The organism is Nostoc sp., assembly GCF_036917235.1.
Classification (GTDB): domain Bacteria; phylum Cyanobacteriota; class Cyanobacteriia; order Cyanobacteriales; family Nostocaceae; genus Nostoc.
Window position 1 is genome coordinate 1 of record NZ_JBALDU010000076.1, and the last position, 57,671, is coordinate 57,671.

The window sequence follows — 57,671 nt, forward strand, 5'->3', positions numbered from 1 at the left end:
AGTTTAGGGGTAGCCCTACGCAAAAATAGCTCGATGCCAGGTTTTATAATTCATAACCAAAAGCCCCACGCCCCACAGCCTGGGGCTTTTGGTTTATCTCAGTATTCATGCCCACATTAACGTGAAGTATTTACCGAAAAATAGACTAGATAAAAAAAGGTTTTAACATTCTAAACTAAAACTAAATTTAGATATGCCGATCGCGTCACAATGCCAAAATGGATCTTGCTTACACCTAAACTTAATTATGTTTCAAAGAATTAAGCTTATTTTTTCAACACAGAGCAAGCAGAAATCACCTATGCTTGAACATTTGTTAAACTTCATGATTATTAACTATGGCAGCTTCCTTATGTAGCTGACAGAAGTCTTACAATTTAATAGGCTGAACATTTAAAGTTGTTACTTTTCAGCAAACACATCTATACAAAAAAGTAGACTTAGTTGCCTAATAATCTGTAATATATTGCCTATCTCATATCATTTAGTCGTTAATAACTAGCTATTAATACAATAAAATGTCACTTAAAATAGTTCATAGCTTTGATGGCAGTTTCACTCTTGAAGCTCAAGCTCAAGAAACTCTATTCAATTTATTGACAAGCGTTGCTTTCTTGAACCAAATTTGCCAACAGTTGGGGTGTGAGCGACTTAAATTTACAAAATTACTTTTCCAACCAGTTCCTTACAGCTTAACAACCACTAAAGGAATGCCAGCGGAATTTGAAAAATATCATGAATCTGATGAGTATGTCATCATTAATGTGCCACCAAATTTCATGTTCAGTGCTAAGATTTTTAAGCCCAGTCGCCTTTGTGCAATTTACCAAAAATTAATTGAGTAATGAATAATTTTAAAGATAACTTTTTTATAATTCGCAATTTTCAATTCTGAAGGCAAATAGTAAGTTTGATATTTGATCTATGGCTTCTGAAACAAATCTTTCTTCTTTGGCAACTCTGGAATATATTCCTTATATAGACGATCGCGGGCAATTACCCGAACAATTTCAAAGTAAAATCGGGGTATATGCTATCTTTGACAAAAACAAAGTGCTGCAATTTGTAGGATATTCCCGTGATGTTTATCTTAGCCTGAAGCAGCATTTAATTCGTCAGCCACAGCAATGCTATTGGGTAAAAGTTCAAACTATTGAACGTCCTAGTCGCGCAATTTTAGAAAATACTGAAAATGCTTGGATTGCTGAAAATGGCAGTGTGCCTTGGGGTAATGGGGATAAGAAGGAAAAATGGACTCATCCCATTGATGTCAAAGTTGTAATGACACCTGAAGAACAGGCAAGTTATCAAAATCCAGCTAATGATGAATTAGCACAAATAAAAGTTCTTAAAAACGTGGCACGGAGAGTAGAAGCAGAAATTTCAACGCAATTGTTAGAAGTGCGTGGTTTGCAAATGCAGATTCGCTTCAATCCTAAATTGAAAGAAGAAGGTTTACTAGATTTAAAATGAAGGTAGTTTTGGGGAAAACTATCTTATTGAATATCGTTTATAATCTCCCATGACAATACAGCTGCTGAACGATCGCTATCAAGTTATCCGCACACTGGGCGCTGGTGGATTTGGTGAAACCTATCTAGCTGAAGATACGTATATGCCTTCAAAGCGCCATTGTGTGGTTAAACAGCTAAGACCGATTCACAACAATCCCCAAATTTACCAGTTAGTCCAAGAGAGGTTTCAACGCGAAGCAGCTATTTTAGAAGAACTCGGTGGCACAAATGACCAAATTCCGGCATTATATGCCTATTTCTCTTCAGGTGGACAATTTTACTTAGTTCAAGAATGGGTTGAAGGCGATACCTTAACTGGAAAAGTCCAGAAGCAGGGGCTATTTAGTGAAGGTGCTGTCCAGGAATTATTCATGAATTTATTACCTGTCCTGGATTACGTTCACTCGAAGCATATTGTTCACCGCGATATTAAGCCAGATAATATTATTGTGCGTCATCGGGATGCTAAACCAGTGCTAATTGATTTTGGTGCTGTGCGGGAGTCAATGGGAACAGTAGTAAATTCTCAAGGCAATCCTACCAGTTCCATTGTAATTGGTACACCTGGCTATATGCCGAGCGAACAAGCCGCAGGTAGACCTGTTTATTCTAGTGATTTATACAGTTTAGGAATGACGGTAATTTATTTGCTCACTGGTAAACAGGCGCAACAACTAGAAACCGATTCTCAAACGGCTGAAATTGTCTGGCGGCAATATGCCAGTCATGTTAGCCCAATTATGGCAAGAGTAATCGATCGGGCGATCGCTACCCTACAGCCAGAGCAATGCTGGATTATTTGCAGAGCATAGCAAATCCAATTCCACCGACGCAACCCCTCTTGACTCAACCGACTGTAGTCTCCGCACCGCCACCTCAGACAGTGCCTATCAAACCACAGCCTAGCCCTCAAAGTAGTAATAGTCAGAATAATATTCTCATGGGCAGTTTGATAGCAGGTGGGTTAATTGGTGCATCTGTGATTATTAGTCAAGTGTTACCCAAATCTTCTCAACCCATAGCAGATAAAACGGTATTACCTTCAGAAACACCGTCAAATGTTACAAGCCCAGTCATAGAAACTCTCACATTGACACCAACGACCCCATCTGTTCCAACTCCATCACCTTCCGCGAGTACATCAATACCGCCAGTTGATCCCACAACTCTCAACAATTATCTCTGGCTTTCTCAAAGACTTGTAACTGATGCAGATTTGGATGGGAAAAGCGGTTTTGAACTCGATATTATGCGAAATTCGATTTTTGCCATTCATGGCCGCGGTTTTGAGAATACTGAATTGCAAAATTACTTTAATAACCAACCTTGGTATCGTCCTATATATTCACCAAAGACATTTCCAGCTAAATTGCTGACAAGATTAGAGCAACAGAATGTAAAATATATCAGCAAATATCAGGTTAATACTGGGTTAAGATATTTTAAATAACTAAGTTTTTCATAATCGGGGAGTGAGAACTGGGGAAAATAACCAATATTTTTCTATAAGAGGCTCTGCTAACGGCAAAATCTCACAGTGAGTAGTAGTTGGACAAAGCTGATTATATAAAAAAACTGTAGATTTACTCAGTACAAGTGCCCTTTGCTCTTGTGTAAGTCCTTATATTTGTTTTGACTTATCAATCGATTTATTACTACTTATTAGATAATATCTAGGTTAGTTTATGTAGTATATCAGACAATTATATGGATATTCAATACTCTAAAATTGAAAGATATTAGGGGGCTAATCCTAGCGAAATGTATGTAGGGTCAGAACAAAACTGTGTTTGTCTGTCATAAACTATATCTTTAGATACTAGTCAGTTTCAGAACCAAGCATTTATATCTAATATATAAGACTCCTATCTGTAAGATTAGAAATCGATAAGTTAAAGAAATGCCATTTTTATATTTTCTTTGTTATTTTGTATTTAACGGGACAGTTATTCATCATTTGGTGGGCTTAAATAACAATTAGTTAAACCATTTCCCTTCCCAAAGATGCATGTAAATTGTTTGCATTATGCTTACTTTTCTTCTGAATCTACAAGCACAATGCAAATTGACCAAAAATATTGAACATTTTCGATCGGTAAATAGTTCATCTACACAAGGAAAGCCTTGCCTAAAACTATGCTTAAAACACAGAGTCATCGTATTTTTTTGCCTGCTTTTATTAAACCTTTAGAAGAAAAGAATCAAATAGGTAGTAAAAAGCAATTTGCTCAACCCAAATTAGATTTATTGCAACCATTACGTCAATGGCTCGATAAAATCGAGATTCAGAATCGGAAATTAGCCAAATTTATTGCTAAAGTAATTCCTGCTCAGTGTCCATTCGAGCGTGATATCATGCTTTTTGGCCGCAAAATAGCTCATATTCCGCCAATGTGCAAGCTGAATCCGCTTTATAACGAACTTGTCTACTTGCGTTTTCGCGCTTTGTGTTATCTAGTAGATCAGTGTGGAGAGGATATTCAATCTTACTGCTGAATATAACTAGAAAAAAACAATATGGAAATTAAAATTGAGCATCAACTTAAGACTTGAATATCTCAATGAATTAGGTGTATTGAAATGGGAAATTTGGAAAAAGGAAGTTTCAAAATTCCCTTGGACTTATGATTCTCAAGAAACTTGTTACTTTTTGGAAGGTGACGTACTTGTTACTCTTGATGGCGGAGCAGCAGTGCAAATGGGTAAGGGCAATTTAGTGATTTTCCCGGCTGGTATGTCCTGTACATGGGATAATTACAAAGGACGTAAAGAAGCATTATTACTTTGAGTAGTCAAAAATCAAAATCGATCAACTTTTTTCTTGATTATCCAGAAAAGCAACATTTCATAAATCAATTTTGATTTCTATTATGGGAAAGTTCGCGGCGAGTATCGTAGGATAAAATGGCAGAATCGGTAAATTGCTTATATCCATCTCTGTCGAAACTTGTTGCAACTGCATCCCTAAACAATATTCGTAGAAATAGATAGTCTAATTATCTCCAAATTTTGCAGTGGACAAAGATCCCCGATTTCTCAAAAAGAAGTCGGGAATCTTGTGGGATCGCCAGCACAAAAAATCCAGAGAGTTCATAATCGTGTTAGTGGGAGTTTAGTTACAGAAGATGCTGTTTAGCGGCACAAGGTTTCATCCCACCACAATTTTACTGAGGAAAATTATTAAGAATGTTACTGCATTTAAGTACTTGGCAAGAAGTCGAAGCTTATTTACAGCAGTCAAAGGGTATTATTTTTCCTATTGGTTCCACAGAACAACATGGGCCAACGGGGTTAATTGGTACTGATGCTATTTGTGCAGAAGCGATCGCAGCTGGTGTAGGTGATGCAACTCAAGCGATCGTCGGCCCTACAATCAATGTGGGCATGGCATTGCACCATACTGCTTTTCCTGGCTCAATCAGTCTGCGTCCCAGCACTTTAATTCAAGTAGTGCGAGATTATGTAACTTGTTTAGCCAAAGCTGGTTTTAGCAAATTCTACTTTATTAACGGACATGGCGGTAATATCGCCACCCTCAAAGCTGCTTTTTCAGAAACTTACGCGTATTTAGAAGATTTGCAGATTGCCAATGCTCAACAAGTGCAATGTCAAGTGGCAAACTGGTTTATGTGCGGTTCTGTATATAAGCTAGCTAAAGAATTATATGGGGATCAAGAAGGTTCTCATGCAACGCCAAGTGAAGTAGCCCTCACGCAGTACGTTTATCCAGAGGCGATTAAGCAAGCACCTCTTTCACCAGAAGTTGCAAGTGGACATCGGATTTATAGCGCTGCTGACTTTCGAGTACGTTATCCAGATGGACGCATGGGATCAAATCCAGCTTTAGCAACGCCTGAACATGGTAAGCAATTTTATGATTTAGCAGTGAAAGAACTTAGCAATGGCTATTTGGAATTTGTGAACGCAGAATAAAACTCATGAAAAGACATTGTAGAGATGCAAGTAAAATCGTGTCTCTGCATAAAATGTCCAGCTAATAACTTTGCTAGATAGTCACCAGCTTCACCACTACTACTATAAGCGTGAGGTTCTCCTTCCGCGAAGATTTCGACAATTTCTCCTTAAAAAATTCTTAGTGACATTAACAATTGTGCGTTTGTCATTAAAAATACCAAAAATTACTTATAGCCAGGATATTTTAACTCGAACAACTGTATGGCAGGTTGACAAAGGGGTACAAGCGTATCATCCTAGAGTGTTTAGAAGGTAAACGCTATGAGTAACCACATTAAGAGCCTATGGTAACAGCACAACCTATAACTATTGATTTGTTTGCTGGGGCTGGCGGCTTCGGTCTAGGTTTCGAGATGGCAGGTTTCTCTGTTCCTTTATCGGTTGAGATTGATGCCTGGGCTTGTGATACACTGCGTCATAACCGTCCTAATATGACAGTTATTCAACAAGATATCCGTGATTTAAACACTGCAAGTAGCGTTAAAAATATCTGTCTCTTCAAACCGGATATTGTTATTGGTGGCCCTCCATGTCAAGGTTTTAGTATTGCCGGGCCAGCACAAAAAGATCCTAAAGACCCTAGAAATAGTTTATTCATTAACTTTGCTCAGTGGATCTGTTTTCTTCAACCTAAAGCTTTTGTAATGGAGAATGTTAAAGGTTTACTTTCACGCCAAAATTTTGAAGGCACAAAAGTAATAGATATTATTAAAGAAACTTTTGCGAATCTTGGATATTTTGTAGAAGTATGGTCATTAAATGCTGCTGAATATGGTGTACCGCAAATCAGAGAGCGGATATTTGTTGTTGGAAATAAAACAGGGAGAGAATTAAATATTCCTCCAAGAACACATTCATTCAATTTATTGGATATCCATAGCTCTCAATTATCAATATTTGCACGTATGAGTTTACTTCCTGCCCTAAGCTTGTGGGATGCTATCTCAGATTTACCACCACTAAATGCACGTGAGGGAGAAGAGGAACAACCTTACATTTCAGAACCTCTAAATAGCTATCAAAATTGGATTAGGAATGGCAGTAAAACACTTTACAATCATGTTGCAATGGATCATTCTCAGAGGCTTGTAGAACGCTTTAAACATATTCAATGGGGTGAATCAAGTTCAGACGCACCAAAAGAACATGGGGCTAGACGACGTAGTGGAAATGGTGAATTATCTCAGATAAGTTATGACCAGAATAATCGACGTTTAAATCCGTATAAACCATCACATACAATAGCAGCTTCGTTTTACGCTAATTTCCTTCATCCTTTCCAACATCGCAATTTGACAGCCCGTGAAGGGGCGCGTGTCCAATCTTTTCCTGACACTTATCGTTTTCTAGGGAAGAAGACTGTTGTATCTCACAAATTATTACATCGGGAAGAGAGATTTGATGAGAAGTTTCTTTGCCAGTACAATCAGGTAGGTAATGCTGTACCACCTCTTCTTGCAAAAGCGATCGCACTTCATCTTCAAGAGAAATTAGAGCTATGCCCAAAAGCGATAGGAACCCTTTAGTTCACGGCTCTAATCTTGAACAAAAGGAGAATCACCGCACAAAATACAGAGATGTTGATAGTAAAAAATATCTCAGTGAGATTAGAACTGAGTATGATAAGTGGCGTTCAGCTAATTTCCAATTAGTTGGCCCTACATCAATACCTACCGATCAAGATGACGCAATTATTGCTATTAGAGTAGAACTTCTATCCAAATATAAGGACTTTTTAGACCAGCAACATTATGCTGAGAAGTTTGATTCTAGATCGAACCTTCACTCTAGTGTGCTGGAGGAATTTTTGTACTATCTGTTTAAAGATTTAGTCAGAGACTTTGGAGAAAATGCTCTCATCGGCAAATCACATACATTCAAAGATATTTTCTTTGTACCGCCAAAATACTCTGAGATGCTTAAACGACCGTATGCACGTATTGAAAAGAAAGATCATGACTTTGTAATTGGAGCAACTATTCAAGCATCATTTGAAGCAGCAACTCCACCGGAGAAAGATGAAAATCCTGGCGAAATCCTCTCACTTCTTAAAGAGGAACCGGAAAATTACTCTGAAGTTACAGTTACAGGAAACACCGAAACACACATTTTCGATATTCCAGTTGTTGCGATTGAATGTAAGACATATCTCGATAAAACTATGCTCGAAGGTTCATCACGAGCAGCAGAGGATTTAAAGGCAAGAAATCCAAATAGTTTGTATGTTGTACTTATGGAGTGGATTAAGCTGACCAGTGATGTCAATCTTCGGAAGTACAAGGTTGACCAAATTTATGTACTACGTCAGCAAAAAAATACTGATCGAGAATTTAGATATGAAGACAAATATGTTAAAAATTCGATTAATCCAGTTGTAGTTCAACATCTATTTTATAAAGTGCGGAACCATTTGAAAATGGACTGGACTGGCGGAATTGAACACGGAATAGAGCGTGGGTGGCTAATTGACGAGTAGCTACTGACCTTAGTAGACGCTTGTGACACTTGCGTAAATCACAGAGGACTGACGCAAGTGGTTCTCAATCATCTTCTTTAAAAATGCAAAATAGCTTATGCTCTAATTGATTTGACAATAAAAAAACGGTAGAGCAATAAACACTCTACCGTTTTCTAATTTTTATTTGAGACTTAAATCCCAAACCCTAAATCTTACTCAACACCTTGAGGTAACAATTCCCGACGCTGTTGAGAACTAACTTGGACAATGCCATTTTCATCCACATCAACAAGGGCTGTATCGCCATCTTTGATACGACCAGACAGAATTTCTTCTGCTAGGCTATCTTCTAACAGACGCATAATTGCCCGACGTAATGGCCTTGCGCCGTAGCTGGGACTGTAACCTTCTTGGATCAAACGATCCTTGAAGCGGTCTGTGACTTCTAAGGTGATACCCTTTTCCGTCAGACGACCAAATACTTCCTTGAGCATAATTTCGGCGATTTGAGTCACTTCCGGCTTGTTCAACTGACGGAAGACGATAATTTCATCGAGTCGGTTGAGGAACTCTGGACGGAAGTACTGCTTGAGTTCTTCGTTGACCAAAGAGCGAATCCGGTTGTAAGTTGACTCGCTGGCATCTTCGGAGAATTCAAAGCCGATACCGCTACCGCCTTTTTCAATTACCTTAGAACCAATATTGGAAGTTAAAATCAGCAAGGTGTTCTTGAAGTCCACCGTGCGACCTTTAGCATCAGTTAACCGACCGTCTTCCAAAATTTGCAGCAGCATGTTGAATACATCGGGGTGCGCTTTTTCGATTTCGTCGAACAACACCACGGTGTAAGGTCGCCGCCGCACGGCTTCGGTCAACTGACCACCTTCGTTATAACCAACATAACCTGGAGGGGAACCAATCAGTTTGCTGACGGTGTGACGCTCCATGTATTCGGACATATCTAAGCGGATCATCGCTTCTTCGGAACCGAAGAAGTAAGCAGCTAAGGATTTCGCCAACTCGGTTTTACCTACACCAGTAGGCCCAGAGAAGACAAAGCTAGCTATGGGTCGGTTGGGATTTTTCAAGCCAACACGAGCGCGACGAATTGCCCGTGAAACTGCTTTCACAGCTTCATCTTGACCAATTAAACGCTGGTGCAAGGTGTCTTCCATGTGCAGCAGCTTTTCAGATTCAGATTCGGTGAGTTTATTCACCGGTACTCCAGTCCAAGAAGCGACAATGTGAGCAATGTCTTCTTCTGTAACTACTGGTTCTTCACCTTCTGTGCCAGTTGCATTGGTCTTGCTTTGAGCGATCGCCCGGATTTCGGCTTTGATTTCCATTTCGCGATCGCGCAGTTCTCCAGCTTTGTCGAAGTCTTGAGAGCGCACCGCGTCATCTTTTTCTTTTAATATCTGACGCAGTTCTTTATCTAACTCTTTGGCTGCGGGTGGCAGTTGGGAATTAATCAAGCGCACCCTAGAACCAGCTTCATCAACTAAGTCGATGGCTTTATCTGGGAGGAAGCGATCGCTAATGTAACGATCTGATAACTTCGCCGCCGCCACTAATGCTTCGTCGGAGATTTTCAGTTTATGGTGTTGCTCGTAGCGTTCGCGCAGACCATATAAAATTTCAATTGTTTCATCAACTGTAGGTTCGCCAACCATTACTGGCTGGAAACGTCGCTCTAGGGCTGCATCTCGCTCGATGTGCTTCCGGTATTCATCTAGGGTTGTAGCGCCGATGCACTGCAACTCACCCCTGGCCAAAGCTGGCTTGAGGATATTTGCTGCGTCAATAGCACCTTCTGCTGCACCCGCACCAATTAAGGTGTGTACCTCATCAATCACGAGAATGACATTACCCGCCGAGCGGATTTCATCCATGATTTTTTTCAAGCGTTCTTCAAATTCACCCCGATATTTGGTTCCTGCTACGAGCAAACCAATATCCAAGGTAACGACGCGTTTATCTTCGAGGATGTCAGGGACATCTTTGGTGGCAATGCGTGAAGCTAAACCTTCAGCGATCGCTGTCTTACCAACCCCTGGTTCCCCAATCAGCACTGGGTTATTTTTGGTTCGGCGACCCAATATCTGAATCACTCGCTCAATTTCCTTGGCGCGTCCCACCACTGGATCGAGCTTATTGTCAATCGCCATCTGGGTCAGGTTTGAACCAAATTCATCCAGAGTCGGGGTTTTTGTGCGCCCGGATGAACCGCCTGGTGAAACTTCGGCAGTTTCTCCCAACATGCGGATGACTTGGGTTCTTACCTTAGATAGATCCACACCGAGGTTTTCTAGCACCCTGGCTGCGACGCCTTCCCCTTCGCGGATTAGGCCCAACAGCAGATGCTCGGTGCCAATGTAGTTATGCCCCAGTTGGCGTGCTTCTTCCAAGGATAGTTCTAAAACTCGCTTTGCCCGTGGCGTAAACGGAATTTCCACGGCAACAAAGCCCGATCCCCGTCCTATAATTTTTTCAACTTCAATTCGGGCATCTTTGAGATTGACGCCCATTGATTTCAGCACCTTTGCAGCCACACCAGTGCCTTCGCCAATTAGACCCAGGAGGATCTGCTCGGTTCCAACAAAGTTGTGACCTAAACGGCGGGCCTCTTCTTGGGCCAGCATGATTACCTTAATGGCTTTTTCAGTGAAGCGCTCAAACATGGCTTTATCCCATCATCTGCGGTCGTGCCGGTATGCTGATTTTAGCACAGGCAAAGCTTTTGGATGCCTGTATAACAGATTATAGACATCCTGAAGCTATGACTTTAGTTGATGGGCTAATTGTTAACTATTGACTACTCTTATCTGGCTAGTGTACTGAGGAGCTTTAGTTCACCAGCGTTTTTGGGATTTATTACAAATAGCTGACTGCTTAGATTAAGGGTTTTTTTACTCAATCCCAAACATTTATATTTAACATATATATTTTTTAATATCAAGTAAAAATAATTTATATATTATATTCTTATGAGATAATAATTTTTAATAATATATTTAAATTTAAATTAGCGTAATAAAGTTGCATTTTTTTGCTGAGGGCGATCGCAAGCCCGAATAGATCAAAATTAATAATGCCCAACTACTTAAAAAGCAAGTGCCAAAAGGATTTTTCCAGGCGATCGCTGACAATGGAATACCATTGGTCTAAAGTTGCTTTAAATTTGCGGTGTTGTAAATCTGGCAGCCAAAGGATTAAAGCATCTTCATCGTTATCTTGGTAGTAGCGCCGCCGCCGCCCAGCTGTTTTGAAGCCAAATTTTTGATATAAAGATATTGCCGCCAAGTTGGAAGCTCGGACTTCGAGGGTAGCTCGCTCCATTTTGCGATCGCAAGCTGTCTTAATGAGTGAATATAATAAAGCCGCACCCATTCCTTGACGGTGATATTGAGGATGAACCGCCAAAATTGTAATGTGGGCTTCGTCTAAAATTGACCAGAAGCAACCCATTCCTAGCAAACTGATGCTGGAGGACGGAGAAAATAAACCGAGTAAATCGCTGTTGGGACTATCCAATTCTCGTTTGTAGCCGTCCAGAGTCCAAAGTCCACCAAAACAAGCTCGATCGAGTTCCAGAATAGCACTGAGATTTTCTGATGTCAGTAATTTAATTTCTAAGTCTAATGAAATCACATTTATTGAATAACGTTACAAACCCTTTGTACACTGGGAATCGGGAGACAAACTCAAAGCCCGTAATTTGAACAAGGAAAACTTTTATAGTTATGGTATCGACTCACCCCACTGGGGTTCAACATTCTGGAAGTCAATATTTACCTCAAAGGCACGACAGCAAGGCAAATCCATCGCCTAATCAGGAACTTTTACCCTTAACTGCCAGAGTCCATAATCATGACCTCTTGGAAATTGGTGGGTGTGATGTCACGACCCTAGTTGAGCAGTTTGGTTCACCTTTATATATTTTAGATGAAGAAACCCTGCGTTCGGCTTGTCAGCAATACCGAGATACTTTCAAGCAATACTACAAGGGCGAATCTCAAGTATTGTACGCCTCAAAAGCTTGGAATTGTTTAGCAGTTTGTGCGATCGCAGCATCAGAAGGTTTAGGAATCGATGTAGTTTCTGGAGGCGAACTTTACACCGCCTTACAAGCGGGTGTTAGTCCCGATAAAATTTATCTTCACGGAAATAATAAATCTCGTGAAGAATTAATTTTAGCGATCGAGTCTGATGTCACCATTGTGGCGGATAACTGGTATGAGTTACGTACCCTTGTGGAAATAGCCCAACCCTCTCTTCCAATCCGCATCATGCTACGGTTAACTCCTGGTATTGAGTGCCACACTCACGAATATATTCGCACGGGACACTTAGATAGCAAATTTGGCTTTGATCCCAACGATTTAGATGAGGTGTTTGCTTTTGTCAGTCAACAACCTATCCTTAATTGTATAGGGGTACACGCTCATATTGGTTCCCAAATTTTTGAGCGCCAACCGCATCAAGATTTGGCTGCTGTCATGGTGCAGTGGCTACGGGATGCCAGGAAGTATGGTTTAAATATTACAGAGTTAAATGTTGGTGGCGGTTTGGGGATTAAGTACACAGAATCAGACGATCCCCCAAGTATTGAAGAGTGGGTGAAGGCGATTTGTGAAGTTGTCCAAGAAACTTGTGCAGCTGAAAATCTGCCTTTGCCGAAATTATTGAGTGAACCAGGGCGATCGCTAATTGCCACAGCTTGCGTTACTGCCTATACTATTGGTTCATCCAAAGTTATTCCAGAAATTCGTACCTACGTAGCGATCGATGGGGGAATGTCCGATAATCCCCGCCCGATTACTTACCAATCAGTTTATCGGGCAGTTGTTGCCAATAAAATGTCTTCACCTTTAACCCAAACAGTCACAATTGCTGGTAAACATTGTGAATCAGGAGATATTCTGATTAAAAATGCTCTCCTCCCAAAGACTGAACCAGGGGATATTCTCGTAGTTATGGGAACTGGTGCGTACAATTACAGTATGGCATCTAACTACAACCGCTTGCCCCGACCGGCAGCAGTCGTAGTGGCGAATGGCGAAGCAAATTTAATTTTGCAACGTGAAACTTATAAAGATTTAATTCGACAAGATCGCCTACCAGAAAGGCTAAAAAATAGTCATTAGTCCTTGATAATTGGTCATTAGCTAGGAGCTAAACCCCGTCTATTTTGAAACCTATAGTTTTTGAAAAGAGTATATTATTCTGTCGTGGCTTGAGTTTTGAGCTTTAGCCTCATTACAAAAAACTACGGTTTTCACAGTAGACGCGGTTTAATAACAAATGACAAATAACAAATGACAAATGACTAACCGTAATTAGAGGCAAAAGTTTAATCCAGATGTCATGAGAGATTGGTGGAAGCAATGGCTGGCAAACCTGGGGTGGTCACAGTCCTTGCTACTTGGGACTCTGGATATTGTGTTGGTGCTGGCGCTGACGTACATGATACTAGTTATTATTAGTGAGCGCCGGACACTATGGATGGTGCGGGGATTCATTATCTTAATGCTAGCCTCAGCACTAAGTGGCAGATTCGGACTACCTCTGCTAAGTTTTGTACTAGAAAAGTTGGTGATTGGTTGTGCTGTGGCAATGGCAGTTGCTCTACAGTCAGAGTTTCGGCGGTTTTTGGAGCAATTGGGGCGTGGCGAATTCCGCCAGATGTTTCAACCCGACCGTCTGGCAATCCCCAAATCTGATAGTGTAATTGATGAAATTGTTGAGGCTGTTAAAGAATTGTCAAAAAACCGCATTGGAGCTTTACTAATTGTGGAAACCACAGGGCCAATTGATGAGCGAGATTTTTCTGTGCCAGGAGTAAAGCTAAATGCGGAAGTTTCTAAAGAACTAATCCAGACAATTTTTCAGCCGAAAACTTTGTTACACGATGGAGCGACATTGATTCGTGGCTCACGGATTATATCATCGGGTATAATTTTACCACTTTCGGGACGCACAGCCTCGCGCCAGTTGGGAACACGCCACCGAGCGGCAATGGGAATTACTGAGCGGGTCGAAAATTGCATTTGTGTCGTTGTCTCTGAAGAAACGGGTTCTATTTCCTTAGCGGAACGGGGAACCCTAAATAGACCGCTGACGATTCGGAAACTGAAAGAGTCATTAGAAGCTCTTTTGTCTCCAACCGTAGATAGGGAAGCTGTTGCTCCTGGTCTGTTGAGTTTTGTTCGTCGGATAGGTGGCAAGACACTAGCACTAGCTTCACGTTTACTCAGATTACCATCGACCGCTTCTCGAGATAAAAAATGACAGCACAACAAACTAAACTGCAAGATTTACCTACTGATTTAAAACGAGAACTATTGCCGCAGCACGTTGCGGTAATTATGGATGGTAATGGTCGATGGGCTAAACGTCAGGGTCTACCCCGAATTATGGGTCATAAGCGAGGGGTAGATGCTCTCAAGGATTTACTTCGCTGTTGTCAGGATTGGGGAATTCAGGCGCTGACAGCTTATGCTTTTTCAACGGAGAACTGGAAAAGACCGCAGGAAGAAGTAGATTTTTTGATGACTCTGTTTCAAAGAGTTTTGCGCCAAGAACTGCGGGAAATGGTCGAAGAGAATGTTCAAATTAAGTTTGTGGGGAACTTGCAAGACTTGCCGCGATCGCTCCAACAAGAAATTTCCCGTTCAATGGAGGAAACTAAGAATAATCGTGGTATCCGATTTTCAGTAGCAACTAATTATGGCGGACGGCAGGAAATTTTACAAGCTTGTCAGGCGATCGCAAAGCAAGTGCAGCAAGGTATGCTCCAACCCAATGAAATTAATCAACAGGTGTTTGAGAGCCACTTGTACACAGCCGGAATTACAGACCCAGATTTATTAATTCGCACCAGTGGAGAAATGCGCCTCTCAAATTTCCTTCTCTGGCAAATGGCTTATGGGGAAATTTATATTACCGATGCTCTCTGGCCCGATTTTGACCGTGCCGAATTTCATCGTGCCTTGTGTGCCTACCAGCAACGGGAGCGGCGATTTGGGAAAGTCTAAATCTGTTTACGCAATTAGACTATACAAACAATATCTAATTAGTATAAAAAAGTAATTAAATAAAATAAAATCAAGTATTTTTCGGTCGTCGCAGTTTCTTGGAATTCATTGGGCCGAGAATTTGATTCAGGCTACGCAATTGCTCTGCTGTACCCATACCAATTAGCCGGTCCCCTGGCATTAAAATCGTATCGCCAGTGGGGCCACCGATTAAAGTTCCATCAACACGGCGAATTGCGAGAACCAGTGCCCCAGATTGCGATCGCAATCTCGCCTTTTGCAAACTTTGGCCCACAAAAGGACAGAAAGCCGGGTCGAGTAAAAATTCTTCCATATACAACTGGCGGTCTGCACCTGTCAAAATCCCATCTACAAAATCCAACACCTGGGGTCTGAGTGCCGCAGCAGCCATGCGCTTTCCACCAGTAATATAGGGGGATATGACTTCATCTGCACCGCCCCGTCGTAACTTCTGCAAAGCTTCTTCTGTACTTGCCCGTGCGATCACTCGAATCCCCGAATTCAGTGTTTTAGCTGATAATACAATGTATAAATTTTCAGCATCAGAAGGAAGGGCTGCAACGATGCAAACCGCCCGTTCAATACCAACTTTCAAAAGTGTGTCATCTAATGTAGCGTCGCCTTGGTAGGCTGTGTAACCTTCAGACTGCGCCCTTTGTACTGATTCAATCTCCGAATCAATCACTACAAAAGGTGCCTCTTCTGCCCGAAATTCCTTGGCAATTTGGCGACCAGTCCGACTAAATCCACAGATAATGTAATGTTCTGTCAGGGATTCCATTAACCGCCTCTGTTGCTGTAGCCGAATTCCTTGTTGAAAGTAGCCTTGAATAATCGCTTCTGTAAATCTGTTGACAATGTAACCGATATTGACTACACCCAACAAAATTAGGGCAATTGTAAATAATCGTCCTCGGCTACCAAGTGGGTGCGTCTCTCCATATCCCACAGTGGCTAAAGTGATGACTGTCATGTAAGCTGCATCTTCCCATGACCAGCCCTCCACTAGCCAATACCACAAAGTGCCAAAGAAGAAAACACCGCCAAGAGCGATCGCCCCAGCCATCAACTCTTTTTGGATACGTTGATATTTTTGCTCAAGTGTTGAGAATGAGGTAAAAATAGTACTTTTAACCTAATTTTTCTAGTTTTCTAGTAACTTTTTAATATTCGTCCTTTTTAGTATATTTAATCTCAGTAAGTGGGCAAGAATAAATCAAACTAGGTTACGCCATGTAAAATTAATTAATTTGTCTGTTAGTACAGCTTTGCATTCATTCGTAGCGGTTTTAAACGCAAAGAACGCTGAGGGAAACGCAGAGGTACACAGAGGGATTCGCTATAAAGTTACGAAATTATGTACTTAGCAAGGGCTGAAGTCGCTTACTACAAACCTTTAATTATTCATGCCCACTTACTTAGAAATTATCTAAATATAGGACTCATATTTGATTTTTGAACAAAACTCAGTACAGCTTTATTCCTTCTTCCCAGTCCCCATTGCCCCTAATCTCCAGTCCCTTACCTCTACGAGTGATTCAGAAATCAAATCGGATTGCTATAGCTCATAACTACTTAGCTTTTTGGACATCAATGAGAAAACCCTTATACTCTACCCAAGATTTGGACAGGCTGCGCCTATGGAAATTGCCTGTCGCTCATACTCTTGCTCAAGCGTTGAGTACAAAATTTTTTTCAGCACCGCCATGCCTTTGAGGTTATATAAGCGTTAGCCTAAGAAGAAGTACGAGTTGTGCTAAATAAAAAGTATTTTTTAGGGATTTCTAGGAAACTAGTAAATAACTATATAATGAAAAACTTTCAGGAGGAGCGTTAGTGAGCCTACAAACTCTCGTTGACCAAGCCACCATCCCCCCAGATTCAGGGTCAGCATCTAGTCCCTTTGATACAGATAGCTTTAATGAAGCTGTCATGTCTACCTACGCCCGGTTTCCCTTAGCCCTAGAACGGGGTGCTGGATGCAGGGTTTGGGATACGCAGGGGCGGGAATATCTGGACTTTGTAGCGGGAATTGCTACTTGTACTTTGGGACACGCCCACCCAGCAATGGTAGAAGCGGTAACACGCCAAATCCAAAAGCTGCACCATGTCTCTAATTTGTATTACATTCCTGAGCAAGGTGAATTGGCAAAATGGCTTGTCGATCATTCCTGTGCCGATCGCGTATTTTTCTGCAACTCTGGAGCTGAAGCTAACGAAGCTGCAATTAAACTGGCGCGGAAATACGCCCACACAGTATTAGACATTGAAAAACCAATTATTTTAACCGCCCATGCCAGTTTCCACGGAAGGACTTTGGCAACCATTACCGCCACGGCACAACCAAAGTATCAAAAGTATTTTGATCCCCTAGTTCCTGGGTTCCACTACGTAAATTACAACGATATTAGCGCTGTGGAAGTAGCGATTAGCGAGTTGGATGAAGGCGATTATCGGGTAGCAGCAATTCTGATCGAGCCATTGCAGGGAGAAGGCGGTGTGCGTCCAGGAGATGTTGCCTATTTCAAAAAGCTCCGGCAGATTTGCGATGAAACTGGCGTTTTGTTGATTTTCGACGAAGTGCAAGTTGGTATGGGGCGCAGTGGCAAATTATGGGCTTACGAACATCTCGGCGTTGAACCGGATATTTTCACCAGTGCTAAAGGCTTAGGTGGCGGTGTCCCCATCGGTGCAATGATGAGTAAGAAATTCTGCGATGTTTTTCAACCAGGGGAACACGCTAGCACCTTTGGTGGAAATCCTTTTGTGTGTGGTGTAGCACTAAGTGTTTGTCAGACATTGGAACGGGAAAATATTTTGCAGAATGTGCAAGATAGGGGCGAACAATTGCGATCGGGATTGAAGGCGATCGCCGCAAAATATCCTCAGCACATTGGCGAAGTTCGGGGTTGGGGTTTAATCAACGGTTTGGAGTTACGAGCCGACATCGAGATAACCGCAGCCGATGTCGTCAATGCTGCTATCAAGGAAGGTGTATTGCTGGTACCAGCCGGGCCAAAAGTAGTCCGGTTTGTGCCACCGTTAATTGTTACAGAGGCGGAAGTCAATACTGCCTTGCAAGCTGTGGACAAGGCGATCGCTATTCTTACCAAATAAAACAGGAGTCAGAATACAGAATTCAGAATTCAGAATTCAGAATACTCTACCCATAAAGAGATAGAGTTTTAAGGCGAGAATATTTTAATTTTTTTCGCCCACTATTCCACTCGCTTGTAACCAATATTCGTCACCCACTCGTACAGAATTCATACTGAATTCTGACTCCTGAGTTCTGAATTCTTTATATAAAATATTGTTTGTTTTATGTAGAGACGTTGCAATGCAACGTCTCTTTTTCATTCTGGGGAAATTTCTCGATAAGCTTGCCGACACTGCTCATAATTATCTGGCAAAATCTCGGCATTACCAAAACATAGTTGTTCGTGAGTGGTAATTAAAGTTTCATAGGGCTGTATGGGAGTCACAGACGATCGCAGCAATTGCAGATATTCTCCATCAGTACGGCTGAGTTTGTGGGGTGCGTAGACGCCCTGCGGCTTGTCGTTAGACATCGCATTTTTATCCAACTGCTGCAACATTGCTAAATAAACACAACGGCAAGCCTCACGGTAATTACCTTGACGGTAAAATTCTTGCGATCGCTCCAACAAAAGAGCAATGGATGACTCATTAGAGCGATTTTTTACGCGAAAATCAGTGAGATTCCCACTTCTATTTAGCCAAGAATATATATAGGGACTGAATTCTCGCCATAATCGCCAACCCACCCATGCTACAAATAATCCCAGTACCAGCCAAAACAGGAATTTCAGCAACTCACTAAGCCAAGGACTAATTGACCATCCAGTAGGCAATTCTGGTAAAGCCCGTTCAAAGCGGTAAAACTGGTATTCCCACCATTCACCCGCTTGTTGTTGGAATTGAGACAACTGCCAACTCCAGCTAGTTTTTTCAAAAGTATCTGTCATAGAGGAGAGTGGGGAGTGGGGGGACGAGGGAGCAGGGGAGGCAGGGGGAGCAGGGGAGAAGTTGGAGTAAGTTTTTCCCCTCTGCCCCTCTGCTCCTCTGCCTCTTGTGCCCCATGCCCCATGCCCAATGACTAATGACTAATGACTCTTGACATTTTTATCATTAGCCAGCCGATGAGAACAAGTAGCGCACCAAATGCCAGAAATCCTAAATCCCAAGCTAACTCATTTGGGCCTGCTTTCACATGATGAACACCGAGAATTTGGTGGTCAATTAAACCTTCAACCAAGTCGAATAACCCAGTCCCAATCAGTATCGATCCAATAAAGGTCTGTGATGACCAAGTAAGATCATCACGCCCTGCGGCACGCCATAGCAAGACAACTCCTATCACGGTGAATACCCAATTTAAGGTATGAAAGAACCCATCCCACACCATGTTCAAATCTATATTCGCCCTGTTTGTCAGAGGTCTAATGTTACTCAGCATATGATGCCACTGGAGGATTTGATGCAGCAAAATTCCATCAATAAACCCTCCAAGACCCACACCAAGAAAAATTCCAGCAGTAATTAGTGGTGCGCGTCGGTTGAAGGTTTCACTTTTCGCCTCCATTGTCAACCTCATAGATAGGCTTTTCTACCAAAATACAACTCTTTTGAGAGAAATATCTTCTATCTTGAGGCCAGTGCGATCGCTCAACTTAAATTAATCAATCTTCAAATTTAATCTGCATACCCGCTTTCACTGGGTCGAAATCTTGGGGAAAATGGGTGTTGCGATAATTATTTGGTCATCCCTCCTAAATGTAATACATTAGCTCCTTCTGTTCTCGGATCGATCTTCGTTCACAAAGGTCTTGGAGTGTATATTTTTCCAAAACAGAGTTAGCCGCCTGACGTGCTTCTTGCCAAACTTCCTGAATTAGCTCACCTTCTACCGTATTAGGAGTCGGCTCAGAAGGAGAGACAACAATATCTGACCCTTCCATGCAGCTAAAAGCATCCAACACTGTAATCTTTCCGGGATCTCGTGCCAGAACATAGCCACCTTTGGCTCCGCGTATACTCTTAATTAAACCTCCACGTCTTAATGTCGCTAGGAGTTGTTCTAAATAGCGGTTTGGGATATCTTGCAAGGCCGCTATCTCTCTAATTTGTAGGGCTTCACCGTTAGGGTAGCAGGTTGCCAACTCTAACAGGGCTAGAAGTGCGTATTCTGATTTGTTAGAGATTACCACAGGCGTAATATTTTAAGCTCATATTTAAAGATACAAAGTCTTTGAATTCGTTTCCCTAAGCTACTGCGAAGAAAAACTTTACAATCAACTTATTGTTGACCGGCTAACTCTACTTTAAAGACCTTCTAGCATACAAGCAATTACTTTTTTTTTTAAATTCAATAAATAAAAGTGATTGATTAGCTATACATGGAAATTTCTTGAAAATGGCAGAATGACTGTAAAGGTAGTTCCCGTACCGATCGCACTTTCGACTGTAATCTCGCCGCCATGTAAATCTACAGCCTGCTTGACGATGGACATTCCCAATCCCATTCCTGGGATATTGGCTGTATTACTGGCGCGATGGAAGGGTTCAAAGATGTGTTCAATGTCGGAAGCGGGAATGCCAATACCAGAGTCTTGAGTCTGAAATATAGCTTGCTCGTTGGCAGTGGTTACAGAAAACCTAACTGTACTGCCAATGGGAGAGTATTTTAGACAATTCGACAATAAATTAGTCAAGATTTGGCGCAGTAGTTTGGCGTCTAAGTTAGCTTTTGTGTATTGGCACTCACTGCTAAAAACGATCGCATGTTGTGAGCGATCGCTCTGTTGTAATTCTTCTAAGATATCGCGGCAAAATTCTACCAAATTTATGAGTGTTGGATTAAACTCTAACTTGCCTGTTTCATCCTGACTCACCACCAATACATCATCCAATAACTGGGTTATATGCATAACTGATTTTTGAATGCGACGTAGGTGGGTTTGTTGTCGCTGTTCGCTCCAGAGGTGGCGATAATGTTCTAGTAATTCCGCAGAAGAGTGGATGGTAGCCAAAGGGGTGCGAAACTCATGTGAGGTGATGGTGAGCAAGCGGGATTTAAGTTCGCTAAACTCCCTTTCTTTGGCAAGCGCTTGTCGCATCGCCTCTTCTGCCCATTGCAGCTTGGCTTGGGTTCGTTTACTTTCGCCAATATCCCGCAATAGCCAGCGCAGACTAACTAACTCACTAGATTGATTACGGATAGCAGCAACCTTAACCGCAGCCATAATAGGTTTTTTGTCACGGGGTCGCAAGTTTACTTCCCACTCTTGCATTTTCCAGTCTGGGAATTGGGTGCGATCGCGCAGATGAGTTAGTTTTAAATGAAAAGCAATTACTTCTTTCTCAAGCACAAAAATCCCTATGGATTTACCCAACAACAAACTTTTGGAAATGTTAAGCAGAGTGGTGGCGGCTGAGTTAGCTTCTTGAATTATCCCTTTTGTATCAGTCACAAAATAAGCGTCTGGTACTTCCTCAAATAATTCTTGGTAGCGTTGACTTTCTGCTACCAATGCCTGTTGAGTTTTGGATAATTCTTCATTCTGCTGCTTTAAATCTTCATTCACTAGTTGGAGTTCTTCCAAAGCTAGGTAAACTTCTTTGAATACTGCGGTAACGAGTTCAATATCTGCTTGTGCTTCTTGCTGTTCACTTTGGCGTTGCAAGAGGGCGACGCGCTTACGCATGTTCTCTATGTGCAAAGCTAAATCGTCCAAATTCACGCTCTTGCTCCTAATTTCTCAAGTGAGGTTTTGTTTTAGATTCCCTACTTAGACGATCTTAGCTTTTGGAGTTTAGCAGTTATCAGCAATTTCAGTGTAGTTTTAGGTAGTTTTAGTTGTTTGGGGTGATTAGGGACTTCCAAAAAATAAAATCACCAATAAATAGAATGATTTTTTGTGTTTAGGTATTGCACTTGTAGGTAATTCGTAATTTGTTTAGGGAGTGAGAGTCTTCTCAATCCGACGATCGGGGATTAGCCAGATGACTGCGACTAAAGCGTATAATGCACAGGCAAACCATGAGTTCACAAAGGCAAGTGGAATTGCCACAGCATAGACAACTACTGATAATTTTCCTTTGAAATCTTCACCAACTGCGATCGCTAGAGTCGAATCCTTGCCGTGGTAAGAAATCAGGGTGCGGGTAAGAATGAAGTAAGCGATCGCATTCAACAACAACACCGCACCATAAAGGGCAACTGGCATAGCAGCAAAGTGATTCTCGCCCATCCAACCAGTGACGAAGGGGATTAGCGACAACCAAAACAGCAGATGCAAATTGGCCCAAAGGATACGCCCATTAACCTGTCGGACTACTTGTAGTAGGTGATGGTGATTGTTCCAGTAGATGCCGATATAAATAAAACTCAACACATAGCTCAGAAATACCGGGATTAATGGACGTAGCGCAGCTAAATCGAACCCATGCGGTACTTTGATTTCCAGCACCATGATGGTGATGATGATGGCAATCACTCCATCGCTGAATGCTTCTAATCTCCCTTTTCCCATGTACGCATTCCCTTTTTATTTACTTGAAAGTAAGTTGTGACACTCTGTACTTTATCGTACCAAGTAGCAACCTCCACCTCAACTGTAATGCTTTAAATATCAATTGCTGCGGCTGAAAAATACAGCAGCGATAACAATGAAACCTAAAAGTGCTATAGGAACCCAGAGATTAGGGACATCCGATAAACTCATAAATGACTAGTCCTCATAATCTTTGCTTTGAGCGATGAATCGCTGACTACGAAATAGGATTTTACTTTATGTTGAATTATACCTAGCTACTTAAGTCTTCTTTTAACTTCCTCAGCCAAATTTTCTAGTAGCACTTCTACTTGCTCACCTGTTTTCAAATCTTTGAGCGATGACTTTTGCGCTGCTGCTTCTTCAGAACCAATAATTACGCAAAATTGAATTCCTTGCTTGTCTGCTAATTGAAATTGTTTACCCAAGGGACGCTTATCAAAGTTAGTTATGACATTAATTCCTGCCTGACGCAGATGTTGAGAAACTTTTAAATAAGTGGGCATTAAATCTTCTTGCATATTCACTACCATCACTTGGGCTGGTGTAGCAGCTAAGGTATTTAGAATACCAGCCTTTAACAAACGACTAATTAAACGAGTTAAGCCGATAGAAATACCGACACCAGGCATTTTTTCACCCAAAAATACCCCGACTAATTCTTCATATCTACCGCCAGAACAAATACTACCTAAAGCTTCATGTCCTAATAGAGTTGTTTCATAAACTGTGCCAGTATAGTAATCCAGACCACGGGCAATGGATAAATCAATACAGAAACGATTTTCGGCAACACCGAGATTACGTACCCCAGCAATTACCGTTTCTAATTCGGTAACTCCTAAGCTCAATTCCTCAGTTTCTGACAGATTTTGACCGAGGTGCTTAAGCTTATCTAAGACTTCATCAACCGAACCGTCTATTTTGATAAATTCAATAATTTTTTGCGCCTGTCCAGTTGAAATTCCTTCTTTTTCTAAATCTTGTTTTACTTTACTTTCGCCAATCTTTTCTAGAGTATCAACAATACCAATACATGATTTTATTTGATTTTCGGCAATACCCAATGATTTAAAGAAGCCAGTCAGAACTTTTCTGTTATTGATGCGAATCAGGAAATCACCAATCTTAATTGCTTCAAATATCTCAGTGATAATTGCAGGCATCTGAGCATCATAGAGCAAGCTGAGTTCGCGACGCGCAACTACATCAATATCACACTGGCGAAACTGACGAAAACGCCCATCTTTCGCCCGTTCTCCCCGAAAAACTACATCGGTTTGATAGCGGGCAAAGGGAAAGGTTAATTCATTCAGGTGACGGGCAATATACGCCGCTAAAGGAACTGTTTGATCGAACTTTAAAGCTCTTGCTTCCGAACCTGTTTCGCCCGATTTATCTCTCTCGGCTTGTCGATTTGGTGGCAATATAGGATTAATTCCATAAATGATATTATCGCCTTGATTTCCTTTAGCTTGTAGCACTTCTAAACGTTCTACAGCAGGTGTTTCGATGGGCGTAAATCCATAGCTTTCAAAAACTCTACGAATAATATCTAGCAAATATAATTCTAGACGCTTTTCGCTAGGAAGAAATTCTGGAAACCCGCTAGGGGTAGAAAAGTTTATTTTGTCACCTTTGGCCATGTATGTACCTTACTAAGTTGAAATTTGAGATGAGAGTTATATAATATCTGCTTTAATGATAGTCATGTTTGAACTCCTATTTCTATAAGCTTTATTAGATACTATTATTTTTCATTTTTATTTATTTTTCATGTTATCAATTCTCTATTATTCCTTCACTATTCTTGATTATCAAACCACCAAGGATCATTAGTAGCGTTAGTTTTGATCAAAATAGCTTTTTTTCGCATGAACCGTTTCAGCGCCGCCGCACCCATACGTGAACCTCCCAAACCAGAGAATTTAAAGGTGTTTTTCTCTCCTTCATGCATAATGGCAGTGAGTCCAGCATCGTTGATACTAATAGCACCTGCATCTATTTGGTGAGCAACTTCTAAGGCTTCTGTTTCCGAGGCAAATACAGCAGCACTTAATCCATAAATTGAATCATTGGCTAAAGACACCGCTTCCTCAACTGTGGAAAAAGGCATTATTGGCATAATGGGGCCAAAAGTCTCTTCGGTCATCACTTTCATGGAATGATTAACCTGGGTAAGCACTGTAGGACGACACCACCAACCCCCACCTAAATCCTCGATTACACCGCCGCTGTGAATTACTGCTCCTTTTTCCACTGCATCTAGGAGATGATCGCTAATAATGGCTGCTTGTCTTTCAGCGATGATGGGGCCAATTTCTCCACTTTCGACTGTGGGATAGGCTAGCCCAAGGCGATGTGCTTTGGCTACTAGTTGATGGTAAAACTTTTCAAATATGGAGTCTGCAACGTAAATTCGCTCAATTGAGAGGCATGACTGTCCGGTGTTGGCGACGGAAGCCCACAATATTGCTGAGGTTGCTAATTCTAAATTGGCTGATTCTAAAACGATCGCAGGATCTTTTCCTCCTAATTCCAAAAAAGCTGGAATAAACTGTTTTGCAGCCGCCTGTGCAACTTTTCTCCCTGTGGCTACACTGCCTGTAAAGCACACCAAATCTACATTTTCAATTAAAACAGATCCGGTTGCACCTGCTCCTTCCACAAAAGTTAATACCTCGTGCAATTTGGGAATGGCATTGAGTGCTGTAATCAGTGGTGCTACGAAGCGAGGAGTGATTTCACTGGGTTTGACAATGACAGCACAACCTGCCAACAATGCCGGAATGGTATCAACAGTAGACAGTGACAGCGGAAAATTCCACGGGCTAATTACCCCAACTAGGGGATAAGGAACAGATGTTTGTTGTAAAGCAATAAAGGGAATGGCTGTATTTTTTGCAGATTCTTGCAACAATTCCGGTGCTAACCGACACCAGCGATCAATGCTGGAGAGGAAAGAGTCTATTTCTAATATCGAGGCTGACAATCTTCCTGTATCATTTACCAAAGCTTCCGTGAGGCGATCGCGTCCAGATATTATCGCATCTTTCCACTGCTGTAAAGCTTCAATCCTTCCCTCTAAGCCCAATTTCTGCCAGCGAACTTGTGCCCGGCGCGTCCGCTTACATTGCTGTACCACCAACCTTGGAGGCGGCGGGATAATTACGTAGTCAAATTTGCCAGTTCGGGGATTGCGGACTTCTATTGGTTTTGTCATTTGTCATTTGTCATTTGTTATTACTTCCTAATCCCCAATTTCCATTCCCAAATTCAAATCATCCCTAGGTTGGTGAAGCACTCGCACTCAATGGTGGTTTGCTGTGTTTGCAGGAAGTGTTTGCGGTCTACTTCTCTTTCCAGCATAGTATTAGCAGGGTAAAAGTGTGATTGGCGATCGCGAGTGAAGGTTGATTGCATAACAGGTAACTTGCGATGCTAAAGCGCAGTACGATTCTAAATTAGTGGACATGGAAAATTGAGAGTCATAATAAATGACCAATGACAAATGATCAATGACAAATGACTAATTTAGAGAATGCGATCGCCACCCCAGAGCGATCGCACAAGTTTCTCTGTCAATTCCGAGCCAAACATCTGTGCGGCAAATTTATTACCTGGATCGCGTTCAGCACTGATACGGCGGAGCTCTAAATCACGAGCAGCTAAAGTTTCTTGTGCATCTTCTGGCACAGGTTCAGTGCCATCTACCCAAGTTAACCAGCGATCGAGTGTTTCGTGTGCAAGTGTGCGAGTTAGTTCCAGGGTTTCAAAAGTAGGTGCGCCTGTGTAACACAAGCTAACGGGCGATTGAAATAAGCGAATATACGCACTTTTGCTAGTAAATACCTTGAGCCGCGAATCTTGCTGTAACTTTAAGAATGTTTCATTAACTGGCTCATAGTAGCGATCTAGAGATGCCAAATCGGTTAAAAGCTCAGTCCGAGGAATGTAATCTATATAAAAGAAAATATTTGGAAGTGTGCCAAACTCGAAGGCCAAATGAGGAACCTGAATATGGGACTTCAACCAAGTAGTGAGACGCATAGTCCCAAAGTTTGATTTTTCCGGGTTTCCCAACCACGAATGCAGTAGCCAGTCAATTTCTTCCCCAGAAAAAGCGGTTAGCGAACCTTTCATGTTGCCATCAAGACTGCTGTATTGCTGTAAATTTTCTACAGAAGGGTCTGGATGTAACTGAAAACGAGCCTCTAATTTTTGGCGGAGTTCCTTTGTAATCTCCCACAACTGCTCAAATACAGCTTTATTATCTAAATCAGTTGGTTGCTGAGTCATGGTTTGAGTTTGCAGTTTTTCTATAAACTTCATATTTAGTTTGACACTTTCCGGTATGTAATTCGTTACTTGTATCGAGCAACACATTCATCTAATTCAAGACTGTGAGAAACAGACCATCAACCGAAGTGCGATCGCTCTATGTGTAGCAACATCTTTTTTCACAGCAGAGTTGCAGCAATTTATCTCACTCAATGATTCTTCATTTAGATGCTTTTGCCCTTAGCACAAGCTTCAGTGATAATACTGTAATTTTGTGTAAAGTTATTTTTTATATACTTAATTATAAAAATAAAAATAATTTTGTTGAGAATGATAGACAAATTAGAAGAAAAACAAATATTAATAAGTTAGTTGCTTGATTATAAATATACAGAATATGGCTTTTGATTTAGATAAAGCTTTTCAAATAGATATCGCTCAAATGAATTTAAAAAAAGCACATTCATTAGTATTTAGGTTACATGGTGAGCCGAAAATGCCTTTTGTCATTTGGCTGCTAGAGAATCCTAATAGCATAATGGCATTACCTGGAAAAATTAGTCTGCTCCATCATGATTATATTCACATACTTTTAGATAGAGGGATTTCTTCTCAAGATGAAGCTTTTGTCATAGGATTTACAATGGGTAATGACTTAAAGACTAATCAACTACATTTGTTCATCTATCAATTATTTGCTAAATTTATATATCCAGTTCCTTATAATTTTTCCAAGTTAGACTTTATGAGTTTTAAATTAGGATTTATTTATGGCAGAAAGATTAAAATTAAACAAATAAATGAAATTGGCTTTGAAATTTACCAAAATGAAACTATAGGATTTTTGAGAAATTTTTTCGGTATCAATACTGATGAGTCTAAACTGATGCAAGAGTATTAATTGCGACAATACCGAATTAAAACATATCTAAAAAATAGTATCAAAATGCACCTACCTTATAAACTGAGATTTGCTTCCTCTCAACTAATAACTGTAACAGTACTGCTTACTCTGCTCTTATTCATTCCTCAAGTTTGGCTCAACTTGGAAGCATATTATAACTTCAATAGCATTACTAAAAATGAATTTAAACTTCAAAGATTAAGTGATGAAATTACTTATTTTGATGAAGTACTAACTATGTCAGCCCGCATGAATGCTGCTACAGGAAACACTATTTGGGAACAACGATATCGCCAATTTGAACCTAAGCTTGATATTGCTATTCAAGAATCGATTAAACTAGCTCCTAAAGCATATAAAAATGAGGGTACTAAGAAAGTTGATGCTGCTAATCAGCGCCTAGTCGCAATGGAATATCAATCTTTTGATTTAGTTAATAAAAATCAAAAAGAGACAGCACAACAACTACTTTTTAGCCGCGAATATGAAACTCAGAAGCAAATTTATGCTGATGGGGTAATGAAAAGAAAGTCTAATATCTCGCTTCAATTACAGCAGAGGGTTGATGAATATTATCAAAGAATCCTATGGGCAATTTCGGAGTCTATTATAAGTTTAGCAATGCTGATTCCGGCATGGCTTTAAGTATTGCATTTATTACAGCAATACTTAAAAGCCAAAAAAATTGCTCAAGCCGCTTTAGAAGAAACGAATTATCGATTGGAAATGCAAGTTGCGGAGAGAACGGCAAAATTAAAACATAAAAATGTTCAGCTACAAAATACGCTGCAAGAATTGCAACACACTCAAGTACAACTTATTCAAACTGAAAAAATGTCTTCATTAGGTCAGCTAGTTGCTGGTGTTGCTCATGAAATCAATAATCCAGTTAATTTTATTTATGGTAATCTGATACATATTAGAGAATATAGTCAGCAATTACTAACTTTAATTAAACTGTATCAGCAACAATGTTCTAGTGAAAAACCAGAAATAACTACTCTAATTAATGAAATAGATTTAGAGTTTATTGTTGATGATATGCCAAAAGTCTTATCATCAATGGCAGTTGGTACTGAACGTATTCGCGAAATTGTACTAACTTTGCGTAACTTCTCACGCCTTGATGAAGCAGAAATGAAATTTGTTGATATTCATGAAGGAATTAATAGCACCCTATTAATTTTACAGTATCGTTTCAAAGAAAATCAGAAACAGCAGGAAATTGCAATTATTAAAGATTATGGAAATTTGCCTCTTGTTGAATGTTATGCAGGAGGATTAAATCAGGTCTTTATGAATATCCTCAGTAACGCTATTGATGCTTTACATCAACGGAAAGTAGAGTGTTTAAAAGGAGATATTGAAAGACAGCTTAATTCTATTATTATCCATACTCAAGTTAAAAATGAAGAGTCTGTAATTATTAGTATAAAAGATAATGGTTTAGGAATAAGTGAAGAAGATCAAACTAGATTGTTTGACCCTTTCTTTACTACTAAACCTATAGGTAAAGGTACTGGTTTAGGATTATCTATTAGTTACGAGATTATAGTGGAAAAACATCAAGGAAAAATTCAGTGTATTTCTGTACCTGGTAAGGGTACAGAGTTTATCATTGAGATTCCTATCAAGCAGACACGTTAAATAGTTCCCCATTGACAGAGAGTTATCGTTGCTATTTTAATTATTACTAATAGAAAATCCTCGACGCGTAGGTTTAACATTAGCTAACTCCACCTGAAAAGTTACCTTGTCACTTATTTCCCCGCTTTTCGCTTCCAAAGTCCACTTACCAGGACGCAAATTCCAAAATAAAGAATTAGCTGAGTTTGTATCTAACTTTTCGCCGTTTAACCACCACTCCACTGGTGCAGATTTATTTCCCGCTAGTTTAAATTCGAGTTTTTGCTTTGCTTCTTCACCAGGATAAACTAAAAATAAATCGCCATGATGCGGAGATAAAATTCTCAAATTGGTAGAAGTAAAATTTGACTGTTGTTGTTTTGCTAACCATTCATCATACTCTGGTGGCAAATTGAATTGATTGTCACGTTCGTAATTACTTTTATCTTCAGGATAGAAATATTCTTGCACCACTGAGGTACAGTTTGGGGTGGGTCGTAACCCAGAAATTGCACAAACAGGTAATTGTACTAAACCTTCTGGAGATGGAAAACCTGCTGGTTCTTGATGTTCGTGCAGATGTAACATAATTCGATTCCATAAAGGTGCTGCGCCCGTCACACCTGAAACTTGTCGCATTGGTTCGCCAGTGAAATTGCCTACCCAAGTAGCGACAGTATAATTTGTGGTGAAGCCAACAGTCCAAGTATCACGAAAATTGGAAGAAGTGCCAGTTTTAACAGCAACAGGAAAGGGTAAATTTAACACTGAGTCTACACCAAATGCTGTTGCACGAGCATAGCTGTCACTGAGTATATTGGTGATTAATTGCCATATTGTCGGATTTTGGATTTGAGATTTTGGATAGCGTAGCGTTAGCAAGTCTGCCAACGTCTTTTGAATTGGGGAATTGGAAAATGTGCTTACTAAAGGAATCGCCTCTCCTTGTCGTGCTATGGTCAGATAAGCACGGGCTAATTCCCAAAGACTGACTTCGCCACTACCTAGAGTCAAACCTAAACCATAATGTTCTGGAGTTTGATTGAGGTGTTCAAATCCCAGCTGATGCAGTCGTTCTAAAAAAGTTTCCACACCAACTTTTTCTAACACCTTTATTGCAGGTACATTTAAAGAATTTGCTAAAGCGATTCGCACCCGCACCGGGCCAAGAAATCTTTCGGTGTAATCTGTGGGGCTGTAAAGTTTCGCGCCGGGAATTGCATAATGGGCGGGTACATCTGCCAAAATGGTGTTTGGGCGAATTAAACCTTTTTCTAAAGCTAGTTCATAGACAAAAGGCTTAAGGGTAGAACCTGGTTGACGTAGCGCTTGCACTCCATCATTGCGTCCCAGTTTGGCTTCATTAAAGTAATCAGGCGAACCGACATAAGCCAAAACTTCACCAGTGTGGTTATCAATCACCAATGCGGCTGCATCATGAACATTATTAGCGGCGAGGGAAGAAATTATCTGCTGTACCTGTGCTTCGACAAACTGCTGCAAGGGGCGATTGATAGTTGTGCGAATGGGGGAATTTTGTTCTGTTTGCGTCTTATCAAACTGATTGGCTAACCAAAATAAAAAGTGTGGCGCAGCGATAATTCCCTGTTGGCGAGATTGAAACACAACTTTTTCGGTATGTGTTCGGGTGGCGTTCGCACCACTAATATACTTTTCCTGTATCATCCGATTAAGAACGTATTTTTGTCGCTGCTTAAGTCGTTCCCAATGTTCGTAAGGGTTAAAATATGTGGGATTATTGGGAATAGCAGCTAACAAACTAGCTTGAGCAAGATTCAACTCACTAGCAGGGATGGAAAAATAAGTCCGCGCAGCTGCTTCTACACCATATATATTCCCGCCCATTGGCAGGCGATTGATATATGCAGAGAGAATTTCATCTTTATTCATCCCTGCTGCTAACCGCCAAGATAGCCAAATCTCACTCAGTTTACCAGAGAAGCTACGCGGGACAGGATCTAACATCCGCGCCAACTGCATAGTAATTGTGGAAGCGCCGGAAACAATTCTTTTCGCGTGGATGGCTTCTTTGCTGGCGCGGATAACAGCTTTCATATCCAACGCCCCATGATGGTAAAAGCTACCATCTTCAGCGGCTAAAATAGCATGGGTAAACTGGGGCGAAACCTGATTTAGGGGTACTACTGATGTATGTTCTTGGTCGCGGGTGAGTAATGTTCCTAATGGTAAACCATTGCGATCGCTAAATTGCATTGCCAACTGATTTTGGGCAATATCTGCGGCCCGGATGGGCGCAAAATAAGGTAGTAAGCGTATCACGAGACAGATTAGCAGCACAGCTATGATAACTTTACTAGTGCGCTTAAGTTTGAGTAGCGATCGTAAAATTAGTTTCATCAGGGAATCCCCTGTCCAAGAATACCTACCTTAATCTTGACGCAGCGATTACATCTACATCAGTAAATATTTCAAATCCTTAATAATTAATTTTTACTAACTCAGCAGATGTAAATTAATGTTTGCGAAATTTAAATACTTCTTTATAGTTAAGAATTGTAGTCATTTTTGGAACAATAACACTAGATTAGTTATCTATGTAAATAAACATACGTTACATCCGCAGCTTGTGTAAAAAAAACTAGTTATCTTACGTCCTTTATTAGCCTTGGCATTTCCGACTCCATCAGGGAATGAAAGTTTTTATTTGCTATAGTGCGTGAATTTTTTATTTTTAATTACTAGAAAAATGATTATCAGAGTTTTACTGCGTTTCCAGCATAAAATAACCTATCGCCTTCTTAGGGTTATTGGCAGTAGCCTGCGGCAAGCCGTTCGCGTAGCATCTCGTAGAGAAGCGTCTACGTTAAAAAAAATTAGACGTTTTTCAAGGCGGAAGAGAACAATACAATTTCTTCTTCTTTTTACATTTATATTAGGGATGGCAGGGTGTAATTTTTTTGGTATAAACTCAAGTAAAGAAAAACTTCCAGCAGTTTCTTCACTCACACCACCAAAATTACCAGACTGGATTGAACAAATAAGTCCCATTGGAGATGCGAAACCACTCAATCAAATCCGCATCCGTTTTAAAGAGGCTTTAATCCCAGTTGAAAGTCTTGATAGTCCAGAACAGCAAAAAATATTACAAAAATTTGCCCTTTGGCCGCCTTTACCCGGTCAATTTCGCTTTTTGACACCACGCATGGTAGGATTTCAAGCTGAGAAAGCATTACCAATAGCGACACGATTTCAAGTCACTCTCAAAGCAGGTTTAGGTGATTTAAAAAATCATCGCCTAGACAAAGATTTACCTTGGACTTTTAATACCGAATCTATCAACCTGACTAATTTACCCGGTGTCAACCCCATTGAAAAGGCTGATATCGAGCCAATTGATTTACAACAGAAGTTACAGTTTACTTCCAATGTCGAATTGGATTTAGCTTCTGTACAAGAACATTTACAGTTAATTGCCGAAGGTAAAAATAAAGGTATAGGTTTTAAAGTCGAATTAAACAAAGAAGAAAAACCCTTAAAAAATGAAGAAGACCCTTTAGAAAAGTTTGACCCTTCAGCACGCAATTGGATTTATAATCTCATCCCACAGCAAAATCTGGAAAAAGCAACTAGTTATCGGCTAGTATTTTCTCCCGGAATCCGTCCTGCTTATGGCAATCTAGCTACAGCGAAAGAATTTGCCAGTAAATTAGCAACTTATTCGCCTTTAGCATTTCAAAAAATTAACTATTACGGACAGCCGGATTCAGGCGGAACCTATGGAAGATTTCTTAAAGGCAGTCCGCAGCTAGAATTTAATAACGTTTTATTAGCAGATTCAGCTAAAGAAAATATTACCATTAATCCAGCACCAAAAGAAATTTCCAGAATTTTGGAAGTAAATGATGAAGATAAAATTGTCGGCATTAATCCTTATGCGCTAGAACCCGCCAAGACTTATACAATTACTATCGGCGCTAATCTCAAAGATAAGTTTGGGCAGACTTTAGGTAAACCCGTCACATTTAAATATGATACTGGAGATTTAGCTGGGGATATCTGGGTACCATCAGATTTGAATATTTTCCCCACAGGTAAAGATTTGCAGCTAAATATTAGTACGGGAAATCTCCCAGAATCTAAGTACAAAGCAGCTTATCGAGTAGTTAACCCAACAGATTTAGTTTATTTTAATAATAGTAGTGATTTATTACCACAACCTTCTGATTGGCAAAGCTTTAAGGTATCGGGTAAGAAAAATCAATCAGTTGATATTGCCGTTCCTTTGCGAGAAAAAATTAGTGCTGTTACGGGGATGTTAGCTTATGGAGTCCAAGCCCGCACTAATAAATATCAAGAAAATGGTAAGGAACTGTGGCGCGAACCTACGACTTATGGCTTAGTTGAATTGACTAATTTGGGCGTATTTACTCAGTGGTTTCCTGAGTCAGGGTTAATTCGCGTCAATCATCTTACAGATGGTTCGCCAGTTAAAACAGCTGCTGTTGAAATTTATCAATCAAAATTACAAGCAAAATCTCGTCCACAACCAGTACCTTGTGCAACAGGTAAAACTGATGACAATGGAATTTTTAGAATTGTTCGTGAAGGATTACAGAAATGTTATTCTGGGAATGAAAGTTCTAGTAAATCACCACAGTTATTAGTAATTGCCCGTGAGAATCAAGATTGGGCATTTGCTAGAACTGAAGAATATAGCGGTGTTTATGGTTACGGTATTGATGCTGGTTGGCAAGATAGTAAGCCAGAATCACGCGGGATAATTTTCTCGGATAGACAGTTATATCAACCAGGCGAAAAGGCTTGGTTAACTGGTTTTACCGACTATTTACAAAATGGTGCAATTCAGCAAGATAAAAATGCTGCTTACCAATTAACTTTGGTAAATCCCGATGGGCAAAAAACTAGCTTAGGTACGCAAACCACAAATGAATTTGGCAGTTTTTCTCTGGAACTACCAATTAAAACTACTCAGCGCTTAGGCTACTATACAATCCAGGCTAAAGGTAAAAATGGACAAGAAATTTCTGGAGAATTTCGAGTAGCTGAGTTTAAGCCACCCAATTTTAAAGTCGAACTCAACTTAGATAAAGAATTTGCTCTCATTGACGATAAAGTTAATATTAATGCTACAAGCAATTATTTGTTTGGCGCACCTGTAGAAGGTGGAGAAGCAAAATATTTTATCACTCGCCAGCAAGCTGATTTTGTTCCTAAAGGTTGGGAAGGATTTACTTTTGGTAGGCAATGGTTATGGCCAGAGGAAACGCCTACTATATCTACTGATGTATTGCAAACTAATGCCCAGCTAGATGCTAATGGTAAAAGTAGTCAAACTGTGAATGTGGCTAATGATTTACCATATCCGATGACTTACCAAGTAGATGTGCAAGTTGCAGATGTTTCTAATCTGTCTGTAGCGAATTCCAAAACATTTACAGCTTTACCGAGTAATCGCCTCATCGGACTAAAAAGTAATTTTATTGCTGATGCTGGTAAGCCTTTCCCTATTGAAGTGATTGTTACTGACCCTACAGGAAAACCGATAACAGGTCAACGGGTACAGGTGGAATTACAACAGATTAAATATAGCAGCGTCACCCAGTTGGTGGAAGGTAGCCGAACACCAAAAAATCAAATTGAATATAAAACTGTGGGGCAAGCAGAAATTACATCTGCTAGCAATCCGCAATCAGTAAGTTTAACAGCACCGGAATCCGCCTCATATCGGATTAGAGTTAATTTTAGCGATGCAAAAAGCGAATCAAGTGCCACAGATTTGCAAATTTGGGCAACTGGAGAAAATCCGGTATTTTGGGGTTCTAGAGAAGAAGATGTCTTAGAAGTTAAACTAGATAAAAAAGAGTTCAAAGCAGGTGAAACCGCTACTGCACTAATTCAATCTCCCTATCCAGATGCAGAATTGTACTTTGCTGTGATTAAAGATAAACCTCTTTATCAGCAGATAATCAAAGTTCAGGGAGGCGCGCCACAAATTCAGTTTCAAGTTACACCAGAAATGCTGCCAAATGCAGCCATTGAAGCTGTCTTAGTAAGACAAGGTAAACCCATCAATCAAGTGGAAGCGGGAAGTTTAGATAACTTAGTGAAGATTGGTTTTACGCCTTTTAAAGTTAATTTAGAAGATAAGTATTTAAAACTGCAAGTTAAACCAGTGCAAGCATCATTAGAACCTGGTGCAGAAGAAACGGTAGAACTCGAATTGAAGGACAATCAAGGAAACCCCACCAAAGGACAGTTTACAGTCATGGTGGTAAATGAAGCGGTGTTACAACTTTCTGGTTATCGTCCGCCAGATTTGGTAGACACAGTTTATGCAGAACAGCCAATTTCTACGCGCTTTAGCGATAATCGACCGGATGTCATATTACAAGCACAAGATGTAGCTAAACCGAAAGGTTGGGGTTATGGCGGTGGTTTCTCCACTGGTGCAGCCAATACTCGCACTCGCACCGATTTTCAAGCCTTAGCTTACTACAACGGTTCTGTCGTCACCGATGCAAATGGTAATGCACAGATAACCTTTAAACTCCCGGATGACTTAACTACATGGCGGGTGATGGCTGTGGCCACTGATGGAAATCTGCGTTTCGGGAATGGGGAGGCGACGTTTATCAGCACCAAGCCACTGCTAACTAATGCCATCTTGCCACAGTTTGCCCGTCCAGGCGATCGCATTCTCGCTGGTTTATCTGTAACTAACAACACTGGGAATACAGGAAATCTCTCAATTAATGGCGAACTTAGCGGTACGGTGAAGTTTGCTGACAAAAACCCCACAGCTACTTCTTTGCAAACCAAAGCTGAATCCGCAACTCACGCTTATCGTTTTCCAATGGTGGCGGATAGTGTGGGAACTGGTAAAGTTCGCTTTACGACTCAGCTAAATGGTACAGCCGCAGATGCTTTTGAAGTACCTTTGGAAATTAAGCCAATTGAAATTACAGAACAAGTCGTTGAATCTGGTGTCACTGACAAACAGGTGAAGATTCCCCTGAATGTTGATAAAAATACCTTCCCTGATGCGGGGGGTTTAAATATTCAGTTGGCGAGTACTTTGATTCCAGAAATTAAAGCACCAGCAAAACAAGTTTTAGAAGATAATGATTTACCATTTACAGAACCGGCGGCGAGTCAGTTAATAATTGCGGCAAATTTGCAAACTATTGCCCAAAAATATGGTCAGACCTTTGCAGAATTTAATCCTAGCCAACAAGCGAGTCAAGCAATTGAAAAATTACAAAAACTCCAAATAGCCGATGGTGGTTTTGCTGCTTTCCCTGGACAAGAAAAATCCGACCCTTGGATTTCTTCCTATACGGGTGAATCTTTGGCTAAAGCTAGTCAGGTGTTCCCTAATTTAGTCGATTCTGCAATGGTATCTCGCCTGAAAGCTTATTTACCAAAAGTTCTAGCAAACCCCGGAGAATACGACTTTTGTAAACAACTACTCTGTAAAAGGCAACTGCAACTTAATGCTTTAATCTCCTTAGCAGAATTGGGAGATAAACGCAATACTTTCCTCGCAGATATTTACGAACAGCGCAATAACTTTGATGTAGCAACTCAAATTAAACTAGCGCGATACTTATCTCAATTCCCAGAATGGCAAGATGAATCTCAGCAATTAGTGAATAAGCTGCAACAGAATATTTATGAAACTGGTCGCACAGCAGTTGTGAGTTTACCAACTAGTTGGGGATGGATGAGTTCATCTACCACGACGCAAGCGCAAGCTTTACGATTATTTATTGCCAAACAAAGTAAACCCGAAGTTATAGATAAGTTATTCCAAAGTCTTTTGGCATTGCGACGAGATGGTACATGGCAAACTAACTATAATAATGCCCAAGCTTTAACAGCTTTGGTAGATTATAGTCAACTGCAAGCCACACCACCTAATTTTGTTGCCACAGTGGAATTAGCTGGTAATAAGTTAGGAGAAAATCAGTTTAATGGCTACCAAAATCCCAGCTTACAGCTAAATGTGCCGATGAATAAATTACCTCGTGAGCGTAATGATTTAACCCTGCAAAAATCAGGTAATGGCACTTTGCACTATCTGGTTGCTTACAATTATCGCTTGCAAGGAAATCAAGCAGGCAGATTTAACGGACTACGCATAACACGAGAAATTAGTCAAGTAAATAAAGAGAAAGTTTTGCAAAAAACAGGTCTTTATGCTTTTGATAAACCCTTGACTTTAGCCTCTGGACAGGTGTTTGATATTGGTTTAGAAATCATCGCCGATCGTTCTGTGGATCATCTGGTGATAAAAGATCCTTTACCATCAGGTTTTGAGGCGGTGGATGCAAGTTTTCAAACTGCTACCGCTGCATTACAAGCAAAAGCCGATAGCTGGGAACTTGGGTTTAAGAATGTGTACCGCGATCGCATTATCGCCTATGCCGACCACCTGGAACCAGGAGTTTATAGCCTCCATTACTTAGTCCGTTCTGTTACTCCTGGTACATTTTCTTGGCCTGGTGCAGAAGTTCACTTGCAATATGCGCCAGAAGAATTTGGGCGTACTGCTGAGTCTACATTGGTGATTGAGGATAAGTCGTGACAACTGGGTTCTATAACCAATGCGATCGCCTTTTCACCTCAGCCAACAAATAATAACAACCAAAATCTATATATGTACTAATATGCAAAGGGAGCTATTTCTCCTTTATTAAGCAGAATTATTGCCAAATTTCACCATGATGAATAACTGGTTTGATACAGCTCGATTGGGGATGTTTATTCATTGGGGACATAGTTCCCAACAAGGATGTGAGTTATCTTGGCCGTTAGTTGGCGGTGTATTCAGCCTACCTTTTTGCAAAGATATTCCAGTTGAGAAATATCACTACACAGCTAATACTTTCAATCCACAGCAATACAATCCTCAAGAATGGGCAGATTTAGCAAAAAGTCTAGGAATGAAATATGCCATATTAACAGCCAAACATCATAATGGTTTTGCCCTATTCCATACGCAAGAATCAAACTTTTCAATTGCATCTGCACCTTATAAAAAAGATATTGTACGTGAATATATCGAAGCGATGCGCTCTGTAGGATTGCGTATTGGTCTTTATTTTTCGCTTAGTGACTGGCATCATCCAGACTATCCAGCTTTTACAGAAGCAGATAAACCTTATCGCTTTGACCAGCTCCCTCAACCTACAGCGCAACAATGGGAGCGATATATCCAATTTATGTTCAATCAGATACGAGAATTATTGACTAACTATGGTCAAATTGACATCATTTGGTTTGACGGAAGTTGGGAACGCACTCCTGAGCAATGGCAAGCTCAAGAATTAGCAAAAATGATTCGTGATTTACAACCTAATATTCTCATCAACGATCGTCTTCCGAATTGTGGAGATTTTGAGACTCCTGAACAGTTTATTCCTCCTCACCCACCCGATCATCCTTGGGAAACTTGTCTGACTATTAATGAGAGTTGGGGATATAATTCAGATGATTGCAACTTCAAATCGTCTCGTCAATTGATTCATACTCTTTGCGAAGTAGCAGGCAAAGGGGGCAACCTCTTGCTTAATGTTAGTCCAATGGGTAATGGACAAATCCCTCCTGAGCAGTTAGAGCGTCTCAAAGATATAGCAGATTGGATGGGGAGCCACTCTGAAAGTATACTTGATACAACCCCAGGATTAGAACCGTGGCAATTTTACGGCCCCTCAACTCGTAAGGGCAATCGCATTTATTTACACCTATTAATGAAACCTTACGAAACAATATCAGTTAGGGGTATACCAATCAAACAAGTAAAATCGGTGTTTGTTCTTGCTGACGGCACAGCACTAACCTACACAAGTCGCTGTGCAATTATTGATTCTATCCTCAATTCTAATCCGTTAGGAGAATTAACAATTGATGTACCTGAATCAGTAATTAATCCATACGTTACAGTGATTTGTATTGATATTGATTCTTGAGTAATTAATGTAAATTCATTAACAGTACAGCCATCGCTCCAATTCTTAGAGCAAAAGAGAGCATTAGAGACGTAGGAGCGTCACAGCCCATTAAAGTAGCTTAAATTAGAGATTGCATCCAAAAAAGCCCAGTCATTTCTAACTGGGCTTTTAGCTATCTCAATCAATTATTGGAGGTGAGTAGTTTCGCACTTATGGAGCAGGTTGTTCTAAATTAACCTTGACAACTTTGTTCTTTTCTTGCTCGGACTTTGGCAGTGTCAAATTCAAGATCCGTCTTTATAATCTGCGGTAACATTGGTATTTTGAACCCTAGCAGATAGAGGAATTACACGTTGGAACTTGCCGTAGTAAAATTCACTCTTGGTAATACCGTTGTCTTGGGTTTTAGTTTCAGACTTGCGCTCACCGCTAATGTGAACAGCGTCTTGGGTGACTTGAATATCTAAGTCTTTAGCTTCCAGTCCTGGCAGTTCTAGCTTAAGATGAATCGCATCATCGGTTTCGTGCAACTCAGCAGCAGGTACTCTGATAAAGCTTTTTTCAAGCCGTGCAGATGGTACTCTGGTATCTCCAAATAAGCCGTTGATGTGACGTTCTAAAGCGTTCAATTCTTGCCAGGGGTTGTAACGAACTAGTACCATAACTCTTTCTCAGAAAATTTCAGCTATTGTTTAATCGTTTTTGCACTTAATTTTGTGCTTATGTATTCATAATAAGTATGGTTCAAACTCCTGTGAATTCGGTAATCATCACCTAATTAAATGATGATTACCGCACTTAATTAGACCTAAAAAAAATTACGGTTTACTCTAATTTCTCAGTTCGGTAAACCAGAATAATCACTTTGAGAATCTGTAAAATCCATACGCAGTAAGGAATTAGATTTTGGCTGTATAATTTAAATCTGTCAAAGAATTATACCTTTGATATTCAATCCGCACTTGCTTAACGTCAAACTCAGATTCTAAAAACACGAGTTTTTCTACTTGCTGTAATCCCACATTTTCAAACTGTGCTAATTCTGAGTCTGATAATGGCCAAGGTGGGCCAGAGGGTTCAACTTCTGTATCTCGAACACGAGTAATCAGCAAAAGTATCCCACCAGGAGCAACAAAGGAGGTAACTGAAGAAATAACCCCAGAACGCACATTCAACGGCAAAGCTTGAATATTACGACATTCAAAAACAAAATCAAAAGCTTGATGCCATTGTGAGGGAATTGCTAACAAATCTGCAACTACATAGTTGACAGTCGAATTTGGAAATCGCTCTTGACACCAAGCAATCGCTGTCGGTGAAATATCAAAGGCAGTTACTTCAAATCCCAGATGAGCTAAAGCTTCGGCATCATCTCCCAAGCCGCAACCAATGACTAGCGCCTTTTGCCCAGAAGCGAACGGTTGATGATTCTTCAACCAATCTTGTAGATAAGGGTGAGGAGTTAACTTTGCCCAAGGTATTTTTGCTGTATCACCTTTAGCTTCGGTATATAACACTTCAAACCATGTCGATGGTTCTGATTTTTGTACAGCTTCGGTAGCTAATTGTTTAACATATAATCGTAAATCTTCAGGTTGCTGTTCAAACATAAAAACTCACATTACTAACATTTAATTGCTGAAAGCACCGAAAATACGTAACTTATGTCCCTGAACTTGGAAAAAATGGACATTAATTCTTTAAAACTGACAATAATTATTTAATGGACATATGGATGTACATTAAATAATTATATGTCGCAATTCGCAGATAGTGTCGCAACCACATCTAAATAACTGAAACCTTTATCCTGTAAGGATTATAAACTATTTAATGACATAGAAAATAAATTTACTTAATTCGTATTTTATATGTCGTAAATCCTAAATTATCAAATTAAATGTCGTTTGTTAAGATTTAGATATTTATCAAATTGTATGTCGCATTCTTAGTCGATTAATGGTACATTAGTACCTTAATTATTCATGAGTGTTTTTCACTCCAATGGCAGACAAACAATTTGAATTCACGAAAAAATTAACGCAAGTTCCAGATGCAATTTTTCTTGACAAGAGTAATTTTGTTATAGATCCATCCCAAATTATTTTGGAAACATCAGATAGGCATAAACTGATATTTAATCTGATCCAGTGGCTTGCTGAATCACCAAATCGCACGATTAAGTCTCAGAGAAAGCAGGCTGTTGCAAATACTCTTGGTATTTCTACTCGCCAGGTAGAACGTCTCCTCAAGCAATACCATGATGACAAGTTATCAGAATCAGCAGGAGTACAACGCTCAGATAAGGGAAAACATCGAGTCAGCGAAGACTGGCAAGAATTTATCAAAGCAATTTATAAAGAAAGTATTAAAAACAAACATCCAATTTCACCAGCATCTATAGTTCGCGAAGTAAAGCGACATGCGCTCGTTGACCTGAAGCTGAAACCAGGAGATTATCCTCATCAAGCTACTGTTTATAGGATTTTAGATCCTTTAATTGCACAACATAAACAGAAGACAAAAGTCAGAAATCCGGGATCGGGATCTTGGATGACAGTTGTAACACGAGATGGACAGCTACTTAAGGCTGACTTTAGTAACCAAATTATTCAATGCGACCATACCAAACTGGATATTCGCATAATTGATAGTAATGGTAATTTATTGTCTGACCGTCCTTGGCTAACTACTGTTGTGGATACTTTTTCAAGCTGTGTTGTTGGTTTCCACTTATGGATCAAACAACCAGGTTCTACAGAGGTGGCTTTAGCCTTAAGACATGCTATTTTGCCCAAGAAGTATTCTGAAGATTATCAGCTAAATAAAGTTTGGGAAATATGCGGTACTCCTTTTCAATATTTTTTTACTGATGGTGGAAAAGATTTAGGATCAAAACATCTAAAAGCCATTGGTAAGAAACTAGGATTTAAGTGTGAACTACGCGATCGCCCTCCCGAAGGCGGTATTGTAGAACGGCTTTTTGGAACTATTAATACTCAAGTTCTCGAAGATTTACCTGGTTATACAGGGTCAAATGTTCAGGAACGCCCCAAAAATGCAGAGAAAGAAGCGTGTTTGACAATACAAGATATAGACAAAATCCTAGCTAGTTTCTTTTGTGATATTTATAACCACGAACCATATCCCAAAGATCCCCGCGAAACAAGATTTGAGCGATGGTTTAGAGGAATGGGAAGAAAACTGCCTGAACCTTTGAATGAGCGAGAATTAGATATCTGTTTGATGAAAGAAGCGCAACGAGTTGTTCAAGCGCATGGATCTATACAGTTTGAGAACCTGATTTATCGAGGAGAATCACTCAAGGCATATAGAATCCATTTGACATCTAAGAAGATACTGCAAGCCTCTTAACCATCAGCCGAATAAAACAAAGATTAACCTTGGCAGTGGCATTAGCTAGAGTTCTCTCAAAGTTCTTAACGAGAATTTTGCATCTCTCCATCCAAGCATTTGAACGTTCAATTACCCACCTCGCAGCAACCGGAACAAACCCAGACTGCCCTAATTCTTTCTTTTCTTGTTTTGATGGTTTTGGCGAAAGTTCAAACCTGATTTTCGTCATAATCTGGGGATAAACCAATTCTTACTCCTCTCTCAGATGTTCCGGGTGATAACCGTGGTCTAGAAGAATGGTGATTTTGGGAATATTAACGGGCTTTGACTGAAAATAATCAATGTTTTTAGTCAACATCTCAATCAAACCCCTATCATCAGATACATTCGCTTTGGTGCAGTGAGTAAAGAAGGGAAATCCCAGGGTATCAACGGCTAGATGCCTTTTTATGCCATTGGTCGATTTGTAGAAACAATATCCCTTTGATTCAGCGCTGGCATTACAGGTGTTTTTTACCGCTTGAGAGTCAATGATGAGCAAAGTTGTCCATTTGGCTTTTTTTTCACCTGTTCACGTACTTGAGCGTGTAAGATGCTCATCAGTTTGTCGAGTACTCCTTCAGCCCGCCACTGTTTGTAATGCCAATATACCGTCGAATAGGGAGGCAAATCTTTGGGCAAGTCTTCCCAATTGCAGCCATTCTTGAGTTGATAGAAGATGCCATCCAAAATTTCTCGCTTTGTCCAGTTAGGTGGTCTCGTCTGCTTTTTGGGCGGCAATATTTGAGGCAGTAGAGGTTCGAGGATTCTCCACTCTTCGTCTGTGAGGCTGCTAGAGTATGGCATTACTACTTTATACAACTTTTGCGCTCACTTTACTTCAATACAGTAAAAGATGTCAAATGGGTTCTATATGAGATGCTGCCACCCAAGGGTATGACTATGAAACCCAGACCAATTCGGTTATGTGGTGCTTGCTATGCAGAAGCTCCTTGTCACTGCATTGAGTGGCAGTTTAAGGAGAAAATGAAGTGCGATCGCCACCAGTTGGATTTGTTAACAAAATGCACTAACTGTGAAACACCCTTCCTAATTCCTGCCAATTGGGTGGAAGGAGAATGCGCTCATTGTTCCTTGTCTTTTGCAAAAATGGTGAAGCGTCAGAAGCGCTATTAATAAAAAACTCTAAATAAGAAAAAGACGTGAACTTAATCACGTCTCCAGGTAATGGAAAATTAATGCATGAAAGTTATTAGGCTACATCCGCTACTAGCAAGTTAACACTTTTCATCAACAGATAGGCAATAAACTTAATACTGCATTACACAGTCTTGCTGATGCTAACCCGGCGGTGTTGCAAGATGTTTTTGACCATATTGATTTTAATAAACAAGTGGGTGGCAAGAGTACGTTAAGCGATTTGCAGTTACGCCAAATGATAGAACATTTTGACAAGCGATCGCTACGTAATGAAGATTTAGAATTTCCCGATTTGTTGGGTGCAGCCTATGAGTATTTAATTTATTTCTTTGCTGACTCTGCTGGTAAAAAAGGCGGTGAATTTTATACTCCCCGTGGGGTGGTGAAGTTAATGGTGCGAATTGTCAACCCCCAAGAAAGGATGGAGGTTTATGACCCCTGCGTAGGTTCGGGGGGAATGTTAATTTTGTCCAAGCAGCACATAGAAGAACACGGTGGAAATTCCCGCGATTTGAGGCTTTACGGCCAAGACAATAACAGTGGAGTTTGGGCTATCTGCAAGATGAATTTATTACTGCATGGCATCCCCAATGCTGTGCTTCAGAATGACGATACTTTGATGGTGCCCATTAAAGATGGGGGAGATTTAAAGCATTATGACCGAATATTGAGTAATCCACCGTTTTCGCAAAACTACAGCCGGGGTAATAAAGATAATGAAATGGAGTTTAAAGACCGATTTCGGGTTTTTTGCCCTACGAGTGGAAAAGCTGATTTAATGTTCGCCCAGCACATGCTAGCGGTGTTAAAGCAAGATGGGATTATGGCGACGGTAATGCCTCACGGGGTATTGTTTCGCGGTGGAGAAGAGAAGAAAATCCGCAAGTTATTTATTGAAGAAGATAATTTAGAAGCGGTGATTGGCTTACCACCACAATTATTTTATGGGACTGGGATTCCGGCGTGTATTTTGGTGATGCGTCCTACAGGTGCGAAACCAAAAGCGACTCAAGGTAAGGTGTTGTTTATCAACGCTGATGCCGAATTTCAGGCTGGACGCGCTCAAAATTCTTTGCGTCCTGAACATATAGAAAAAATTGTCTCGGCTTATGAAGATTTTATAACTAATGCCGATTATGCTGGGATTCCTGGTTATGCGGCGGTGGTGACTCAACAACAATTGGCTAACAACGAATATAAGTGTAATATTCGCCGCTATGCTGATAATACCCCACCGCCAGAGCCTCAAGATGTGCGATCGCATCTTTTGGGTGGTGTACCAAAATCTGAGGTGGATGCAAAGCAAGAATTATTTACTAGCCACGGTTTTAACCCGATGACTTTGTTGCAACGGAGGGAAGGGTAAACATGGAAGAATATTTAGATTTTCAGCCGACATTAACAGAACGCACCCAAATTAAGCAGCGCATTGAAACTGACGCCGGGATTGTACAGCAGGAGGAGGAACTGCGGCAAGTTACTCTCAATTGGTGGCAGGAACATCAACAGCATTTAATTGATTTGCCTAAAAACAAGGAGTTGATGAAGCTGCGGGCAAAATTTTTACAGACTTTTGAGGCGGCGGTGCGTCCCATTGGTTTGTTAGATAGGTTTAAGACTATGGGAGTTATTGCTAGCTGGTGGGAAGATGCTTATGAGGTTTCTGCCGATTTGAAACGTTTAGCAAACTTGGGTTTTAAAGGTTTGATTGATTCTTGGGTGGATACGATTCGGGATGCTTTGGAAGATACGGAAAGTAAGCAATCTGGTAATAAATTTGACGCTTTGAGTCACAAAATTGTCCCGGCGCTGGTTCCCCAGTATTTGCAACAGTTGGAAGATGCTGAGGCGGATGTGGCGACGTTGGAACAGGAAAAGGAAGCTTTTGAACAAGGGGAGGAAGGGGAAGCCTCGGAAGATGGGGAAGCTGTTAATTTTGTCAAGCAATTAGAAGAACAGCTGAAAGAATTGAAATATGCAATTAAGGATGGTCAAAAACGGCTGAAGGAATTGCTGGGAACAGACCGCAAGAAGGGGTCGATTAAGTATGAGAAAAAACAGGGAAATGATACGACTGAGTTAGAGGAAGAATTGGCTTATCTGCAATCAATGGTGATCCCGAAAGAGCAGGAAATTGCCGAGATTGAGGTGCAGTTACAACCTTACAAGGAGATTTTGGAAAAGTTGAGGGAAGCACGTAAGCGGGTGCGGGAGTTGAAAGGGTTACTTGTAAAGGAGTTGGAAGCGGCGAGTGCAGCTTTAAGTGAGGAGAAAGCGCAGGGGTTGGTGTTGGATTTGTTTAAGGCGGATTTGTTGATGCAGTTGGAGAGATATGTGAGTGAACACCGTCAGATGGTGATTGCTGCGGTAGAGAATTGGTGGGATAAGTATCGGGTGACGTTGGCGGAAATTGAGAAGGAAGAGGAGGAGGTTAATCAGAAGTTGAGTGAGTTGTTAAGGGGTTTGGGGTATGTCTGAAACAATATTAAGCTCCGAGCAGAACTATTTGTTAACAATTGAAAAACCTCCTGAGTGGCGTGTTGTCAAATTTGCTGATATTTCTGAATTGATTACTAAAGGTGCAACTCCTACAACTTATGGACATGAATTTGTAGATAGTGGCATACCTTTTCTTCGTGGTGTAAATGCTTCAACTAATGGCGAACTCAAACTAGATGATATCAAATATATTTCATTAAAAGCAGACCAATTAATATCACGCTCTCGATTACATTATGAAGACATTTTGCTTTCCATTGTAGGAACAATGGGAATTTTTATTTTTGTGCCTAAAAGTATTCTAACTGCTAATATTAATCAGAATGTTGCTTTGATTCGCCTTCGGAAAGATATCATTTCTCCTTCTTACGCTAAATACTTTCTACAATCAAAAGCATTTAGTTCTCAAATCTCAATTGAAAACACGTTACAAGCACAGGCTAGTCTCAGTCTTGAGCAGGTTGGACAATTCAAAATAATTCTTCCATTGCCAATAGAGCAACAATCAATTGCTGAAACTCTCGACGCGATTGATAAAGCGATCGCACTCACCGACACTCACATCATAAAACTTAAAAAAGCTAAAGCCGGACTGCTACACGACCTCCTCACACGCGGTATTGACGATCATGGCGAACTGAGAGATTATACACGTAACCCTGAATTGTTTAAGCGATCGGCCTTGGGGATAATTCCCAAAGATTGGGAAGTAGAGTCTTTAGAATCTGTTTGTTCTAACATTGTTGATTGTCCTCATACTACACCGATCTTTAGAGATGAAGGAGTTCTTATTGCAAGAACCTTCAATATCCGTGATGGAATATTTAATATTTCTGAAGTCTCTTACATTAGCGAAGAAGACTATACACAACGTATTTCAAGACTAAAGCCGCAATTGGGAGATGTAATTTTTACCAGAGAAGCACCTGTTGGTGAAGCCTTTGTTATTCCTGAAGGAATGCGTGTTTGTTTAGGACAGCGCACGATGCTTTTACGTCCTAATCCTGATAAAGCAATAGGAGACTATATAGTTGCACAAGTTTACTCTGAGATTATCAAAACGCGCATTAACCAAATAACAGGAGGAACCACTAACCCTTATTTGAATGTTGCAGATGTTAGAACTTTTAGAGTACCGTTTCCCAAAGTATATGAGCAAAGAAGGATTACTGACGCTCTTAAAAAACAAGACCTCCACATACAGCAAAAGGCAAAACTGAGAGAAAAACTCAAACTCTTAAAAAAAGGCTTAATGTCCGACCTATTAAGCGGACGGGTGCGCGTCAAAATTTAACCAACAAAGGAGAAAAAGATGGGATCGGGGCTTGAAGAGACACATACAGAATTACCCACAATAGAACAACTGCAAAAAATGCGACTACTTCCCGGCGGTTTAGGCTGGGAACACATCAAAGCTAACCATTTAGCAGCAACCCCCGAACAACGGGACAACTACCACGAAGTTCTCCTACTTCCCCGACTCCAACGCCAACTGCGACAAATCAACCTCGACCCCAACGGACAACCCTGGCTAGACGAACGCCGCATCAACCAAGCCATCAGCCAACTGCAAAACCTCGGCCCCGGTAAGCTGATGGAGAAAAACGAAACCCTGACAAAACTTCTCCTCACAGGCGTAAAAGTCGAAGGACTCACAGGTAAACAAACTACCATCAACCTCATAGACTTCGACCACCCGGAACGTAACGACTTTCTCGCTATCAGCCAATTCCGCATCGATCTACCGGGAGTAAAAGGCCCCAAAGGTCACTACCGCCCCGATATTATTTTGTTTGTCAACGGTATCCCCCTCGTGGTCATCGAATGCAAAGCCCCAGGTGCAGATATGCTCAAATCTGGGATTCAAGACTTGCTACTTTACTCCAACCAACGCAACAGCTTACAACCCGAAGGAATTGAGCGTCTATTTCACTACAATCAATTGATGATTTCCTGCACCTCCGGGCGGGCTGTGGTGGGTACGGTGGGGAGTCAACCCAAGCATTATCTCGAATGGAAAGATACCAGCCCCTTCGATTCCAGCCTCATAGCCCAGCTTTTAGACATCACCAACCCTACTCTTCCCGAAGAGGAATTAATCTCAAGTGCATCTAATTACTTATTACCAGAATCTTCCCCTATTAACGAAGACGAGACTTTAGCAGCAGTCAAAAGTGGCGAAAAGTTAGAAGATTTAATTGACTTATCCAAACTTAACCGCCGCCAGCAACTCATCGCCGGAATGCTTCACCCCGCCAGCTTGCTGGACATCCTGCGCCACTACATTCTCTTCACAACCAAACACAACCGCCGCATCAAAATAGTCCCACGCTATCAACAATTCCGAGGCGTATCCAAAGCCATTGACCGCTTAATACACGGTAAAACCAAAATAGAACACGGTAGCCAAGACCAGCGCGGCGGTATTATCTGGCATTACCAAGGCTCTGGTAAAAGCTTGGATATGGTGTTTATCCTCCGCAAACTGCGGACAATTCCCCAACTTCAACAGTTTAAAGCGGTTATCGTTACCGATCGCACAGATTTAGAAGAACAACTATCAGAAACAGCAACCCTTTCCGGTCAAACTTTGCAAGTAGCCCAAAACATCAAAGACTTAGCGAACAAACTGCGACAAACAGGGCCGGGTATTGTTTTTGGGATGGTTCAGAAATTTAACAAAATTAATAACCCCAAAGAATACGCTGATATTGATGAGCTAAAGTATGCTCTTAATCCATCCGCAGACATTTTACTATTAATCGACGAAGCACACCGCTCTCATAATAAAACTCTCCACGCATATTTATCAGCAGCTTTACCCAACTGTGCCAAAATTGGTTTTACAGGGACTCCCATCATCTCAGCAAAGAAAAAGAAAACAAAAGACATCTTTGCCCATGACGAAAATCCCTATATTGATATTTACAGTATCCGTGATTCCCAAAAAGATAATGTCACCGTTCCTATCTTCTACGAAGGTCTGGAAACAATGGGAGCAGTCAAAGGAGCCACTACTCTAGACCAACTTTTTGAGGTGCTATTTCAAGACTATACCCCAGAAGAACGGGCAGCGATTAAATCCAAATACGTCGGAAAAAAGAACGTCCTCAACGCTAAAAAACTGATGAAGGACAAGGCTAGACATATCTTACGCCACTATGTCACGCGCATCATGCAGGGTAAATTTAAAGCTCAGGTAGCAGCAAGCGATCGCCAAGCTTGTGTTTTGTACCAGCAATATCTTACCACAGCCAAAGACGAACTTATTCAAGAATTAGAGTCAAATGCCGTTATTTTGCAAAGTCTGAAATTAGAATTTGCACCAGCCGAATACCGCACCCTCGTACAAGCCTATCCTTACCTAGATACCATCAAGCGCCTGGAATTTGCGGCGATTATCTCCGCCAACAGCAAACAAGACCCCCAAGCCTGGAAACAATGGACTGATGAAAACAACCACACCATCTACAAAAACCGTTTCTGGAAAAGCTTAGATGAAGACGGTTTAGCTTTTTTAATTGTGAATAATAAACTCTTGGTAGGCTTCGACGCACCTTTAGAACAAGTGCTATATGTAGACCGCAGCTTAATAGAACATGATTTATTACAAGCGATCGCTCGTACTAACCGCACCGCCGAAGGTAAAGACTACGGTTTAATTGTAGACTATTACGGCATCGACATCGCCGCCGCCATGAGTGTCTACGATCAAGAAGATGTCGATGGTGCTTGGTTTGATATCCAAGAAGAACTACCCAAACTACACCAAGCCCATCAACGGGCAATGAATTTTTGGCAAGAACGCAACTTAAATATTTCCGATGACAAAGAAGCTTGTGTAAATATCCTAAATCATGACGAGCGATCGCGTGCAGAATTTTATCAACTGCTGCGGGAGTTTCTGCAAGCAATGGATGCCTTTTTACCTCGTCCCCAAGCTTTGCGCTACCTCAATGATGCGAAAAAATTGGGAGAATTAAAGAAATTAGTCGATGATATTTTCCGAGATGAACGCCCAGAAGACGCGAAAGAAAAAGTTCAAGCGCTGATAGACCAACACATCCAATCTCAGGGGATTAACCTGAAAGTCTCACCAGTAAATATTCTTGACTTAGACTTTGAGCAACGGGTACAACAAAGAAGTTCTGTCGAAACTCGTGCGGCGGAAATGGAACACGCCATCCGTTACCACATCCGCACCCATCTAGACGATGACCCAGTTTATTACCGCAACCTCAGCGACAAACTAGAAGAAATTTTACAACGTTTGGGTGCAGATTGGAATGCGATCGCTACAGAATTTTTAAACCTAGCGCAAAAAGTTCGAACTGAACAAACCGAAGTTAGCGAAAATCAACCATCAGCCCGAATTCGCCCCTTCTTCAATGCTCTCATAGATGCACTAGACTTACCAACACCGGAAATTTCCACCCAACTCCAAACCTTTAGCACCGAACTGGTAGACTATATCTACAACCAAAGTTATGTAATCGGCTTCTGGAACGATTTGGTAGCCAGAGAAAACCTCTGCAAGAATATCTGGCTGAAATTAGAAGATTTAAATGTCTTCCCAGATAGTAAACTGGATGGTTTAGCAGATCAAATCACCCAATTAGCCGAGCGACACGATGTAAATCGAGGGCGATGAAAACCATTAATGTTGGAGAACTCTCCTTTGAACTGCGCGAAAGCCCCCGTCGTCGCACAGTTGAAATTACCATCGAACGCGACGGTCAACTAATCATAACAACACCACCTCAAGTCCCAGTAGAAAAACTAGGACAAATTATCGAACAACGCCGCTTCTGGATTTACAACAAACTGCTGAAAAAATCAGCGATAAAACAGCCAACTGAACAAAAAACTTATTTACCTGGCGAAGGCTTCTATTATTTAGGACGCAGCTATCGCCTGAAATTAGTAGACAGCGCAAACAACCCACTTAGACTTTACCAAGGACGCTTTGAACTTTTGCGATCGCATCAAGAGCAAGGTCGAGATTTATTTATTCAGTGGTATAGCGGTCATATTCAACAGCATTTGGAATCAATTACTACATCTATCGCTAACAGAATCGGCGCAAAACCTACTTCTATCCAAGTGCGCGAACTCGGTAATCGTTGGGGTTCATGTAACCCAAAAAGTGATATTTATTTCCACTGGCATGTTGCTTTGCTTCCTAATGCGATGATTGAATATGTCGTAGTTCATGAAATGGTTCACTTAGTTCAACCCAACCACAATAGAGATTTTTGGGACAGGGTAGAGCGAATCTTACCTGACTGCGCGGAAAGAAAAGATTGGTTAGCAAAAAACGGCGCAATTTTTAGCTTATAAATTGCGATGAGGGGTAGCAGTCTGTCAAGGAAAATCATTTCCCGATGGCTGGCTTATTGTTGCGGTGGATTCTGCTTGTTTTGTCGCTCCTCAACTGCCTTACTCACAAGCCGCACAACAAGATTACTGATGGGACGGTCTTCTTCCTCAGCCCATTTCACCAAAGCTTCGTGGATATCTTTGGGGAAATATATCGAAGTTTGTACGCGATCGCTCTGGCTCATCAACTCTATAAGGATTTGTCGCCAATCCATCATACCCTCACAACCTTTTTACAAGGTTCAATAATGTTTAACAATGTGTGGCAATGTTTTTATGGTAGATTGAAAACGATCGAGATTTTTTTATGGCGATCGGGTCAAGTGGCGATCGTTATCTGGCGAAGACTAATAAGAAATTATTTGTTTTATAGAAAGGTTGCTATTATGAGCCGCAATAGTAATAAAAAATCCACGTCTCCAATCCATAGAACCATACGATGCCATCTGGATGCTAGTGAAGATGTGCTTCAAAAGGTATGGGAAGAGATGACTCAAAAAAATACTCCTCTAATTATTCAATTGCTAAAAAGTGTAAGCGAACAGCCAGAATTTGAAGCTAATAAAGAAAACGGAAATATAACTAAGAACGAAATCACAAAATTACGTGAATCTATAACAAAAAATTCTGAATTGGAGAAACAGTCAGGTCGTCTTCGCTCATCAGCAGACTCTTTTGTAAAAATGGTTTATTCTTCATGGCTTACTTTATATCAAAAACGAAAAAACCAGAAAGAGCATAAAGAGTATTTTCTCAACAATATACTCAAGAGTGATGTTGAACTTGTGGAAGAAAGTAATTGCGATTTACAAATAATACGTTCTAAAGCACAAGAAATACTTAGTCAACCGGAAAAAGTCTTAATACAAATTAATAATGATAATAAAAATAAAACAAAATCCAGCTCGAAAATAATTAAAAAAAACAGTGTAAAAGAAAATCGTGTTCCAAAAGAAGATGCCAATAAAATTATTCCAAAAACATTGAATGGAATTTTATATGAAATTCACAGAACAACACAGGAAGTTGTAACACGTTGTGCAGTTACTTATTTGCTCAAAAATTATAATAAAGTCAGTGAAGTAGAGGAAAATATCAAAAAACTTGAAAAACGTCGTACTGAAAAAGAAGTCCAGATTAGACGTTTGGAGAAACAGATTCAAAATAACCGATTGCCTAACGGTAGAGATATAACTGGAGAAATATATGATGAGGCATTTGATAATCTAATAAATCAAGCATCTAAAGACAATGAAGAATATAAGGAATGGATAGATCATTTATCTAAAAAGACATCTAATTTCCCATATCCAATCCATTATTTATATAGCGATTTCACTGGTTGCTATAAAAACGAAAAAGGAGATATTTTTGTTTACTTTAATGGCTGGGCTAATTATCACTTTAAAATTTGTTGTAATCAACGGCAGCGTCATTTTTTTGAACGCTTTCTAGAAGATCACAAAGCTTTTACAAAAAACGAAAAAGGTAAAGAAAAGCTTTCAGGTAGCTTGTCTACACTACGTTCTATACAGTTATTATGGCAACAAGGTGAAGGCAAGGGTGAACCGTGGAAAGTTCATAAATTAGCGCTACATTGCACCTATGATGCTCGTCTATGGACAGCAGAAGGTACTGAGGAGGTGAGAAAAGAAGAGACTGCTCAAGTGCAAAAACGAGTAAGTAAAGCAGAGGAGAATAAAAATTTAGATAAACAGGAACAAAAAAAACTGAAAGCAAATCAATCTTCGCTGTCTCGACTTAATAATTCATTCACTCGTCCTAGTAAGCCAGCTTATCAAGGTCAATCTAACATAATTGTTGGCATCAGTTTTCATCCTGTTGAATTAGCAACAGTTGCTATAATCGATACAAATACCAAAAAAGTACTTGTATGTAAAACAGTAAAACAGTTACTAGGCAGTGCTTTTAACCTGTTAAGCCGTAGACAACGACAACAAGTGCATTTAAGGAAAGAGAGAGAAAAAGCTCAGAAAAAAGATTCGCCATGCAATATGGGTAAATCGGAACTAGGGGAATATATTGATAAATTATTAGCAAAGAGAATAGTAGAAACTGCTAAGTCTTATCAAGCAAGTTGTATTGTACTACATACATTAAAAGACATAAGAGAAATTCGCACCAGTGCAATTCAAGCAAAAGCTGAGACAAAAATTCCAGGGGATGTAAGTGGTCAAAAATTATATGTTAAAGAATATAACCGTCAAATACACAATTGGAGTTACAACAGACTCCAAGAATCCATAACGTCGAAATCTGCTGAATTAAAAATTAGTATTGAATTTGGCATCCAGCCCCATTATGGTACTCTGCAAGAACAAGCTATGGATGTAGCATTTTATGCTTACCAATGCCGAATTAATACTATTAGCAAATAAAATTTCTAATCAAAAAGTAAGATTTAATACAATGCGGTTTAGTTAAGCATTTCTCCCTTTTCTCTGTGTCCTTTGCGCTTGGATTGCCGCAGGCTACCCTCCGCGTCTACGTTAAAAAAATTAAGTTTGACAAAGATTTTTAGCACTAAGTGAAGGGTATTGTGATTTAATAGATGTGAAATCGGTGCCGTCGTACATGCTCTTTTGAGCCTTAACTGTATGATGCTAATACAGTATTAACCCCTTTATGTAAATACTGTTGGAATGGGTTAGTTTAGCGTTTGGGAAAACGTATTCTTTCTGACCCTGGTAGCTGCCAACTCTACCTATGCGGTCATCTAAATGTTTGTTAGCAGTAATTGCTTGGGTAAGCTAATGCTGCTGTTAGATGAGAAAGTACTCGCACCGAGACGCATGGGAAGTATAAGGTGTTAGGGTTCCAAACAGCCCAGAACCTTTGCTCTTGACATCAAACTCTTTTAGCTTGGTGTTGGGTGACAGAGCGGCCTGTACTACTGAAATCTTAGATTTTGGTTTTACGAGGAGGATCATTACCTCTTACTTTACAACAAAGTAAGGGTACGGGTATACCGTCACGGTGGCTACCGAACTACCACCCCCTAATTTTTATTTTTGGCAGATCAAAGCGGGGGCAAAATCCCTGGAGTGCTGCCAAATGTTCAAAACTCCTGTCTGCACTGGGTATTACTATTTTAGTCATGAATAAAATTTTATTCATTGACTGTAGAAAATAGGAATTAAAGGAGGCTTGTCAATTTTGCCTTCAGAAGCCCTTGTTGGCAATAGTTTTCACGGGTGCGGTTTCCAAAGCCGTCTCGTTAGGTGGTGGGTTGAAAGTAGTTTCAGGTAGTCAGTCCAGAGTCTAGTATTAAGTTTCCAAAGCCGTCTCGTTAGGTGGTGGGTTGAAAGTTTATCGAGTATTGGGTAGAACGGGTCTGTAATTGCGTTTCCAAAGCCGTCTCGTTAGGTGGCGGGTTGAAAGTTGTGATCACCGAAGTACGCGCTTTGGTTATATAATTCTGTATTAGGGTGGTTTGAAAGGAGCGTTGCGATCGCACGTAAGACGCAGCTATTTTATAGTAGTAATGCCTCTGCTTGAGTGAAAACAAGAAAAGAAGAGGTAGTATATTTTTGTAATTAGACTATAAATAAAGCGCTTTAAAGCTAGTCTTGTAATTCAAGAGCCTTGGGCTTGCTGTAATTTATTAAATTAGAAAACATATATTTGTCCGAGTTTTACAGGCTGATTTTGGACAATAATTCTTTAAAACTGGTTTCAACTCTGGACAATAATTCTTTAAAACTGGATTAATTGCTGAAAGCCCCGGAAATGCGTAACTTATGTCCCTGAATTTCGTAAAATTGGACAATAATTCTTTAAAACTGACAATAATTATTTAATGGACAAATGGAGAATAACGGATTCGAACCGATGACCTCTGCGGTGCGATCGCAGCACTCTACCAACTGAGCTAATTCCCCTTAATGGTTGCTAAGTCAAGAGTACTATTACTCATTAACTTAAAACATTATCACCATAAATTATTCTAACATTCAGTTACCGATGGTTGAGGCTGTTTTTGGGAATAAACTTTTTGCACCCGTTCGAGTTCCAAATCACTGAGATAATCAACAGTCCAGTTACAGCAGCGCTGAAGCATGTGGAATGGGTAAGTATTCGCTACACCAACAACTTGCATTTGCGATCGCTTCGCTGCTTCTATACCTGCTGGAGTATCTTCAATTGCCAGACACTCGTGTGGTTGAAGATTCAATTCGGGATATTCTTTATTCAAGCGTTTCACTGCCAGTAAATAACCATCGGGTTCTGGTTTAGTGGTAGTGATGTCATCACCAGCGACGATAATTTTAAAATGTTCAGCGAGTTTAGCACGATTAAGTACTAGTTCTATTTCTGTGCGAATCGCGCCACTAACTAATCCTAGTTTCAGATTGCGCGATCGCACCTGAAATATTAAGTCTTCTACACCTGGATATAAAGGCAGTTTCTTTATTTTTTCTAGTTCCACCGTATAAGCTTGGGCTTTGCGGTACAGCAACTGATTTAAATAGTTTTCATTGGCTACTCTACCACGGTTAGCGAGTAGTTGCCCAAAACAAGCGCGATCGCTGCGTCCTAAAGAAGCTTGACGCTCACTCACCTTTTGGGGTTGGAGATTTTCTTCAATGAGAATCTCATCGATCAGTTGCAGGTGGATTGGCTCATCGTTAATGATGACACCATTAAAATCAAAGAGAACTGCCTTTAAACTCATGCCATTATGCCAAACGCTGGAGAACCAAGTCCCTCCAAATCATCATTATCTACTGATGTGGGAGTATAATGACGGACATTTTCGGTTGCTATTGGTTTTATGCCGCTAGTTACCTGATTTATCCACCATACATCCTGCGATCGCACTGCTTCAAATCCGGCTGCACCCATCTTCGCTTCTGTACTACTAGCAGCATACTCACGAATATATGGCTCCTCAAAAACATCATTGAGCCATTCTAACTGACGCAGAGTCTTCTGATTCCCATCTAGAATTAATACTTGTCCTCCAGTTACCAGCAACCGGAAGCTTTCCCGCAGAATTGCTAGAGACACTGCATCTGGTGTTTCGTGGAATAGCAAAGAAGCTGTTACCAAGTCAAATGTTGCATCTCTCAAACCAGTTTTTTCAGCATTTCCGTGTCGCCAGACTATCTCCAAGCCAGCATTTCTAGCTTTATCTTCCGCCCTTACCAGCATATAAGGTGATAAATCCAAACCAATAACTTCCGCTTCGGGGAAAGCCTGTTTTAACATTAAAGTAGTGGAACCAGTACCGCAGCCTAAATCGAGTATGCGTCGTGGTTTCACCTTCACGGCATCAACTAAAGCTTGACGGACAATACCTTCATTAGGCGGTAGAACGTATTGAGTAACCGGATCGTAAGTAACTGCTGCATCGGAATTGAGATATCCGTTAGTAATCCCGTGAAAGTTTTGATTACTGTAGTACGACGGAATTATGACATCATCTCGTCGATAGCGATCGCTCTCTTTTTCCCAATTAATACTATCAGCGTAACGCCGTAACCCATCTTCATCAATCAAAAGACGCACTACAGGGGATAAAAAACGTTCCCAGATTGTATCTTGACGGACTGCCATATTGTGTCAGAACTTTAAGGAGCTATTTAAACAAAGTGATTTTCTTTACAAATTTTAATACATCTGGGAAGTATCTGCTTTCTCTCTGTGGTGATAGGTTGACGCTTGTAACTTAATATATTACATTTGTATTACAAAATATAACTCCTAAAAGTAGTTCTTCAGCTTCACGAAAATTGAGGGAGCCAAATTAAAGACAATACAACATATAAATTGCTACAAATAACTAAGTAATGGGTTATATGTCATACCGATAAGTGTCACTGCCCTACACCAAATCCCTACGGGTTCGGTAGTTGCTCATGGG

Annotated in this window: 39 protein-coding genes, 1 tRNA gene and 6 pseudogenes; 24 read left to right on the plus strand and 22 right to left on the minus strand. The window is 40.5% G+C overall.

Going from position 1 to position 57,671, the window contains the following annotated elements:
- Positions 1-518: 518 nt before the first annotated feature.
- The 8 genes and pseudogenes from V7K44_RS21730 (at position 519) to V7K44_RS21765 (ending at position 7,965) form a co-directional block, all read left to right on the plus strand.
- Positions 519-845 carry a hypothetical protein gene (locus tag V7K44_RS21730; protein WP_334934238.1) on the plus strand — a complete coding sequence of 109 codons (327 nt, stop codon included), beginning with the start codon at positions 519-521 and terminating at the stop codon, positions 843-845.
- A 79-nt stretch (positions 846-924) separates the two neighbouring features.
- A complete protein-coding gene (locus V7K44_RS21735) occupies positions 925-1,473 on the plus strand; it encodes a GIY-YIG nuclease family protein (protein ID WP_334934240.1) in 549 nt (182 codons plus the stop codon).
- A 49-nt stretch (positions 1,474-1,522) separates the two neighbouring features.
- Positions 1,523-2,964, plus strand: a pseudogene (locus tag V7K44_RS21740) (protein kinase domain-containing protein).
- A gap of 686 nt (positions 2,965-3,650) precedes the next feature.
- Positions 3,651-4,010 carry a Mo-dependent nitrogenase C-terminal domain-containing protein gene (locus V7K44_RS21745; protein WP_334934242.1) on the plus strand — a complete coding sequence of 120 codons (360 nt, stop codon included), beginning with the start codon at positions 3,651-3,653 and terminating at the stop codon, positions 4,008-4,010.
- A 21-nt stretch (positions 4,011-4,031) separates the two neighbouring features.
- Positions 4,032-4,306: pseudogene (locus V7K44_RS21750) on the plus strand (cupin domain-containing protein).
- A gap of 394 nt (positions 4,307-4,700) precedes the next feature.
- Positions 4,701-5,447, plus strand: coding sequence for a creatininase family protein (locus V7K44_RS21755; RefSeq protein ID WP_334934244.1), 747 nt, complete (start codon positions 4,701-4,703; stop codon positions 5,445-5,447).
- A 326-nt stretch (positions 5,448-5,773) separates the two neighbouring features.
- The gene (locus V7K44_RS21760; protein WP_334934246.1) at positions 5,774-7,015 is read left to right on the plus strand and encodes a DNA cytosine methyltransferase; all 1,242 of its coding nucleotides are present in this window, start codon (positions 5,774-5,776) and stop codon (positions 7,013-7,015) included.
- A complete protein-coding gene (locus V7K44_RS21765) occupies positions 6,988-7,965 on the plus strand; it encodes a Bpu10I family restriction endonuclease (protein ID WP_334934248.1) in 978 nt (325 codons plus the stop codon). The genes V7K44_RS21760 and V7K44_RS21765 overlap by 28 nt, the downstream gene beginning before the upstream one ends.
- A gap of 194 nt (positions 7,966-8,159) precedes the next feature.
- Here the strand turns inward: V7K44_RS21765 and V7K44_RS21770 are convergent, their stop codons facing one another.
- Both V7K44_RS21770 and rimI read right to left on the minus strand, forming a co-directional pair.
- A complete protein-coding gene (locus tag V7K44_RS21770; protein ID WP_069071487.1) occupies positions 8,160-10,628 on the minus strand; it encodes an ATP-dependent Clp protease ATP-binding subunit in 2,469 nt (822 codons plus the stop codon).
- Between the two features lie 418 nt (positions 10,629-11,046).
- Entirely contained in the window at positions 11,047-11,598 is a 552-nt protein-coding gene (gene rimI, locus V7K44_RS21775) for a ribosomal protein S18-alanine N-acetyltransferase (protein WP_334934250.1), read from the minus strand.
- A 92-nt stretch (positions 11,599-11,690) separates the two neighbouring features.
- On the opposite strand from rimI, the gene lysA reads away from it, so the two are divergent.
- From lysA to V7K44_RS21790, 3 genes are all read left to right on the plus strand, one after another.
- On the plus strand, positions 11,691-13,094 hold the full coding sequence (lysA, locus tag V7K44_RS21780) for a diaminopimelate decarboxylase (RefSeq protein WP_334934252.1): 1,404 nt from the start codon (positions 11,691-11,693) through the stop codon (positions 13,092-13,094).
- 220 nt (positions 13,095-13,314) lie between these two features.
- On the plus strand, positions 13,315-14,238 hold the full coding sequence (cdaA, locus tag V7K44_RS21785; protein WP_334934253.1) for a diadenylate cyclase CdaA: 924 nt from the start codon (positions 13,315-13,317) through the stop codon (positions 14,236-14,238).
- Positions 14,235-14,984 (plus strand): isoprenyl transferase, encoded by a 750-nt coding sequence (locus V7K44_RS21790; protein ID WP_334934254.1) that lies wholly within the window; start codon positions 14,235-14,237, stop codon positions 14,982-14,984. The genes cdaA and V7K44_RS21790 overlap by 4 nt, the downstream gene beginning before the upstream one ends.
- A gap of 70 nt (positions 14,985-15,054) precedes the next feature.
- Here the strand turns inward: V7K44_RS21790 and V7K44_RS21795 are convergent, their stop codons facing one another.
- Positions 15,055-16,071, minus strand: a complete 1,017-nt coding sequence (locus V7K44_RS21795) for a potassium channel family protein (protein WP_334934255.1) — start codon at positions 16,069-16,071, stop codon at positions 15,055-15,057.
- A gap of 770 nt (positions 16,072-16,841) precedes the next feature.
- Here V7K44_RS21795 and V7K44_RS21800 point away from each other — a divergent pair.
- On the plus strand, positions 16,842-18,122 hold the full coding sequence (locus V7K44_RS21800; protein WP_334934257.1) for an aspartate aminotransferase family protein: 1,281 nt from the start codon (positions 16,842-16,844) through the stop codon (positions 18,120-18,122).
- A 239-nt stretch (positions 18,123-18,361) separates the two neighbouring features.
- Here V7K44_RS21800 and V7K44_RS21805 read toward each other — a convergent pair whose 3' ends face one another.
- From V7K44_RS21805 to V7K44_RS21845, 9 genes and pseudogenes are all read right to left on the minus strand, one after another.
- Positions 18,362-18,994, minus strand: a complete 633-nt coding sequence (locus V7K44_RS21805; RefSeq protein WP_334934259.1) for a DUF4129 domain-containing protein — start codon at positions 18,992-18,994, stop codon at positions 18,362-18,364.
- Positions 18,995-19,125: 131 nt separating this feature from the next.
- Positions 19,126-19,611, minus strand: a complete 486-nt coding sequence (locus V7K44_RS21810) for a DUF2243 domain-containing protein (RefSeq protein WP_334934261.1) — start codon at positions 19,609-19,611, stop codon at positions 19,126-19,128.
- Between the two features lie 187 nt (positions 19,612-19,798).
- Positions 19,799-20,236: an RrF2 family transcriptional regulator gene (locus V7K44_RS21815; protein WP_289795696.1), complete on the minus strand. Its 438-nt coding sequence runs from the start codon at positions 20,234-20,236 to the stop codon at positions 19,799-19,801.
- Between the two features lie 183 nt (positions 20,237-20,419).
- On the minus strand, positions 20,420-21,769 hold the full coding sequence (locus V7K44_RS21820; RefSeq protein WP_334934262.1) for a PAS domain-containing sensor histidine kinase: 1,350 nt from the start codon (positions 21,767-21,769) through the stop codon (positions 20,420-20,422).
- 216 nt (positions 21,770-21,985) lie between these two features.
- The gene (locus tag V7K44_RS21825) at positions 21,986-22,561 is read right to left on the minus strand and encodes a TMEM175 family protein (protein ID WP_334934263.1); all 576 of its coding nucleotides are present in this window, start codon (positions 22,559-22,561) and stop codon (positions 21,986-21,988) included.
- Positions 22,562-22,839: 278 nt separating this feature from the next.
- Positions 22,840-24,228, minus strand: coding sequence for a histidine--tRNA ligase (gene hisS, locus V7K44_RS21830; RefSeq protein ID WP_334934265.1), 1,389 nt, complete (start codon positions 24,226-24,228; stop codon positions 22,840-22,842).
- Positions 24,229-24,386: 158 nt separating this feature from the next.
- The gene (locus V7K44_RS21835) at positions 24,387-25,805 is read right to left on the minus strand and encodes an aldehyde dehydrogenase family protein (RefSeq protein WP_334934267.1); all 1,419 of its coding nucleotides are present in this window, start codon (positions 25,803-25,805) and stop codon (positions 24,387-24,389) included.
- A gap of 53 nt (positions 25,806-25,858) precedes the next feature.
- Positions 25,859-25,981: pseudogene (locus tag V7K44_RS21840) on the minus strand (nitrilase-related carbon-nitrogen hydrolase); the annotation flags it as partial.
- Positions 25,982-26,116: 135 nt separating this feature from the next.
- Positions 26,117-26,881, minus strand: a complete 765-nt coding sequence (locus V7K44_RS21845; protein ID WP_334934308.1) for a red chlorophyll catabolite reductase — start codon at positions 26,879-26,881, stop codon at positions 26,117-26,119.
- A gap of 379 nt (positions 26,882-27,260) precedes the next feature.
- Here V7K44_RS21845 and V7K44_RS21850 point away from each other — a divergent pair, with 379 nt between their 5' ends.
- A complete protein-coding gene (locus V7K44_RS21850; RefSeq protein ID WP_334934269.1) occupies positions 27,261-27,764 on the plus strand; it encodes a hypothetical protein in 504 nt (167 codons plus the stop codon).
- Between the two features lie 45 nt (positions 27,765-27,809).
- A pseudogene (locus tag V7K44_RS21855) lies at positions 27,810-29,414 on the plus strand (sensor histidine kinase).
- 36 nt (positions 29,415-29,450) lie between these two features.
- Here the strand turns inward: V7K44_RS21855 and pbpC are convergent.
- Positions 29,451-31,772 (minus strand): penicillin-binding protein 1C, encoded by a 2,322-nt coding sequence (gene pbpC, locus V7K44_RS21860; RefSeq protein ID WP_334934271.1) that lies wholly within the window; start codon positions 31,770-31,772, stop codon positions 29,451-29,453.
- Positions 31,773-32,313: 541 nt separating this feature from the next.
- Here pbpC and V7K44_RS21865 point away from each other — a divergent pair.
- The gene (locus V7K44_RS21865) at positions 32,314-37,983 is read left to right on the plus strand and encodes an alpha-2-macroglobulin family protein (RefSeq protein ID WP_334934273.1); all 5,670 of its coding nucleotides are present in this window, start codon (positions 32,314-32,316) and stop codon (positions 37,981-37,983) included.
- A gap of 136 nt (positions 37,984-38,119) precedes the next feature.
- Positions 38,120-39,367: an alpha-L-fucosidase gene (locus V7K44_RS21870; protein ID WP_334934275.1), complete on the plus strand. Its 1,248-nt coding sequence runs from the start codon at positions 38,120-38,122 to the stop codon at positions 39,365-39,367.
- Between the two features lie 192 nt (positions 39,368-39,559).
- Here the strand turns inward: V7K44_RS21870 and V7K44_RS21875 are convergent.
- A pseudogene (locus tag V7K44_RS21875) lies at positions 39,560-40,011 on the minus strand (Hsp20/alpha crystallin family protein).
- A 237-nt stretch (positions 40,012-40,248) separates the two neighbouring features.
- The gene (locus V7K44_RS21880; protein ID WP_334934278.1) at positions 40,249-40,959 is read right to left on the minus strand and encodes a class I SAM-dependent methyltransferase; all 711 of its coding nucleotides are present in this window, start codon (positions 40,957-40,959) and stop codon (positions 40,249-40,251) included.
- Positions 40,960-41,353: 394 nt separating this feature from the next.
- Here V7K44_RS21880 and V7K44_RS21885 point away from each other — a divergent pair, with 394 nt between their 5' ends.
- A complete protein-coding gene (locus tag V7K44_RS21885; protein WP_334934280.1) occupies positions 41,354-42,724 on the plus strand; it encodes a transposase in 1,371 nt (456 codons plus the stop codon).
- Here V7K44_RS21885 and V7K44_RS21890 read toward each other — a convergent pair.
- The 3 genes from V7K44_RS21890 to V7K44_RS21900 are packed head-to-tail and all read right to left on the minus strand — an operon-like array spanning position 42,699 to position 43,552.
- Positions 42,699-42,953 carry an IS5/IS1182 family transposase gene (locus tag V7K44_RS21890; RefSeq protein WP_334934282.1) on the minus strand — a complete coding sequence of 85 codons (255 nt, stop codon included), beginning with the start codon at positions 42,951-42,953 and terminating at the stop codon, positions 42,699-42,701. The two genes, V7K44_RS21885 and V7K44_RS21890, sit on opposite strands and share 26 nt — an antisense overlap.
- A 3-nt stretch (positions 42,954-42,956) precedes the next feature.
- The gene (locus V7K44_RS21895; RefSeq protein WP_334934284.1) at positions 42,957-43,247 is read right to left on the minus strand and encodes a transposase; all 291 of its coding nucleotides are present in this window, start codon (positions 43,245-43,247) and stop codon (positions 42,957-42,959) included.
- Positions 43,220-43,552 carry a transposase gene (locus V7K44_RS21900; protein ID WP_334934286.1) on the minus strand — a complete coding sequence of 111 codons (333 nt, stop codon included), beginning with the start codon at positions 43,550-43,552 and terminating at the stop codon, positions 43,220-43,222. The genes V7K44_RS21895 and V7K44_RS21900 overlap by 28 nt, the downstream gene beginning before the upstream one ends.
- Positions 43,553-43,615: 63 nt before the next feature.
- Here V7K44_RS21900 and V7K44_RS21905 point away from each other — a divergent pair.
- From V7K44_RS21905 to V7K44_RS21930, 6 genes and pseudogenes are all read left to right on the plus strand, one after another.
- Positions 43,616-43,882 (plus strand): annotated as a pseudogene (locus V7K44_RS21905) (hypothetical protein); the annotation flags it as partial.
- 175 nt (positions 43,883-44,057) lie between these two features.
- Positions 44,058-45,272, plus strand: coding sequence for an HsdM family class I SAM-dependent methyltransferase (locus V7K44_RS21910; protein WP_334934288.1), 1,215 nt, complete (start codon positions 44,058-44,060; stop codon positions 45,270-45,272).
- 2 nt (positions 45,273-45,274) lie between these two features.
- Positions 45,275-46,384, plus strand: a complete 1,110-nt coding sequence (locus V7K44_RS21915; protein ID WP_334934290.1) for a hypothetical protein — start codon at positions 45,275-45,277, stop codon at positions 46,382-46,384.
- A complete protein-coding gene (locus V7K44_RS21920) occupies positions 46,377-47,699 on the plus strand; it encodes a restriction endonuclease subunit S (protein ID WP_334934292.1) in 1,323 nt (440 codons plus the stop codon). Before V7K44_RS21915 ends, V7K44_RS21920 begins: the two co-directional genes overlap by 8 nt.
- An 18-nt stretch (positions 47,700-47,717) precedes the next feature.
- On the plus strand, positions 47,718-51,056 hold the full coding sequence (locus V7K44_RS21925) for a type I restriction endonuclease subunit R (protein WP_334934294.1): 3,339 nt from the start codon (positions 47,718-47,720) through the stop codon (positions 51,054-51,056).
- Positions 51,053-51,745: a M48 family metallopeptidase gene (locus tag V7K44_RS21930; RefSeq protein WP_334934296.1), complete on the plus strand. Its 693-nt coding sequence runs from the start codon at positions 51,053-51,055 to the stop codon at positions 51,743-51,745. The genes V7K44_RS21925 and V7K44_RS21930 overlap by 4 nt, the downstream gene beginning before the upstream one ends.
- 53 nt (positions 51,746-51,798) lie before the next feature.
- On the opposite strand, the gene V7K44_RS21935 is transcribed toward V7K44_RS21930, so the two are convergent.
- Positions 51,799-52,002, minus strand: coding sequence for a ribbon-helix-helix domain-containing protein (locus V7K44_RS21935; RefSeq protein ID WP_334934298.1), 204 nt, complete (start codon positions 52,000-52,002; stop codon positions 51,799-51,801).
- A 168-nt stretch (positions 52,003-52,170) separates the two neighbouring features.
- On the opposite strand from V7K44_RS21935, the gene cas12k reads away from it, so the two are divergent.
- Entirely contained in the window at positions 52,171-54,183 is a 2,013-nt protein-coding gene (cas12k, locus tag V7K44_RS21940; RefSeq protein WP_334934300.1) for a type V CRISPR-associated protein Cas12k, read from the plus strand.
- Between the two features lie 1,430 nt (positions 54,184-55,613).
- On the opposite strand, the gene V7K44_RS21945 is transcribed toward cas12k, so the two are convergent.
- The 3 genes from V7K44_RS21945 to V7K44_RS21955 form a co-directional block, all read right to left on the minus strand.
- Positions 55,614-55,686, minus strand: a tRNA-Ala gene (locus V7K44_RS21945).
- Positions 55,687-55,751: 65 nt separating this feature from the next.
- A complete protein-coding gene (locus tag V7K44_RS21950) occupies positions 55,752-56,480 on the minus strand; it encodes an HAD family hydrolase (protein WP_334934302.1) in 729 nt (242 codons plus the stop codon).
- On the minus strand, positions 56,477-57,364 hold the full coding sequence (locus V7K44_RS21955; RefSeq protein WP_334934304.1) for a class I SAM-dependent methyltransferase: 888 nt from the start codon (positions 57,362-57,364) through the stop codon (positions 56,477-56,479). The genes V7K44_RS21950 and V7K44_RS21955 overlap by 4 nt, the downstream gene beginning before the upstream one ends.
- Positions 57,365-57,671 lie beyond the last annotated feature (307 nt).

Coding starts and splice junctions, on each gene's coding strand:
- V7K44_RS21730 (WP_334934238.1), top strand. CDS start 519: ATGTCACTTAAAATAGTTCATAGCTTTGATGGCAGTTTCACTCTTGAA.
- V7K44_RS21735 (WP_334934240.1), top strand. CDS start 925: ATGGCTTCTGAAACAAATCTTTCTTCTTTGGCAACTCTGGAATATATT.
- V7K44_RS21745 (WP_334934242.1), top strand. CDS start 3,651: ATGCTTAAAACACAGAGTCATCGTATTTTTTTGCCTGCTTTTATTAAA.
- V7K44_RS21755 (WP_334934244.1), top strand. CDS start 4,701: ATGTTACTGCATTTAAGTACTTGGCAAGAAGTCGAAGCTTATTTACAG.
- V7K44_RS21760 (WP_334934246.1), top strand. CDS start 5,774: ATGGTAACAGCACAACCTATAACTATTGATTTGTTTGCTGGGGCTGGC.
- V7K44_RS21765 (WP_334934248.1), top strand. CDS start 6,988: ATGCCCAAAAGCGATAGGAACCCTTTAGTTCACGGCTCTAATCTTGAA.
- V7K44_RS21770 (WP_069071487.1), bottom strand. CDS start 10,628: ATGTTTGAGCGCTTCACTGAAAAAGCCATTAAGGTAATCATGCTGGCC.
- lysA (WP_334934252.1), top strand. CDS start 11,691: ATGGTATCGACTCACCCCACTGGGGTTCAACATTCTGGAAGTCAATAT.
- cdaA (WP_334934253.1), top strand. CDS start 13,315: ATGAGAGATTGGTGGAAGCAATGGCTGGCAAACCTGGGGTGGTCACAG.
- V7K44_RS21790 (WP_334934254.1), top strand. CDS start 14,235: ATGACAGCACAACAAACTAAACTGCAAGATTTACCTACTGATTTAAAA.
- V7K44_RS21795 (WP_334934255.1), bottom strand. CDS start 16,071: ATGGCTGGGGCGATCGCTCTTGGCGGTGTTTTCTTCTTTGGCACTTTG.
- V7K44_RS21805 (WP_334934259.1), bottom strand. CDS start 18,994: ATGACAGATACTTTTGAAAAAACTAGCTGGAGTTGGCAGTTGTCTCAA.
- V7K44_RS21810 (WP_334934261.1), bottom strand. CDS start 19,611: ATGGAGGCGAAAAGTGAAACCTTCAACCGACGCGCACCACTAATTACT.
- V7K44_RS21825 (WP_334934263.1), bottom strand. CDS start 22,561: ATGGGAAAAGGGAGATTAGAAGCATTCAGCGATGGAGTGATTGCCATC.
- hisS (WP_334934265.1), bottom strand. CDS start 24,228: ATGGCCAAAGGTGACAAAATAAACTTTTCTACCCCTAGCGGGTTTCCA.
- V7K44_RS21835 (WP_334934267.1), bottom strand. CDS start 25,805: ATGACAAAACCAATAGAAGTCCGCAATCCCCGAACTGGCAAATTTGAC.
- V7K44_RS21845 (WP_334934308.1), bottom strand. CDS start 26,881: ATGACTCAGCAACCAACTGATTTAGATAATAAAGCTGTATTTGAGCAG.
- V7K44_RS21850 (WP_334934269.1), top strand. CDS start 27,261: ATGGCTTTTGATTTAGATAAAGCTTTTCAAATAGATATCGCTCAAATG.
- pbpC (WP_334934271.1), bottom strand. CDS start 31,772: ATGAAACTAATTTTACGATCGCTACTCAAACTTAAGCGCACTAGTAAA.
- V7K44_RS21865 (WP_334934273.1), top strand. CDS start 32,314: ATGGCAGGGTGTAATTTTTTTGGTATAAACTCAAGTAAAGAAAAACTT.
- V7K44_RS21870 (WP_334934275.1), top strand. CDS start 38,120: ATGATGAATAACTGGTTTGATACAGCTCGATTGGGGATGTTTATTCAT.
- V7K44_RS21880 (WP_334934278.1), bottom strand. CDS start 40,959: ATGTTTGAACAGCAACCTGAAGATTTACGATTATATGTTAAACAATTA.
- V7K44_RS21885 (WP_334934280.1), top strand. CDS start 41,354: ATGGCAGACAAACAATTTGAATTCACGAAAAAATTAACGCAAGTTCCA.
- V7K44_RS21900 (WP_334934286.1), bottom strand. CDS start 43,552: ATGCCATACTCTAGCAGCCTCACAGACGAAGAGTGGAGAATCCTCGAA.
- V7K44_RS21915 (WP_334934290.1), top strand. CDS start 45,275: ATGGAAGAATATTTAGATTTTCAGCCGACATTAACAGAACGCACCCAA.
- V7K44_RS21920 (WP_334934292.1), top strand. CDS start 46,377: ATGTCTGAAACAATATTAAGCTCCGAGCAGAACTATTTGTTAACAATT.
- V7K44_RS21925 (WP_334934294.1), top strand. CDS start 47,718: ATGGGATCGGGGCTTGAAGAGACACATACAGAATTACCCACAATAGAA.
- V7K44_RS21930 (WP_334934296.1), top strand. CDS start 51,053: ATGAAAACCATTAATGTTGGAGAACTCTCCTTTGAACTGCGCGAAAGC.
- V7K44_RS21935 (WP_334934298.1), bottom strand. CDS start 52,002: ATGATGGATTGGCGACAAATCCTTATAGAGTTGATGAGCCAGAGCGAT.
- cas12k (WP_334934300.1), top strand. CDS start 52,171: ATGAGCCGCAATAGTAATAAAAAATCCACGTCTCCAATCCATAGAACC.
- V7K44_RS21950 (WP_334934302.1), bottom strand. CDS start 56,480: ATGAGTTTAAAGGCAGTTCTCTTTGATTTTAATGGTGTCATCATTAAC.
- V7K44_RS21955 (WP_334934304.1), bottom strand. CDS start 57,364: ATGGCAGTCCGTCAAGATACAATCTGGGAACGTTTTTTATCCCCTGTA.